This is a genomic window from Sphingomonas sp. GW821-FHT03E12 (genome assembly GCF_059420685.1).
On record NZ_JBWKUF010000001.1, the window covers coordinates 1063762 to 1121432 of the forward strand.

Below are 57671 nucleotides of genomic sequence, written 5' to 3' on the forward strand. Positions count from 1 at the left end.
CACCACGGCAAGTCGGCGCGCTATGTCACCAGCGACTGCACCGGATCGCTGCTGCTGGGGGCTGCGGGGCTGTTGCGCGGCTATCGCGCGGCGAGTCACTGGACGGTCCGCGAACTGGTCGCGCTGATGGGCGGGATTCCGTCGAGCGAACGCGTCTGCATTGACCGCAACCGCATCACCGGCGGCGGGGTCACCGCGGGAATCGATTTCGCGCTGACACTGGCAGCGCTGCTGCGCAGCCCGGAGGAGGCGCAGGCATATCAGCTGACGATCGAATATGCGCCGGAGCCGCCGTTCAATGCCGGACGGCCCGACACTGCGCCGGCGGCGATCACCGAGCGGCTCACCGCCGCCCGTGCGCCCGCGGTCGCCCGCGCCCGCGAGAAATCGCGGATCGCGGGCGAGCGGTTGCGCGGCTAGGCGCCCCGGATATCGCGCAGCATCGAGACCGCGGCGCGGGTCACGGCGTCGGAGATCGCCTGACCCTTGCCGGGCGACGCCTTGGACGGGCAGCCCGACACCCCGGTCCCGGCGCTGAGCTGATGCATGTTGCGGTGATGCGCCGCGCGCCCCGCATTGAGCAGGTCGGCCGCTGCCCAGTGGAAATCGTGCACGGGCAGCTGGTCGACCGCGACGTCGATCTCGACCAGTTCCGGCGCGATCATCTGGACCAGCGAGGTTTCGAACTCGCAGGCATGGCCGACGCCGCCGAATTCGGTCTCCTGGATCTTCGCCAGCTCCTCGGCGGCGATGCGCCACCAGGTCAGCATGAACAGTTCGACTTCGGGGTGATCGTTGCCGAAGGATTCGAGCACGACCTGACCGATGGCGAGGTTCCCGCCATGGCTGTTGAAGATCACGATGTTGCGGAAACCATGTGCCGCGACCGAGCCGAGCAGGTCGGTGATATACGCGAGGAACGTCTCGTGCCGCACGGTCAGCGTGCCCGCGAACGCCATGTGATGGCGCGAGCAGCAGACCGGGAGCTGCGGCAGGATCAGCACCTGATCGCCGAGTTCGGCGTTGATCCGGTCGGTGAAATGCCGGCCGATCAGCGCATCGGTGTCGAGCGGGAGATGCGGGCCGTGCTGCTCGATTGCGGCGATGTTGAGGATCACCGGCGTGCTGCGATCGACCGCGTCGAGCCGCGGACTGCTGAGTTCCTGCCACTTCATGGAACCGCGGCCCACATTTCGATCTCGACCTGGAACGCGTCGAGCAGCGCGCAGCCGATCGCGGTGCGCGCAGGGAAGGGCTGGGGCATGATCTCGCGGTAGATGACGTTGAAGCGCGGCCAGTCGGCAAGGTCGGTCAGATAGACATTGACCTTGAACACGTTGGAGAAGTCGGCGCCCGCGGCGGCGAGCTGCTTGCGGCAATTCTCCAGCGTGACGCGCGCCTGTTCCTCGATCGTGTCGCCGATCACCTCGCCCGCGAGATTGAGCGGCGCCTGGCCGGAGATCAGGACGAGATCGGCGTTGCGGCTGATCTTGAGCACGGGAGTATAGGGGCCGGCGGTGACATGCTGTTCCGACGGGACCGGGATGATGCTGCTCATGCGAAAACCTCGTGACGGACGCCGTAGCGTTCCAGTGCTGCTGGATCGAGCGAGACGCCGAGCCCCGGCCCTTCCGGGACGAAGGCGTAAGGCGGCTCGAAGCGGAGCGGGGTTTCGAGCAGGTCATGCTCGCGGATCAGCCGCCCGAAGATGTCGCTCGACCAGACGCAGCTCTTCGCTGCGATCGACTGGTGGAGATACATCGCCTCGAGGATGCCGAGATCGACCTCCGACCCGTGGAAGCACCAGAGGTTGGCGGCTTCCGCGATGGCGTTGAGCTGCGCGAACTTGGCAAGGCCCGCGTTGAAGTTGAAGCCGTCCGCCGCGCGCTGCTGGATCAGCGCGATGATGTCGTGAACGCGCTGGCCCTGATAGATATACGGCAGGGCGATGTGCTGCGTGATCGGGATCGACGAGAAGCGGCAGAGATCGGCATAGTCGGGGATCATCCATTTCGGGATCGGATCCTCGAGCAGCTGGACGTTGCCGACCTGCTCCAGCCCGCGGATGCGGATCTTGGCCGACGCCATATTCTCCCAGCGCTGGTTGGGGTCGAAGACCACCTTCATGCCATGCGCATGCACCGCGATCTGTTCGCACAGGCCGACGACATCGTCCTCCAGATCGGCCTTGAGCTTGATGCTGCGATAGCCCTGATCCTGATAGGCGCGGACCCAGGGGCCGATCTCGTCGAGCGTGCGGTGGCTCGACCAGGCATGGCACAGCACCTTCTCGCGCACCGGCCCGCCGAGCAGGCGGTGGAGGGGAACGCCCAAGGTCTTGGCCCAGCCGTCCCAGATCGCCAGCTCGAACCCGTCGAACTCGCGCACCAACGGCAGCGGCAGATCCTGCAGTGTAAGGTCCGCGATGTTGACGCCGAGCAGGCCGTCGGCGATCGCCTCGATCCGCGACCATTCGTGATCGCGATAGAATTCGCCGAGCGCGACCACGCCGTTGGCCAGTGTCATCCGCACGACCAGCTTGGGCAGCGCGTCAAACTGGACGCTCCACGCCGCCTTGCCGGCGACCGGGAGCATATGCAGCGGCTTGGCCAGCGTTTCGGAATTGATGATCCCCGGCCTGGCGGGAACGACCACTTCGTTGAACTCGAACTTGACGATGACCGGATCGTCGCCGGTGCCTGCGCGCATGCCTCATACTCTCCCGAACTGCCGCGCGCGCTGGCCGGCGCACGGGCTTTGGTCACGCAAATAGCATAACCAATTTATACCAAGGCGCTAGCAAAATGCAGAGCGGTTGCTTAGAAAGCTACGCGGAACGTACGGTCCGATACCGTTTCATGCTGTGTGCTTGGCTCCATACGCATAAAAGGTATTAGATTGGATATGTAAAAGGGAGAGTGAGTCATGGCGGCACCGGTTGGCGCGCGAGGTTTTCTGGCGGGGGCCGTCGCGGTGATGGCGCTGATCGCGCCGGCGCAGGCGCAGCAAGCGCTGCCGCTGCTGCCCCAGCCGGTCGAGGTGTCGGCGACGGGCAAGGGGTTCCGCCTCGCCGATGGTCTCGCGATCCAGGCACCCTCGGGCGATGCCGGTGCGGAGAAGGCGGCGGTGTGGCTGCGGGACGGGCTGGGGCTTCCGGCCAAGGCGAAGGCCGGCGCACCGACGGTCCTGTTCGAACGCGTCGCGGGGCTGCCGGGGGAAGGCTATCGCCTGACCACCTCACCGACCGGCGCGCTCATCAGTGCCAGCGATGATGCCGGTTTCTTCCACGGCGCGGTGACTTTGTGGCAGCTAGCGACGGCGCCCGGCGGCGAAGTGCCCGCGGTGACGGTTTCAGACGCGCCGCGGTTCAAATGGCGGGGCTTCATGCTCGACAGCGCGCGGCATTTCCAGTCGCCCGAATTCGTCAAGAAGCTGATCGACGCGATGGCGGTGCACAAGCTCAACACGCTGCACTGGCATCTGGTCGACGATCAGGGCTGGCGGATCGAGATCGACAAATATCCCAAGCTCACCGAAATCGGCGCATGGCGTATTCCGGCGAGCGCGCCCGGCGCGCCGTCGCTGCCGCGCACCGGCGGCTTCTACACCAAGGCGCAGATCCGCGAGATCGTGGCCTATGCCGCGGCGCGCAACATCACGGTGGTGCCCGAGATCGAGATGCCCGGCCATGTGCTGTCGGTGATCCGCGCCTATCCGGAACTGGGCAATAGCGGGCCCGTGCCCGACGGCATCCATTCCGATTGGGGCGTCTACACTTGGCTGTTCAATATCGAGGAACCGACCTTCACCTTCCTCGACGATATCTTTGCCGAGGTGACCGAGCTGTTCCCGTCCGCCTACATCCATGTCGGCGGGGACGAGGTGGTCGCGACCGAGTGGGAGCGGTCTCCGGCGGTGCAGAAGCGGATGCGCGAACTGGGTCTCGCAGATGCGCATGCGGTGCAATCCTGGTTCATGAAGCGCGTCGAGAAGCTGCTCACCGCGCGCGGCCGCAAGCTGATCGGCTGGGATGAGATCATCGACGGCGGGCTCGCGCCCAACGCGACGGTGATGTCATGGCGCGGGATCAAGGGCGCGGTGCTCGCGGCGCAGGCCGGGCATGACACGGTGCTGGCGCCGTCGCCCGATCTCTATTTCGATCATGTCCAGGGCAGCACCGCAGCGGAAGGGCCGGGGCGCGGCAAGCCGAACACGCTCGAGGACATCTACAAATTCGATCCGCTGCCCCCGTCGCTCACCGCCGAGCAGCAGCGGCACATCCTCGGCATCCAGTCGACGATGTTCAGCGAGCATATCCGCGGCGATGAGCGCGCGGCGTACATGATCTTCCCGCGGCTGTCGGCGCTCGCCGAGGTCGCCTGGCTTGGCAAGGGGCGCGACTTCGACGGCTTCGTCGATCGGCTGATCCCGCAGATCGATCGCGTCAAGGCGATGGGGCTGAAGCCCGCCGAAAGCGCGTTCATCCCCTCCGCGCGCGTCCGGTCGGTCGCGGCGAAGAGTGCGACGGTCGAGCTGGCGACGCAGGTCAAGTCGGAGATCCGCTACACGACCGACGGCAGCGCGCCGGGCGCGAAATCGCGCCTCTATGCCGGCCCGGTGGAGGTGGTGTTCCCCACCCGGCTGCGCGCGGTGGCGTTCCGTGGCGGCAAGCAACTGCCCGGTGCGGTGGACAAACGCTACGACCGCGCCGCCGTGCTGCGCCGGGACGATCGCGAACTCAAGGCATGCAGCGCCTCGCACTCGCTCGCGCTGATCGATGATGCACCCGCCCAGGGGCCGCGCGCCGACTTCCTCGTCAACATCCTCGAGCCGTGCTGGACCTATGAGGCCGCACCGATGGATGCGGTGACCGCGGTTGAGGTCGAGGTCGGGCAGGTGCCCTATAATTTCCAGCTCAACAACGGCCGCGCGATCGCTGCGCGCGGCAGGCCCGCGACGCCTGCGGGTGAGCTCGAGATTCGGGCGGGCTGCAAAGGTGAGCGGATCGGCTGGGCCTCGCTCGCGCAGGCGGCGAGCCCGGCGCTCACGCGCTTGACCGTGCCGGTGGCGTCGCAAAAGGGTGCGCAGGATCTGTGCATGACCTTCACCGGCAACGGCAATAACCCGCTCTGGACGATCAAGTCGGTTCAGCTGCGCGAGAAGGCTGCGCGATGAGCCGGGAGGTCTTCCTCGTCCTGCTCGGCCTGGCTTCGGTCGGCGGGCTGATCTTCCTGATCGCGCGGCTGAAGCTCAACCCGTTCATCGCGCTGCTGGTCACCTCGCTGGCGCTGGGTGCGGCGGCCGGGCTGCCGCTCGACAAGCTGCTGGCAATCTATGAGGCGGGGGTCGGCAACGCACTCGGCCATATCGCGCTGGTCGTCGGGCTCGGCACGATGATGGGCAAGCTGATGGCCGAATCGGGCGGCGCCGAGCGCATCGCCCAGACGATGATCGGCTGGTTCGGCCCGGCGAAGGTGCATTGGGCGATGATGGCCGCAGCGTTCCTCGTCGGCCTGCCGGTGTTCTTCGAGGTCGGCTTCGTGCTGCTGATGCCGATCGTGTTCACGGTGGCGATGCGGACGGGGACGTCGATCCTGAAAGTGGGTATCCCGATGGTCGCCGGGCTTTCGGTTGTCCACGGCCTGATCCCGCCGCATCCGGCGGCGCTGCTCGCGGTTGGCGCGTACAAGGCGGACATCGGCCTCACCGTGCTCTATGCCCTGATCGTCGGAATCCCGACTGCGGCGCTCGCCGGGCCGGTCTTCGCCACGCTGATCGACCGCTATGTCAAAGTCGAGGGCGTCAACCCGATGGCCGAAGCGCTGACCGAACGGAAGATCGACGACACGCGTGACCTGCCCGGCTTCGGCGTCACCGTTGCGACGATCCTGCTGCCTGTGGCGCTGATGCTGGTGGGCAGCTGGGCCGATCTGTTCGCGGCGAAGGGTACGCTCGTCAACGACGCGATCCGCTTTTCCGGGCATCCGGTTACCGCGTTGCTGGCGGGGCTGTTGCTGAGCTTCTTCACCTTCGGCAGCGCACGCGGGTTCAACCGCGAGAAGATCGGTCGCTTCCTTGAGGACTGTCTGGCGCCGACCGCGCTGATCACGCTGATCGTCGGCGCGGGCGCAGGCTTCGGCAAGATTCTGATGGAGGCGGGCATCTCCACATCCGTCGTCGGGATGGCGCAGTCGGTGGAGGTGCCCCTGCTGGTGCTTGCCTGGCTGGTCGCGGCGATGATGCGGATCGCGACCGGATCCGCGACGGTGGCGATGGCGACTGCGGCGGGGATCGTCGCGCCGGTCGCTGCCGGGAGCGGGGTCTCGCCCGAATTGCTTGTGCTGGCGACGGGCGCGGGGTCACTGATTCTCTCGCACGTGAATGACGGGGGATTCTGGCTGGTGAAAACCTATTTCAACCTGACCCTGTCCCAGACCTTCAAGACCTGGACAGTGTGCGAGACGCTGATCTCGATCGTCGCGCTGCTCCTTACGCTCGCGCTGAGTGCGGTGTTGTGAGGCGCGCCGGCCTTGTGCTCGCGGGAGCAGTGCTGCTGGGCGGCTGCGCTGCGACCCAGCGCGCCGGCGGGGGCGACTATATCGTGCGCGACCTTGTCGGTGACGGGGTATTCACCTCCGGCATCGAGGGGCCGGCGACCGGTCCGGACGGCGCGCTCTACGTCGTCAACTTTGCGCGCGAAGGGACGATCGGGCGAGTCACCGAGGCTGGCCAGGCAGAGCTGTTCGCGACCTTGCCTACGGGCAGCATCGGCAACGGCATTCGCTTCGCGCCCGACGGCCGGATGCTGATCGCGGATTACAAGGGGCACCGTATCCTTGCGGCGGATGCTGCGGGCGCGCTCTCGACCTATGCCGAGCTGCCCGGCGCGCACCAGCCCAACGACATCGCGATGGCGCCCGACGGGACGCTCTATGCGAGCGATCCCGACTGGAAGAACGGGAGCGGGCGGATCTGGCGAATCGGCCGCGACGGCAAGGCGCAGATCCTGGAAGAGGGGATGGGCACGACCAACGGGATCGAGGTCAGCCCGGACGGTCGCCGCCTTTATGTCGGCGAGAGCGTCCAGCGTCGCATCTGGGTCTATGATCTCGACGCGCAGGGCGGGATATCGGGCAAGCGGCTCTTCGCCGCATTTGCGGATCACGGCCTGGATGGTATGCGCTGCGACCGCGACGGCAACCTCTACGTCACACGGCATGGCGGCGGAACGGTCGCCATCCTTGCTCCCGACGGCACGGTGACGCGAGAGGTGCGCCTGAAAGGGCGGCTGCCGAGCAACATCGCATTCGGCGGCCGGGACGGGCGGACCGTCTATGTGACGGTGCAGGATCGCGGCGCGATCGAGACGTTCCGGAGCGCACGGCCGGGCCGCGAATATCGCGGAATGCTCCGGCGCGGCACCGCGCGCTGAGCGGCTTAGGTTACTGATTCAGTAAGATGTAATACCTTTGCCAAACTGGTCTCATACATATTGACTATTGGTCTCATAAATGTATTGCATACACCCCTGATCCCGCGGGAAGCAGCGGGGCAGGGGTGGCGGCGTCTGTCTGCCGGGACACAGGGAGAAGGGTATGTTGATTCGGAAGGTTGGTGCGCGGACGGTGTTGCTCGCGGCGGTGTCTGCTGCAGCGCTTAGCATCCCGGGCATCGCGCAGGCGCAGCAGGCTGCAGCCGCTCAGGGCGCAGCGGATGCTGCTGCCGGACAAGAAACCGCCGAGGAAATCCTCGTCACCGGCATCCGCGCATCGCAGGCGCGTGCGATCGACGTAAAGCGTGAGGCGGACAGCGTCGTCGATGCGATCAGCGCCGAGGATATCGGCAAGCTGCCCGACCGCACCATTTCCGATTCGCTCCAGCGCATTCCCGGCATCCAGATCCGCCGCGAGGCTGGCGAAGGCGGCCGGATCAACATTCGCGGCCTTCCGCAGGTCACGACCCTGCTCAACGGCGAAGAATTCCTCGGCGCCAATTCGGTCACCACCGTCCAGCCGAACTTCACCGACATCCCTTCGCAGCTGTTCGCTGGCGCAACCGTCTTCAAGTCGCCGACCGCCTCGCTGCAGCAGAGCGGCCTTTCGGGCACCGTCGACCTGCTCACGCGCCGTCCGTTCAGCCTGCCGCAGGGCCTGACCGTCTCGGCCGCGGCGGAAGCGCAATATGGCGACAAGACCAAGAAGTGGAATCCGTCGTTCAACGGCTTGGTCGCCTATAATTCGGGCCGCTTCGGCATCCTCGTCTCGGCCGCGTACAGCAAGGTCGATCTGTCCAACAGCTATAACGGCATCCAGAGCTATGGCGTCGGCCTCAGCGAAGAAGGCCTGAGCGCCGCGCAGCAGGCGCAAGTCCCGCAGGCCCAGGGTGACTTTGCGGTCGGCAACAACGGCGTCAGCCGCGGCACGCCGATCCGCAACGCCGCCGGTGTCATCACCGGTTTCGACATGAACGGCGATGGCGACGCGAACGATGCGTTCATCACTGCACAGTCGCACACCGTGTGGAACCGCATCACCTCGCGCGAGCGTTTCGGCGGCAATGTGTCGCTCCAGTTCGAGCTGAGCGACACGCTCAAGCTGACCGCGGATGCCTTCTACACCAAGCAGACCCAGTATGACCGTACCGCGGGCTTCCAGTTCCAGAATGTCGACTGGATGTCGTCGCCCTACAGGCCGACCAAGTCGCGCAATACGGGGGCCAAGACCCCCACGGCGATCGGCGGACGCGTGTATGACATCAATACGGTCCAGACCTATGAATACGACATGCCGAATTTCGACAGCTATTCGGAAACCTTCCGGATCAAGTCGGAATCGCAGAACTACAACCTCCAGCTCGATTTCGACAATGGCGAGGGGCTGAAGGCGTCGCTGCGCGGCATCTATGGCAAGGCGGAGCGCGAGCTCGACCAGAGCTATCTGCAGTTCAACCTGACCGACGGCGTCCAGTGGGCCTATTCGGGTGTTGGCAACTATCCGGCGAGCCTGGGCGGTGACCGCGCCTTCAACCCGGGCGGCTATCGCGTCTACAGCCAGAAGGCGACGCTCGACTATTCAAGCGGTGCGCTGGCCTTCACCTTCCCGACCAACTTCCTCAACCAAGCCAAGGATCTCGGCCGCTACGCGCTGAAGACGATCTCGTCGGAAGGCAATGAATACCGCAAAGGCGACATCTGGACGATCCGCGGCGACGTCGAGTGGAAGTCGGACAGCGGCATCGGCATCAGCGCCGGCGCCCGCTACAGCGAGCGTTCGGCCGAGCAGTTCGTGTTCGAGCGCGTCTCGCCCTATTATGTCGGCAACACCGATCATCCGGGCAACCCGGCGGCCGGCTGTTTCGTCAAGTGGAAGGCGTTCGACGTCAATCTGAACAATTCGAGCTGCGCCGTCCGCGACTCGCTGGGCAATGCCTATACAGCGGGCTTCGTCCGTCCGGGCACCGATCCGATCTTCAGCGGGCTGGTCAAGCAGTATGCGATGCCGGCGCCCGGTGCGCCCAACATCTGGGTTCTCGACCCGCGTGCGATGGACAATTCTGAAGCGTTCCAGAACAAGTTCTACCCGGGCAACAAGAACAATGTGAACCCGGCGGATTCGTTCGACATGAACCTGCGCCAGATCGCCGGTTATGTGCAGGTGAACGGCGAAGGCGAAGTCTTCGGCCTGCCGTTCCGCGCCAATGGCGGCGTCCGCGTCGTCAACACCAAGTTCCGCGTGCGCCAGAACATCGTCGGCGTGCCGCAGGCCTATGGCGTGTCGGGTGTCGATGCCGGTGACTTCTACACCGACCGTGAGTTCACCGACTTCCTGCCGGCGTTCAACGCGTCGTTCGACCTCAGCGACAAGCTGAAGTTCCGCGTATCCTATGCCAAGACGATGACGCTGCTCGACTTCCTGCAATGGGGCGGTGGTCTGAACGTCGGCTATGCGATCGACACCACGGTCAATCCGCCGATCTTCCGCGCCCAGTCGGCGCAGCAGCGCGGCAACCCCAATCTGGATCCGTGGCGGTCGAGCAACGTCGAGGCGAGCCTCGAACTCTACACCGGACCTTCCAGCCTGCTGGCGGCGGGTGCTTTCTATCTCGCGGTGGATAGCTTCATCGTCAACACGACGATCCTGCGCAACGACATCCCCGATAATGACGGCGTGATCCGCAACACCGCGCTGCCGGTGAACACGATCACCCAGGGTGCGGGCGGTACGCTGAAGGGCCTCGAATTCTCGGCCCGCCAGGCACTGACCGATTATGGGGTCAATGGCTGGCTCGGCGGCTTCGGCATCGACGCCAACTACACCCTGTCGCTGGGCGATGCGGGCGGTGTCGATCTGGCCGGCAACAAGCAGCCGTTCCAGGACAATTCGAAGCATCAGGTCAACGCGGCGCTGTGGTACGAATCCGGGCCGTTCTCGGCACGTATCGCCTACAACTACCGTTCGAAGCGTCTGGAGACCCAGAACTGGAGCGGCATCGCCGGCCTGTCGGTCTATCAGCGCCCGACCAACTATTTCGATGCATCGATCTCGTTCGACGTGACCGACAACTTCACCATCTACGGCCAGGCGTCGAACTTCACGGGCGAGCATGAGCGTTACTACCTGACCTGGGAAGACCAGGTCGGCTGGGACCAGATCTATGAGCGTCGTTTCGTCGCGGGTGTCCGCGCCAAGTTCTGATCGCTTGAAGTGACTCCTCACTGCCCGCCGTTCGCAACGCGTTCGGCGGGCATTTTTTATTGGCACGATGGGCGTTGCCGCGGATGAATGACGCAATGACAGAAGAACATGGAGAGGACGCGATCCGCAGCATCGCGATCGTCGGTGGCGGAACCGCGGGATGGATGGCGGCAAGCTATCTGGCCCGCACCCTGGCCCATACGAAGATCGCCATCACCCTGATCGACAGTTCGGAGATCGGCACGGTCGGCGTTGGCGAGGCGACGGTCCCCGCGATCCGCGATTTCCTGGCCGTAGTCGGCCTGAGCGACGCGCAGGTGCTCGAGGCGACCGAGGGGACGATCAAGCTCGGCATCCATTTCGCCGACTGGGCCGAGCCCGGGCATCGTTTCTATCATCCGTTCGGTCTTTATGGCGTGCCGGCGCGCGGGGTGCCTTTCCACCAATATTGGCTGAAGCTGCGGGCGGCAGGGCATGACCTGTCGCTGGAGGACTATTGCCTGTGCACCCAGCTGGCGGAGCAGGGGCGGTTCCTGTCGCCGCCAGAACAGCCCGGCAGCGAGCTGGGCGTGTTCGATTTCGCGCTGCATTTCGATGCGTCGAAATTCGCGTCGGTGCTGCGCGATCTTTCGCTGTCGCTGGGTGTCACGCATATCGACGCGCGGATCGAGGGGGTCGAGCAGGACCCGGAAAACGGCCAGGTGCGGGCGGTGCGGCTTGCCGATGGCGGCAGCGTCGCGGCGGATCTGTGGATCGACTGTTCAGGCTTTCGCGGGCTGCTGATCGGCGAAGCGATGGGCGTGCCGTTCATCGACTGGCGCAACTGGCTGCCGTGCGACCGCGCGATCGCACTCGGCTGCGAGCCGGTCGAGGCCTATCGCCCGGTGACCACCTCGACCGCACGCGCAGCCGGATGGCAATGGCATATCCCGCTGCGGCACCGGATCGGCAACGGCTATGTCTACTGCTCCGACCATATCAGCGATGACGAAGCCGAAGCGGTGCTGCGCAGCAATATCGAAGGGGCGGCGATCGGCGAGGCGCGGCGCATCCGCTTCACGCCGGGGCACCGTGCCAACTTCTGGAAAGGCAATGTGGTCGCGATCGGGCTGGCGAGCGGGTTCCTGGAGCCGCTCGAATCGACCAGCATCACGCTGATCCAGTCAGGCCTCGAACGGTTGGTGCGGCTGTTCCCCGACCGGGGCTTCGACCCGGCACTGGCGTCGCTGTTCGATCGCCAGTCGCAGCTGGAGTTCGAGAGAATCCGCGATTTCCTGCTGCTCCACTATTGCCTGAACCGCCGCACGGGCGAGCCGCTATGGGACCGGATGCGGACGATGGAGCTGCCCGAGCATCTGCAGCGCAAGATCGATGCCTGGCGCGCGCAGGGCGAACTGGTGCGCTACGAATGGGAGACGTTCCAGGATCCGAGCTGGCTCAGCATGTATGCGGGGTTCGACATCGAGCCGCGGCGCTACAATGTCCGCGCGGACCAGTTCGACTCCGGCGAACTGCTCGCCACCTTCGAGCGGATGCGCGTGGCGATCCGCGACACCGTGCGGCTCGGCGTGCCGGCGACGGACTATGCGGCGGAGCTGCGGCGGCGGTGAACCCGCCGCCGTCTTGGCGGATTACCTGGCGGGTTTGCAGGCGCCGCCGCCCGGCCAGCCGGTCCAGCCGGGGCCGCGGACGACCTGACCCGGACGCGCCGTGGTCGCCTCGCCCCCGCGCAGCGCCGCGGTGCCGTTGACGAACACGTCGCGGACTCCGGTGGCGAGCGCCCATGGGTTCTCGACCGTAGCGCGGTCCGCGATCGTCCTGGGATCGAACACCACCACATCGGCATAATAGCCGGGCTTGAGCGAGCCACGCTCGCGCAGTGCGAGGTTGGCGGCGGGCAGTGCGCTCATTCGGCGGACGGCCTCGGCGAGCGAGAGCCTCTTCTCGTCGCGGCTATACTTGCCGAGCACGCGGGCGAAGGTGCCATAGGCGCGCGGGTGCGGGCGGGATTTGAGGAACGCGCCTTCGGGCGCCTGCGCACCGGCGTCGGAGCCGAAGCTCATCCACGGCAGCGACGTCGCGCGTGCGACATTCTTTTCGTCCATCAGCCGATAGAGGGTACCGACCCTGCTGCCGTCCTCGATCACCAGATCGATGATCGTATCCTCGGGCGTGGTGCCGCGCATTGCCGCGATCTCGGCGATCGTCTTGCCCGACAGCGGCTTCAGTTTCTCGTTCTTGAAGCCGACCGCAATCATCCCGCCGGCGCCGCCCGCGGCACGGTACATATTCTCCCAGCCGACGCCGGGCATTTTCATCTCGGCGATGACCCGCGCGCGGATCTCGGGCTTGCGCAGCTGCTCGATCCACGCCTCGAGCCCGCCCGACTGGACCCAGGTCGGCATCGCCGCATCCAGCCCGGTACCGGCGATGTCATAGGGATACATGTCGGCGGTGATCTTCAGTCCCTCGCGCCGGGCGGCTTCGACGCGTGCGATCGCGGCGTCGATTTTGCGCCAATTGTCGCGGCCCGCCTGTTTGAAGTGATAGATTTCGGCACGCGCGCCGGTCGCGCGGGCGATCGAAACCAGTTCGTCGATCGCTTCGAGCAGCCGGTCACCCTCGGAGCGCATATGGCTGATATAGCCACCGTCGCAGCGCGCGGCCTCATCGACCAGCGCGATCAGCTCCGGGGTCTCGGCATAGCTGGCGGGGGCGTAGATGAGCGACGATCCGACGCCGAGCGCGCCCTGCCGCATCTCGGCCGCGACCAGCGCCCGCATCCGGGCGAGCTGGTTCGCATCGGGATCGACATCGCCTTCACCGAGCACATTGGTGCGCACTGTCGCGGCGCCCACATACGAGGCGACGTTCTGCGAGACGCCGTGCTTCGTGAGCCAGTCGAGATATTCGCCCAGGGTCGTCCATTCGACGTTGTAGCGCAGGTCGCTCTGGCGGCGGACCATGTCGGCCTTCATCGCCGGGTTGAGCGGGCCCATGCTCTCGCCCTCGCCGAACACCTGAAGCGTCACGCCCTGCTTGAGTTCGCTGAGGCCCCGGCCGTCGGCGATCAGCGATTCGATGCCCCAGCTCAGCATGTTGATGAAGCCGGGCGCGATCGCCATGCCGGTGGCGTCGATCACGGTCCTGGACTTGCCCGGCGCTTTCGGCCCGACATAGACGATGCGCTCGCCGCGGATCGCGACGTCGCCCTTCACGCCGGGCTTGCCGCTGCCGTCATAGATGGTGCCGCCGCGCAGCACGATGTCGTAAGCCGGCGCCGACTGGCGGGGTGCATTTGCCGCCGGCGCCGGCACGGGAGTGGCGGTGACCGGAGCCCCGGGCAGCACGGCCAGTGCGATACATGCCAGTCCGAACGCTTTCCGCATCACCATCACTCCCTGTTCCGTCAGTTGGTCCCGTCAGCGCAGACAGGCCTCCACCAAAGTGTCGAACGCAGCCCCGCCCCGGATTGGATCGGCGGCGGGCAGGCCATAGCGGTTCGCCACGCGCGCAATCTCGTCGGCCGCCGCCTGATCGTCCAGTGCCGCAGTATTGAGGCTGATCCCCGCGCAACGCACCGCCGGATTGGTCAGCCGCGCGGCGCCCAGATACGCCTCGATCGCGACGTCGAGCGCGGGCAGCGGATAGTTGGGCCGCCCCAGGATCGCGGTACGTCCGGGCATGTGGCAGAGCACGATCACGTCGGGCTGGCTGCCATGGATGAGACCCAGGGTCACTGCGGCATAGCTCGGATGGAACAGCGAACCCTGTCCCTCGACCACATCCCAGTGATCCGCTGCTGCCGGTGGGCTGAGCAGTTCGGCGGCGCCCGAGACGAAGTCGGAGACGACGGCGTCGATCGGGATGCCGCCGCCCGCGATCAGGATACCGGTCTGCCCGGTCGCGCGGAAATCGCTCGGCACGCCGCGTCCGGCAAAGGCGCGGGCGAGGGCGAGGGCGGTGTATTTCTTGCCCAGCGCGCAGTCGGTGCCGACGGTCAGCAGCCGCTTGCCGCTGCGCTTGTCGCCGGTGCCGACGGGGATGCCGGCGGGCGGGACGCGCACGTCATGAAGCTTCACGCCATGCTGTGCTGCCGCGGCGGCGATCGCAGGATGATCGGCGAGGCGGCCGTGCATGCCGCTCACCAGATCGAGCCCCGCGGCCATCGCCTCGACCAGCGGTGCGACCCAGGTGTCGGCGATGACGCCGCCCGGATTGGCGACCCCGATCACCACCGACCGCGCGCCCGCGGCGACGGCTTGCGCCGCGGTCATGCGGGGCAGGCCGGTGCTTACCTGCGTTCCGGCAAAGGCCAGTTCGCCGACGCAGCGTTCGCGTGCCCATTCGGCGAGGCCGAGGCCGGTCTTGGCATAGCCTGGCTCGACGAGGTCGCCGAGGAACAGCAGATAGGGCGCGGGCAGTTCAAGCGAAGGCAGCGGCATTAGTGCCTCCCCAGACCAGAGGTGAAATCGCGATACGGCCGTCGCGATAGGTCGCGGCGACGTCGCGGTCGCGGCCGAGCAGCAGCGGGCCGTCAAGATCGACGACGTCGCAATGCTGGCCGACGACATAGGCCGGGGCCATCGACCAGGAGGTGCCGAGCATGTTGCCGACCATGACCTTGAGGCCGAGCACCGACGCCTGCCTTGCGATCTCCAGCGCCTCCGTCAGGCCTCCGCATTTGTCGAGCTTGATGTTCACCACCTGATAGCGCCCGATCAGCGAGGCCAGGTCGGCAAGGCTCTGCGCGCTTTCGTCCGCGGCGAGCGGAATGCGCGACTTGAGACCGTCGAGCGAGGCGTCCTGCCCCGCCACCACGGGCTGTTCGAGCAAAGCCACATTCGCCTCGAGCAGCACCGGCAGCAGCTTTTCGGTCGTCGCGCGGGTGAGGCCCTGATTGGCATCGACCCCGATCCATGCCTTGGGGCAGGCAGCGCGCACCGCACGCACTCGGTCGGCGTTGGACGGGGATTCGGTGAGCTTGAGCTTGAGTGCGGGTACCCCACCATAGGCCAGCGCCTGTTGTGCCATCGCCTCGGGCGTGTCGGCGCCGACGGTGCAGACCGTCACCAGCGGGCGCGGATCGGCGATCCCCGCCAGCGCCATCACCGTCGTGTCCTTCTGTCGCGCCTCAAGTTCCCACAAAGCGCAATCGACCGCATTGCGCGCACCGCCCGGGGGCAGCAGCTGCTGGAGCTCGGCGCGGGTGATTCCCGCATCGATCGCGTCGCGCACCGCCTCGACCTCGCGGATCATCTTCGCGGGGGTATCGTCGCGATAATAGACGCCCGCACCTTCACCGCGGCCGACATGCTCGCCGTCGGACAGCTCGACGATCAGCAGCGGCACGCTCGTCCACACCTTGCCGGTGATGCGGAACGGGCTGTGCGTCGGCCATTCCTCCAGCCTTGTCGTCAGTTTCAATCGTGTCACTTGAGTTGTGCTCCCGGCGCCGCGCAGGCGCCCTTCAGAACCGAACCCGGCCGGGCGCCGGTCACCTTGCCGCCCGCCAGCACCAGCTGGCCGTTGACGATCACATCATCGATCCCGACCGGCGAGACGGTGGGCTGGTTGAACGCCGCACGGTCATCGAGCCTGTCATAGTCGAAGATCGTCACGTCCGCCCGCAGCCCTTCGCGCAGCACGCCGCGGTCGGTGAGGCCCATGCGGTGCGCGGGCCAGGAGGTCATCTTGCGCACCGCGTCCTCGAGCGTCAGGACCGGGCGGCGCTTGACGTACTCGGCGATGGTGCGCGCGGCGTTGCCGTATGCGCGCGGGTGGGGAAGGCCGAGGCCGTCGATCTGCCCGAACACCTCCGCCGCGCCGGCATCGCTGCCGATGCTGACCCAGGGCTGTTTCAGCGCAGTCTCGATATCGCGCTCGTCCATCATGAAGTAGAGCGCGACCGCGCGCTTGGGGAGCGCGGCGAGCGTGATGTCCCATGCGATGTCGGCGGGGTCGGCGTTCTCGGCCTTGGCGATCTCAGCCAGCGACTTGAACCGGTATTTGTCCCAGCGCGGATTGTGCGCGTTGCCCAGCACGATCTTGTCCCAGCCGCCGGCCGAGACGACCATGTTGGTCCAGCCCGGCTGCGGCCCGGCGGCGATGTCGCGCTTCATCTTCGCACGCTGCGCCGGATCGTTGAGCAGCTTCACCGCCTCGGCAAAGCCTTTCTCGTACACCCAGTTGGGCGCGATGATCTCAAGGCCCGTGCCCGCGAAGGGATAGAGGTACATGTCCGCCGCGACATCCACGCCGCGGGCGCGGGCGTCGGCGATCAGCTTCACCGCCTGCGGCATCAGCTGTCCGAATTTGGGCGCCCAGGCGGCCTTCAAGTGGAAGATCTCGACCTTCACCCCGGCGCGCTCGCCGATCGCGATCGCTTCCTTGACGCCGTCGAGCAGCCCTTCGCTCTCGTCGCGCATATGCGTCGCATAGATCGCGTTGCACGGCGCCGCGGTCCTGACGATCTCGACCAGCTCGTCGGTGGTCTGGAAGCTGCCCGGCGGGTAAATGAGCGCGGTGGCGAGGCCGAGCGTGCCCGCGTTCATCGCGATGCGCACCTTGGCCTTGATCTGCGTCATCTGTTCGGCCGTCGGTGTGCCCGCGGCATCGCCCATCACCTCGCGCCGCGCCTGGGTGGGCGAATAATAGGTGCCGAAATTGACCGCGATCCCCTTGGTCTCCAGCTCCTTGAAATAGGCGGTGACCTGATCGGCGGGGACGGGGGTGCCGCCTTCGCCCCCGATCAGCGTGGTGACGCCGCTGCGCAGCTTGTTCTCGGCGATACCGTTGGTGCGCAGCACGCGGCCGGACTGGTCCATCATGTCGATCCAGCCCGGCGAGACATAGCGGCCGCGTGCATCGACCTCCTGCCTGCCCTTGCCGGTGACCTTGCCGATCTTGGCGATGCGCCCGTCCTTGATCGCGACGTCCGCCGAGACCCAGGGATTGCCCGCGCCGTCGAGCACGCGCCCACCGCGAATGACGATGTCATATTCAGGGGCGGGTTCCTGGCCCTGCACCGGTGCGATTGCGAGCCCGGCCGCGGCGACCGCGGCGAAAATGTGCAGCTTCATGCGCCACTCCCCTGTTCGCGATTCACATCATGGCGAATCGCAGCTGGAGAATTCCTAGCGCGACATTTTCATTATGGAAAGTATTCTACTTTGTGAAAATTCGGATGGCCTATTCCGGCCGGGACCAGCGCGGCGCGCCGGTATCCGACACGTCATCGCCCTGCCGCGCCTCGGCTTCGGCGATCAACTCGTCCTGGAGATGTTCGTCGCCCGATGCGCACACGACCAGCATCACCGCCTCTTCATGGCCGGGCGCGACCAGATAGGCATGGCCCATGGTGCTGTCGATATAGACGCCTTCGCCCTCATGCAGGGTTACTGGCTCGTAAAACTCGGTGTGGAGGATGGCGGCGCCCTGGACCACATAGGCGAATTCCTCGCCGCTGTGCCGCACCAGCTCGCCGAATTCCTCCAGCGTCCTTGAGGTTACACGCGCATGGATCGGGATCATCCGGCGATTACGGAGTTCACCGGAGAAATAGCTGTATTCATAGTTGTTGGTGGTGATGTGGATCGCACGGTCGAGCGTCGCGATGCTTCGCCGCCCGGTCACCACCGGCGCGCCCTTCTTGGGCGCCGGTTCGGCAAACAATGCCGTCAGCGGAATGTTGAGCGAGCGCGCGAATTGCTGAAGCTTGTCATAGCTCAGCGTCAGCTTGTCGTTCTCGATCTTCGACAAGGTCGAGAGCGGAATACCGACGGCGCGGCTCATATCCGACAATTTCCATCCGCGCTCCTGGCGCAGGCGTTTCACGATTGTTCCGAGGCTTGGCGTCATTTGTCCGCTATTTAGCACTAGATTTGCGGATTTGAAATCGGTTCTGGTGTCCCGGCTGTATCGGGAACGGAAGTTTCACAGCCCCGTCTCAGGAATGTCATTTTCTGTCTTGACGACATTCTCCAATACGAGAACAAATGCCCTCAGAGAAATTCGAGAGTCGCCGGAAGAGCGGCTCCGCTGCCGCACAGGGGGCACGGTTTTCACGAATCGAAATAGGGGACACGCGATGGCCGTTTCGGAAATGATGGGCATGCGGCGCAATTGGAAGCGCCGGATTCTGACGGGTGCGGCATTTGGCTTGCCGATGGTTCTGCCCAGCTTCGCCTGGGCGCAGGATGCCGCCGAGGAGCCCGAAGAGGTCATCGTCACCGGATCGCAGATCGCACGCAGCGGCTTCGATACCCCGACCCCCGTCACCGTCGTCGGCACTGCGGATTTCGAGCGCGTCGCCGCGCCCAACGTCGCCGACGCGCTCAATCAATATCCCGCGCTCAAGCCCAGCGTCACGCCCGAAGCGTCGACCAACCTGTCCAAGCTGTCGTCGGGCAACTATCTCGATCTGCGCGGCCTCACCTATCTGCGCACGCTCACCCTGGTCGACGGCAAGCGGCCGACGCCGTCGTCGCCCGAGGGCGTGGTCAACGTCAACAACATCCCGCAGGCGGTGATTTCGGGCGCCGAAGTCGTCACCGGCGGCGCATCGGCCGCCTATGGTTCGGACGCCGTCGCCGGCGTGGTCAACTTCAAGATCGACCACAAGCTCGAAGGCGTGCGCGGCAACGCGCAATACGGCATCAGCGACTATGGCGATAACAAGAGCTACCTCGCCTCGGCAGCGGCGGGTACCAAGTTCGCCGGCGGCCGCGGCCACATCATCGTCGGCGCCGAAATGGCGCAGAGCAAGGGCATCCTTGACTATGGCTCGCGCGAATGGGGCGACTATGCCGTCATCTCCAACCCGGCCAGCACGCCGACCAACACCGCGCCGACCTATATCCTGGTCAATCAGCCGCGCGCATCGAATGCTTCCTATGGCGGCCTGATCAACAGCGCGACCGGCGCCAACGGCACCGCATTGCTGCGCGGCATCCAGTTCCTGGGCAACGGCCAGACCGGCCCGTTCAACTACGGCACCAATCAGACCGCCAACTCGCATCAGGGCGGCGACGGCGTCTGCGGCATCTGCGACGCGGTGCTGAAGCAGCCCTATAAGCGCTGGGCAGCCTATGGCGCGAGCGAGTTCGAGTTCAGCACCGCGGCGACGCTCTACGCCAGCTTCGGCTATGCGCGCTCGGACATCGAGAATGCGCCGTCGATCACCGCGAACGATCAGATCACGATCCAGCGCGACAACGTCTTCCTGCCCAGCTCGATCCGCACGATCCTGAACGCCAATCCCGACATCACCAGCTTCGTGATGGGCCGCGCGATCAACGACTATGCGCGCGGCTATATCAACAAGGTGACGTGGAACTGGCAGGCGGTGGCGGGACTGCGCGGCAAGCTCGGCGGATCGTGGAGCTACGACGTCTCCTACACCTATGGCAAGGCGCGCGACTACACCAACTTCGCCGGCGCGCGGAACACCGCCAACTGGCGCAACGCGCTCGATGCGGTCGATAATCCCGCGACCCCGGGCGTGGTCGATCCGATCTGCCGTTCGACCATCACCAATCCGACCAATGGCTGCGTGCCGCTCAACCTGTTCGGCGTGGTCGCCCCGGGAGATCAGGCAGCGGCACTCGACTATATCACCGGGGATTCGATCCGCGACTGGCAGATGAAGCAGCAGACCGCGGACCTGATCGTGCGCGGCAGTCTGTTCTCGCTGCCCGCCGGAACGGTGAGCTTCGCGGGCGGCGTCCATTGGCGCAAGTTCGAGGTCGATGTGCTCTCCGATCCGATCTCGGCAAGCCGGCCGGGCGGGGCGACCGTCTATCGCGTCGGCAACACGCTTCCCTTCTCGGGCACCGAAGAGGTCAAGGAAGCGTTCGGCGAGTTGCTGATCCCGATCCTCGCGGATCAGGACTATGCCAAGAATCTCGATCTGAACGTTGCCGGGCGCATCACCGACTACAAGACGTCGGGCCAGGTCGAGACGTGGAAGGCCGGCATCAACTATGCGATGACCGACTTCCTGCGGTTCCGCGCCACGCGCTCGCGCGACATCCGCGCGCCCAACATCCAGGAGCTGTTCGCCGCGGGGCAGACGCTGATCTTCAACATCACCGACAGCGCGCGCGCAAACGAGATCTATGCAGTCTCGACCACGCAGGGCGGCAACCCGTTCCTCAAGCCCGAAAAGGCCGATACGCTGACCCTGGGCATGGTCGTGTCGCCGACCCGCGACCTGCGCTTCTCGCTCGACTATTACGACATCAAGATCGAGGGCGCGATCGCCGCGCTGACTGCGCAGCAGATCGTCAACCGCTGTAACAATGGCGACGCCGGATCGTGCGCTCTGGTCACCCGCGGGCCTGCGAGCGGTGCCACGCCGGGTCAGATCAGCGGCATCCTGCTCGCACCCGCCAACTTCCAGTCGATCATGACTGCGGGCATCGATTTCGAGGCGTCGTACCGCACCGATTTCTGGAAGGGCAGCCTCGACCTGCGGGTGCTCGCCAACTACGTCAACAAGCTCGAGCTGGTCGGTGACGGCGGCGCGCGGACGATCCTCGCGGGGACGCTGTCGCAGACCTTTGTCGATGGCGTGAACGGATCGCCCAATCTGCGCGTCACCAGTTCGGCGAGCTACAGCACCGACGGCTGGCGCGCCAACCTGACCGGGCGCTGGATCGGCGGGGGCCTCATCACCCGCGACACCACCGTGACCAAGCCGTTCGGCACGCCGATCAGCGACAAGATGCACGGCAACGGCCGCTTCTACCTCGACCTGTCGGGTGAGGTGACGCTGTTCCGTCCGACCGGCGGCAAGAGCAAGGTCGCGGCCTATGGCTCGATCCTCAACCTGCTCAACACCGATCCGCCGATCCTGGGCTATGACTGGGCGACCGCGCGGCATCTGTACGATGTGATCGGGCGGCAATTTACGGCGGGCATCCGGTTCAGTTTCTGATCCGGGCGCTCAAGAACAAGACTAAGAAACAAGATCAAACGGGGAGACAGGGTGTGCGTATGAGCTTGCTGAAGGGCCGTGTATTGTTTTCCCTTTCGGCGCTGTGCCTTGTCGCACCGCCTTTGATCCCCGCCGCCGGCGCCCAAGCCTCACCGGCGCCGGCGGCAACTGCAAAGCTTGAATCCGCCTTTGCGGTGCTCGCCAAGCAGACCGATGGCACCGTCGGGGTGGCGGTGCAGCGGATCGGCGGCGGGCCGGTCTACACGCTCAACGCCGGTCAGACCTTCCCGATGGCCAGCACCTTCAAGATCGCGGTCGCGGGCGCCGTTCTCGCGCGGATCGACAAGGGCGATTTCAAGCTCGACGCGATGGTCACCGTAGATCCGGCGGTGTGGGTCCAGTCGGCCGGAATCACCGAGCAGATGAAGCATCCCGGCGTCGCGCTGTCGGTGCACAATCTGCTCGAGCTGATGCTGACGCGCAGCGACAATACCGCCACCGATGTGATGGTGACGCAGGCGGGCGGCCCGGCAGCGGTCACCGCCTGGCTGCGCAAGGTCGGCGTCACCAGCGGTCAGCGCGTCGATGCCGATACCGCGCGGCTCATCTACCGCGCGCTCAACATCACGCCGGGGCCGGGGACGTTCCGCGAGAATATCGACCGCGCCTTCGCCGCTGATCCGTCGAAGCGCGACATGGACCAGAAGCGCCTCCCCAATACACCGTTCAACAATGATCCGCGCGACGCGTCGACGCCTGAGGCGATGGTCCAGCTGCTCGCCGTGATCCAGTCGGGCAAGGCGCTGAGCGCATCGAGCACCAAGGTGCTGATCGAGATCATGGAACGCTGCATCACGGGTGAGAAGCGTCTGAAGGGCCTGCTGCCTCAGGGCACGGTGGTCGCGCACAAGACCGGCACGCTGATGAGCATCGCCAACGATGTCGGCATCGTCACGATGCCCGACGGCAGCAAGTTCGCGATCGCCGCGTTCGTGAAAGGCGATACCAAGGGCGTGGATACGCAGGAGCGGGTGATCGCCGAGGTCGCCCGAACCGCCTACGATCATTATCTGCTGGGCGGGCAATAATGCGCACACTGATGGTGGCGGCGCTGGTTTGCGCCGCGCCCGCCGCCGCTCAGCCTGCTGAGCTGGCGGCGGTTACGCGTTCGGTCGAGTCTGCTGCGCAGGCCGAGCTGGCGGACAAGGAAATCCCGTCGATCGCGGTTGCGCTGATCGATCGCAGCGGCGTCGTCTGGTCGCGTGCCTGGGGCAAGGCCGACGCCGATGGCAAGGTGCCCGCGACGCCGGCGACGATCTATCGCGCCGGATCGGTCAGCAAGCTGTTCACTGACATCGCGGTGATGCGGCTGGTCGAACAGGGCAAGCTCGATCTCGATGCGCCGGTGACGCGCTACCTTCCGGACTTCCGCCCGCAGAACCCGTTCGGCGGCGCGATCACGCTGCGCCAGTTGATGACGCATCGCAGCGGGCTGGTGCGTGAAGCGCCGCGCGGCCATTATTTCGACAGCGAAGCCAAGGGGCAGGCCGATGCGGTCGCCAGCCTCAACTCGACCCGGCTGGTCGCCGCACCCGGCGCGATCACCAAATATTCCAATGCCGGTATCGCCGTGGTGGGCGAAGTCGTCGCCCGCGTCACCGGCAAGCCCTATGCGCAGGCGGTCACCGATCTGGTGCTGCGCCCGCTCGGCATGAGCGCGAGCGGGTTCGAACTTCGCGCGGTGAAGGGGCCGGTCGCCTATTCGCAGATGAACAGCTTCGACGGCGGGCGCTGGGCCGCACCGCCGCTTGAACTCGGCACGCCCGCAGCGGGCAGCCTCTACACCGATACCGCCGATCTCGGCGCCTTCGCCCGCGCGATGCTCAATGGCGGCGGCGCGGTGCTCAAGCCCGCGACCCTCGCCGAGATGTGGCGCGAGCAGTACGGCAAAACCGGGACGCGCAGCTTCGGGCTCGGCTTCGGCCTCGGCACGCTCGATGGCCAGCGCACCGTCGGCCATGGCGGCGCGGTCTATGGCCATGTCACCAGCCTGCAGATGATGCCCGATGCCGGGATCGGCGTCGTCGTCTTCGCGACGGTCGATGCCGGCAATGCCGCGCAGCGGATCGGCGCGCATGCGCTGCGCAGCTGGCTCGCCGCGCGCGAAGGACGGGCGCTGCCCGGCTGGCAGCGCAGCGCCGCGATCAGCGGAGAAGAAGCGATCCGCCTCAGCGGCCGGTTCGAAAATGGTGGCGACAGCGTCAACCTGCGCGTGTTCGACGGCCGGCTGGTGCTCGATGCGCCGGAACTGGCGGGCGAGCTGCGCCGCATCGGCGACCGCTATGTGCTCGACGACGCGCAGTTGTGGCGCGAAGGCGTCGCGGTCGCACCCGACGCGAGCTGGGTCGAACTCGACGGCCGCCGCTTCACCCGCACGCAATGGCGCCGCCCGCCGCCGCCCAATGCCGAGCTCGCCGGGCTGATCGGCGAATATGGCTGGGACTATAATGTGCTGCGCCTCTACGAGCGCGATGGCAAACCCTATGCCCGCGTCGAATGGGTCGACTGGCTCCCGCTCACCCGCGTCGCCGCCGATCACTATGCCTTCCCGAAGGATCATGGCCTCTACCCGCTCGAAGCGCTGACCTTCGAACGCGACGCTACCGGTACGGTGACGGCCGCCAAGCTCGGCGACATCCGCTTCCCGCGCCGCGACTTTGGTGCCGAGGGTGAGGCAGCGATCCGCAAGGTGATGGCGACCGGCGGGATCGACACGGTGCGCGAAGGCGCGCGCCGCGCGACCCCGCCGGTCGAGACCGGGAAGGTCAAGTCCGACCTGGTCGCGGTCCAGTCGTTCGATCCGGCGATCCGGCTCGACGTCCGCTACGCCGGGACCAACAATTTCCTCGGCCAGCAGATCTACGAACGGCCGGGCGCGTTCCTTCAGCGGCCGGCGGCGCAGGCGATGGCGCGGATCAACAAGGCGCTGGCGCCGCAGGGCTTCGGGCTGCTCGTCCACGACGCCTATCGCCCCTGGTACGTCACCAAGATGTTCTGGGACGCGACCCCGCCGGCCAGCCGCATCTTCGTCGCCGATCCCAGCCAGGGATCGCGCCACAATCGCGGCGCCGCGGTCGACCTCACCATGGTCGACCTGGCGAGCGGCAAGCCGATGATCACCACCGGCCGCTACGACGAAATGTCGAGCCGGTCCTATACCAACTATGTCGGCGGCAGCGACGAGCAGCGCTGGCTGCGCGAAGTGCTGCGCCGGGCGATGGAAGCCGACGGCTTCACCGTATATCCGCAGGAATGGTGGCATTTCGACCGGGATGGGTGGCAGCAATATCCGATCGGCAATCGCAGTTTCGAGGAGCTTGAAAAGTGAGTGCCGTATCGACGATCAACCGTTACCTGCTCCCCGGATTCGCCTTCAAGGCGGTCGTGATCGGCGGTGGCTATGCCACCGGTCGCGAGCTGGTCGAATTCTTCATGCCCACCGGGCCCGTCGGCGGGCTGTGGGGAATGCTGCTGGCGATGGTGATGTGGAGTGTGATCTGCGCGATCACCTTCCGCTTCGCCTATTCGGTCGGCGCGACCGACTATCAAAGCTTCTTCCGGCCCCTGCTCGGGCGGTTCGATGTCGCGTTCGAAATCATCTATTTCGGCTTTCTGATCCTCGTCCTGTCGGTGTTCGGATCGGCGGCGGGGGCGATCGGCGCGGCGATGTTCGGGCTGCCGCACATCGTCGGCACGCTCGCCTTGGTCGGCGCGGTGCTGGTGGTGTGCGCGGCGGGGCAGAGTGCGGCTGAGGCAGTGTTCAAATACGTCTCGATCCTGCTCTACGGCGTCTATGCGATCTTCCTGGTGATGGTGTTGTGGCAGTTCACGCCCCAGATCCGCGCGGGCTTCGCGATGCCGGTGCCGACCGACGGCTGGTTCATGGGCGGGGTCACCTATGCCTCGTACAATGTCATCGGCGCGGTGCTGATCCTGCCCGTGCTGCGCCATCTGCGCAGCGGCCGCGACGCCGTGGTGTCGGGGCTGCTCGCGGGACCGCTGGCGATGGCGCCGGCGATCGCCTTCTTCGTCTGTCTGGTCGGTTTCTACCCCGGCATCGTCAACGAGGAACTGCCGTCCAACTATGTCCTCGACGCACTCGGCAGCCCGCTGTTCCACTTCGCGTTCCAGACCATGGTGTTCTTCGCGCTGCTCGAGTGCAGCGTCGGCTTTGTCCAGGCGTTCAATGCACGGATCGATGCCGCCTATCAGCGGCGCGGCAAGGCGATGCCGCAATCGGTGCGCATCGCCGTTCCCGCCGCGGTGACGATCGGATCGGTGTTCATCGCCAGCGCCATCGGCCTCGTCGCGCTGATCGCCAACGGCTATCGCGCGATGGCGATCGCGACGCTGATCGTTTTCGTACTTCCGCTGCTGACGATCGGTGTCGCGCGGCTGCTGCGGACGCGGGGCGAGCCGGTCCCGGCCTGATCCCCTGGACCTTCGTCCCATCGGGCACGGCTGCGTATCGCGCGGCCGTGCCCGAAGCTATTCCATAGCTTCGCGCTATACATTCGCCAAAGCTTGATACTGGCCACCCCGCGCCGCGGACCGCCAACTTGCCCCCGACGAGACCCCGCGAACCGGGGCGGCTGAAAGCCTGGGAGAGGTGTTCGGCAACGCACGCGAAAAGGGGCGGGGATGATTCAGACGGTTGGACGGGTTACGCTGGCGGCAACGGTGGCGGGGGCGGCATTGCTCGCAAGTACGGCGGCAGCTCAGACGAACGATGATGCCGCGCCGCCTGCCGAGGCTCCGGCGAAAGGCGAAGCGCCCGATGTGATCGTCACCGGATCGCAGGTGGCGCGCAGCGGTTTCGTTTCGGCAACGCCGCTCACCACGCTTTCGAGCGAACAGATCGAGCGTAGCGGCGTCGACAATATCGGCGACGCGCTCAACCAGCTTCCGGCGCTGCGCGCGACGCTGACACCGAGCAGCGCGACGAACCTGTTCAGCATGACCGGCGGCAATTTCCTCGACCTGCGCGGGCTGGGCGCGGTGCGTACGCTGACGTTGGTCGATGGCAAGCGCTATGTGCCGACCAATCCTTCGGGGATCGTCAATACCAATGTCATCCCGCAGGCGATGATCGCATCGACCGACATCGTCACCGGCGGTGCGTCGGCAGCCTATGGCTCGGACGCGGTGGCGGGGGTGGTGAATCTGCGCCTGCGCCCCAACCTTCAGGGCGTCACCGGCAGCCTTCAGGGGTCGATCACCGATCACAACGACAATCGCCGCTACCGGCTATCGGTCGCCTGGGGCGAAACCTTCGCATCGGGCCGCGGCAAGATCCTGATCGGCGCGGAGATCGCCGAGGCGAGCGGGATCGACCGGCTCGACAGCCGCGACTGGGGGAACAGCCCCAACACCATCCTCAATCCCGACTGGACCGCCACCAACGGCCTGCCGCGCTTCCTGATCGTCAGCGATGCGCGCAACGCCAACGCCTCCTATGGCGGCGTGATCAACTCGCCCACCCGGCTGCGTGGCATCCAGTTCGGCCCCGGCGGCACGCCGGTGCCCTTCACCTACGGGACACTGGTCACGGCCGCCGCGATGAAGGGTGGCGACGGGGTCAAGATGGGCGGCGATCTCGTCCTCGCCTCCCCGGTCAAGCGTCACAGCGAATATGGCAGGATCAGCTACGAGCTGACGAACGACATCACCGCCTGGGCCGAGTTCGGCTATGCGCGTACCGATGTCGTGAACGACAGCCTGCTCGGCAACGACCAGATCACGATCCGCCGCGACAATGCCTATCTGCCCGCGTCGATCCGGCAAGAGATGGTCGCGAACAACATCCAGAGCTTCGTCATGGGCCGCAGCCTGATCGATTATGCGCGCGGGCAGGTCGATATCACCACGCGCACCTGGCAGGGACTGGTCGGCCTCAAGGGCAAGCTCGGCGGCGGCTGGTCGTTCGAGACGTCGTTTGCCTCGGGGCGCACCCAGAACAATCTGCTCTCGCCCGGCAACCGGATCACGTCGCGCTGGATGCTTGCGCTCGACGCAGTGGTGAACCCTGCAACCAACACGATCGTGTGCCGATCGACGCTGACCGACCCGACCAATGGCTGCGTGCCGCTCAACCTGTTCGGCGTCGGATCGGCGTCGGAAGAGGCGAAGGCGTGGATCACCGGCACCGGGCGGCGCGACTGGGATATCCGCCAGCAGGTCGCGGACCTGACCTTGCGCGGCAATCCCTTCTCGACCTGGGCCGGGCCGGTTTCGGTCGCGTTCGGCGGTCTCTACCGGCGCCAGAGCGTCGTCGTCACCTCGGACGAACTGTCGCAGGCACAGGCGTTCCGCGTTGGCAATTCGCTGCCCTGGGACGGCGAGCTGACCGTCAAGGAAGGCTTTGGCGAGGTGCTGGTGCCGCTGGCGAGCAACGCCGGATGGGTCAAGGATTTCGACCTCAGCCTCGGCGTCCGTTACGCCGACTACAGCACGGGCTTTGGCGCGACGACGTGGAAGCTCGGAATCAACTACGCGATCGATGACTCGATCCGCCTGCGCATGACGCGCTCACGCGATATCCGCGCGCCCAATCTCGACGAGCTGTTCGCCGGCGGCAGCGGGTTGATCCAGAGCGTCACCGATCCGGTGCTCAATCAGACCTATTCGGTGACCAACCGGACGGGCGGCAATCGCGATCTCAAGCCCGAGACCGCCGATACTTTCACCGCGGGACTGGTGTTCACGCCGGAGTTCGTGCCCGGCTTCCAGCTTTCGGTCGATTACTACAATATCCGCCTCAACGACGCGATCGGATCGCTCAACGCGGCGGCGACGGTGACGCGCTGCTACACCGATACGCCGCAGGTCTGTTCGCTCATCACCCGCGATGCGAGCAACCGGATCACGGTCGTCCGCACTGCGCCCGCCAACTTCCAGCGGGTCGAGACCGCGGGGGTCGATGTCGAGCTTGCCTATCGTTTCCCGTTTGCCGGCGGGCGGATGAACCTGCGCGGCCTGATCAGCTACACCGGCAAGCTCGACCTGGTCGACGGCGCCAATATCAGCCGCTTCGCGGGCAGCACCGAACAGAGCACGGTGAATGCGGTCGGCGGCGAGCCGCACTGGCGGTTCAACGGATCGGCCGCCTATGTCGGCGAACGCCATAAGCTCAGCCTCACCGGCCGCTATGTCGGCGGCGGCATCATCAGCGCCGAGAACGAGATCAGCAACTACACCGACAGGAAGACCGTCAATGGGCGGCTCTATCTCGATGTGTCAGGAGAGATCACATTGCTCCAGCACCGGCGCAACCGGGTCGCGCTGTTCGGGACGATCCAGAATCTGATGGACACCGATCCGCCGATCACTGCGGTCAACGGCTATGGCACCACGCGCAGCCTCTACGACATGATGGGCCGGGTCTACACCGCCGGCGCCCGCTTCCGCTTCTGAAGGGAATCGCGATGAAGAGACGTGCAGCATGGATCGGGCTGATGGCGGTGGCCGCCGCCCCGGCTCAAGCCGATCAGGCGAGCGACATTGCGGCGATCCAGCCGATCATCGCCGATGCCAAGGGGCTGGCGGCCCCGGGGTGCGCGGTCGGCGTGTTCCGCGACGGCGCGGAAACCTATGTCGTCGCGGGTTCGGCGGATCTGCGCACCAAGCGCCCGATCGACCCCGACACCTTGTTCTACGCCGCTTCGATCTCGAAGCAGTTCACGATGCTCGCGATCGCGCAGCTTGTGCAGGCGGGCAAGGTCTCGATGGACGACGACGTCCGCAAATGGATCCCCGAGCTCAACTATGTCGACAAGCCGATCACCGTTGCGATGCTGGCCTATCACACCGCGGGCATCCCCAATATCAATGTACTCACCGCCGCCGCGGGTTACGCCAATGTCGCCGATGCCAAGCGGGCCGACGCGCGCAAGGTGATCGCGCGTGAGCGCCGGACGCGTTTCACGCCGGGTTCGCGCTTCGACTATTCGAACGGCGGCTACTTCCTGCTGTCGGAGATCGTGTCGCGCGCCAGCGGGGAGCGCTTCGCCGCCTATGTCACCCGCTCGATCCTGAAGCCGATGGGGATGACCCGGACGGTGGTGATGGACGATGCGCGTATCCCCGATACGGTGCGCGCGCACGGCTATACGCAGACCGGGGGCGGCTTTGCCGAGCGCGACAATTATCCGCTCTATGGCGGCGCGGGCGGGATGATGATCTCGGTCCGTGAGTTCGCGAAATACCACTATGACATCACCATCGGCCACAAGGTGTGGACGCCCGAAATCGCGCGCTTCATGACCACGCCTGGCCGCTATGCCGATGGGCTGGAGATCGTCCGGCCGGGGATTGGCGCGCGCTATGCCGCCGGGCTGCAGGTGGGCGCCGACTGGGTCTATCACAGCGGCACCCAGCTCGGCTTCGGCAACATGTTTGCGGTGCTGCCGGGCAGGAACATCGCCGTCGCAATGCTGTGCAACCGGGGCGAGGTGAAGCCGCTGGCGCGGATGGACGCGATCGTTCGCGCGATCGGCGGAGGCAAGCTCCCGCCGGTCTCCAGCCGCCTGCCGCTGCCGTCGAACGATCCCCGCTACACTACGCCGCCCGAGCCGTCGGTACCCTGACGCCGGCTAGCGCGGGCAGGCGCTCGGCGGCGGGGTGCGCGGGAGGGCACGCCCCGCCGCCGCACCGGTCGGCGCGCCATCCTCGATCGCGACCACGCCGTTGACGATCACCGTCTCGACACCCTTCGCGAACAGCGCAGGCTGCACATAGTCGGCGCGCGCCGCGTAGCGCGCCGGATCGAACATCACGATGTCGGCGAATGCGCCTGCGCGGAGGTGTCCGCGGCCCTCCAGCCCGAACCGGTCCGCCGCGAGCGTCGAACTGCGTTCGATGAAATCGCGCAGCGAGATCACGCCGCGCCCCTTCACATAATGCGCGTATTTGCGGGCATAGGAGCCGTACATGCGCGGATGCCCGTCCGAGGCGTCCGACCCGGTCATTACCCAGGGGCGGCGCATGATCGCCTCGACCATCGTCTCGTCCTGGCTGAACGAGACGACACGGACCTCCTCGGCGCGTAACAGGTCGATCGCGGCATCGACCGGATCGATGCTGCGCGTCTTCGCGATATCGGCGAGCGTCTTGCCGCGCGCGGCACCGGAGGTGATCAGTACCGCGTCGGGGCCACGGCGGCGGCGCAGATTCTCACCCATCTCTGTGCGGATCCGCGCCAGCGTCTCCGGCTCGCCGAAGCGTGCCAGCATCGCCTGGCGTCCGCCGTCCTGTGCCCAGCGCGGCATGATCAGGGCGGACAATGCGGTCGATGACGCTGCCCAGGGATATTGGTCGGCATGGACGATCTGCCCCGCCGCCTGTGCCTGTTCGATCCGCGCGATCACTGCTGCGCCGAGCTCGGGCAGCTTCTCGCCAGTCAGCTTGAGGTGCGCGATATGGACCGGCACGGCGCCCTCGCGGCCGATGCGCAGCGCTTCGTCGATCGCCTTGATCAGCCCGTCGTCGAAGCTGGCTTCGTTGCGCAGATGGGTGTCGTAGAAACCGCCGCGCTTGCCGGCTTCGCGGGCGAGCGCGATCACCTCGTCGGTCGCGGCGAAGCTCTGCGGCGCGTAGAAGAGACCGGCCGACAGTCCCATCGCGCCGTTGCACATCGCGCTCGCGACGATGCGCTGCATCGCTTCGATTTCGGCGGGGGTGGCGGCGCGTGCAGCCTCGCCGACCACCTGCTGGCGGACGGGTCCGAAGCCGACATAGGTGGCGAAGTTGATCCCGACGGTGCCCGGCCGCGTGCTCAGCGTCTTCGCGACATCGGTTCCGCCGCCGCCGTCATTGCCGACAAAGGTGGTCGTCACCCCCTGCATCAGGAAGGGGAGCACCAGCCGTCGCGCCGGATCATCGGCCTGAATCATCCCCTCGACATGCGCGTGCGGGTCGATGAAGCCCGGCGCGACGACCAGTCCCTTGGCCTCGATCGTCCGCGCCGCGTGCACCGGCGCCTTGGGGCCGACATAGACGATCCGGTCGCCGCGGATCGCGATCTCGCCCGTGAACGGCTCGGCCGAGCCGGTGTAGATGGTGCCGCCCCGGATCAGCAGGTCGGCGCGTTCCTGTCCGGCGGCGGGAGCCATAGCCAGCGCCGCTAGCCCGAGAGCGGTTCCTGTATGGAACAGGGCAGCAAGGCGGCGTGGCATGGGCATTCTCCGTCAGGTTGTGCTGGGTTGAGCGACAGGTTCTGGTCCGTTCCCGATCGCTCCCTCGGTCCGCGCGACGATCGTGCAGACGGTCAGGTTGGCGCAGGCGCTGGGGACGGTGCGGGTCATGTCGAGCAGCCGGTCGAACGGCAGGATGAAGCCGACCAGCAAGGCGGTCTGCTCGGGCGTCACCCCGACGGTCGGCAGCACCGCGGTCAGCATGAACAAGGATGCCGAGGGGATCGGTGCCGTGCCGAACGCGGTGAGCGCACCGACGAAGAGCAGGGTCAGAAAGACGCCCGCATCGATCTGCACGCCGAACGCCTGCAGGGCGAAGACGCTGAGCAGCCCGACATACATGGCCGTTCCATCCTTGCCGATGCTGGCGCCGAGGGGCAGCGTGGTGGAGGCGATGGCGCGGTCGATCTTCAGCCGGTCGCACGCGACACGCAGCGCCACCGGAAGCGTCGCAGAGGAGGAGGCGGTCGAGAAGGCAACCGCGAGCGCGTCGGCGATGCTGCGGAAGAAGCGCGGTACGGACATGCCCGCGCCCCAGCGGATCAGCGGGGCGTGGACGAGCAGGATCTGGAGCAGCGAGGCGATCGCCACCGCCGCGGCGAGCAGGCCGATATGGGTGAACACGGTCAGGCCATTGGCCGCTACCGCGCCAGCGATCAGCGCGAATACGCCGAACGGCGTCACCTCCATCACGATGCGGATGACCTGGAACAGCACCGCCGATAGCGACTGGAGGAAGCCTGCGACCGGCTTGCCCGCGTCGCCCGCGGCGATCACGCCTGCGCCGAGCAGGGTGGCGGCGAACAGGATCGCGAGCATATCGCCCTCGACCATCGCCTGAAGGATGTTGAGCGGGATGATCCCGACCAGCTGTTCGTAGACCGTCTTGGCGGCGCCCAGCTCGCGCGGAGCCGCCCCGCCGACATTGGCGCCGGTGCCCGGCTCCAGCAGCATGCCCACCGTCATGCCGATCGCGATTGCCGTCAGGGTCGTCAGCGCGAACAGGCCGACGGTGCGCAGTCCCACCGACCCCAGCTTCCGGGTATCGCCCAAGGCGGTGATGCCCGACGCGATGCTGATGAAGACGATCGGCACGACCAGCATCCGGATCAGCCGGACGAACAGTTCGCCGAGGATCGCGACCTTGGGCGCTGCAGCGGGCCAGATCAGCGCGAGCAACAGGCCCAGCACCATCCCCGCGACGACGCGCTTCCACAACGCGGTCGCGAACCATGCGTGCACCAGCTTCATGCGCCGCGCCCGTTCGTGGCTGTGCGTGTCGTCATCTCGTTGGGCACTTTCATGTCAGGGTTGAGGGTAGCCAGCGGAACGCCGGGCACATCATATGATGCACGACGCCATCCATAGGCCGGGGCTATAATCGTTCGATCTTGCTGCCCAGCAGATCGATAAAGGCGCTGGCCAGCATCGAGGGCGGTTTGCTTTCGAGATGCATGACATGCAGTCCGAAGGTGATCGGCGGCTGGATCGGGCGGAAGGCGATGCCGTTGCCTGCCAGCGCGTTGGCGGTGAAATTGTCGGTGATCGTGACCCCCGCGCCCGCCCGCACCATCGCGGCGGACAGGTAGAAGGTCCGCGCCGAGCTGATCTCGTGCGGTTCGACCCCGGCGCGCTCCAGCTCGGTATAGAGCAATTGTCCGAAGGGGCTGGAGGGGCGCGAGCCGATGAACGGGCGGCCCTCGAGCCAGCTCAGCGGAAGCCGGGCAGGCATGTCGGGGAAATCGGCTTCGCGATAGAGGATGACCAGTTCGCCCTCGCCGATCGGGCGGCTTGAGACGGGGGAATGCGGCGGTACCTGATTGCCGATCGCGATGTCGGTCTCGCGCTCGTACAGCGCGCGGACGATCTCCTGATGGTGGACGACTTCCAGCTCGAAGGTGACGTCGCTGTGCTTCTGGAGGAATTCGGCGGCCGCCTCGGGCAGGACTTCGAGGCCGAGTGCAGGCAGCGCTGCGACGCGCAGCGTGCCGACCCGGCCGTGACGCAGATTGTTGCCCGCCTTCTTGAGCGCATGGACGCGGTCCTGGATCTCTGCGACCTCACCGAACAGCGCATGGGCGTCGGCGGTCGGCACCAGCCGTCCCTTCACCCGGTTGAACAGCGGAAAGCCGATCACGGATTCGGTGTGCTTCAGGATATTGCTGACTGAAGGCTGCGAAATGTTGAGCGCGTTCGCAGCCGCGCTGACCGAACCGTTGGTGTAGACGGCGTGGAAGATCTCGATCTGGCGGAAGTTCATCGCGCGTTGCCGATCCTGCGCGCTGCTGAAGAAGTGTCGATCAATTCTGTCTTCCGCCCCGCCCGTTTCAGTCCTGCACAGTAGAACGAAAGGCTTCGCGTCAGGCAAGGCCGCCGGCTTCTGTCGCGTGATCGAATCTGACCGAACGGCATAGCCCGGGGCTATGGCCCGGCCCCGAATTTTCTATTGGCGAAACCGGCGCTTTCCCGTTCAACCCGATCATCTTTCGGGGAACCCAATCACTTATGAGCAAGCCGCCCTATCTGCTGTACATCGCCCAGGCGACCGATCCGATTTCCGCCAAGACGGCGCGCGGCATCGCGGTGTGGCGGCCCGAATGGGCGGTGGGTCAGGTGCGCTCGCCCGGCTCGCCGATCGACCTGGGCGTGCCCGATATGGGCTTTGCCGAAGCGGTCGCTTCAGGTGCGCAGACAATGGTGATCGGCGTCGCCAATGCCGGTGGCGTGATGGCGCCCGCCACGGTCGCCGATGTGATCGCGGCGATGGAAGCCGGGCTCGATATCGCCAGCGGGCTGCACGAGCGTCTGTCCGACCAGCCCGAGATTGCCGCGCGCGCCGCCGAGCTTGGCCGGACCTTGTGGGACGTGCGCGAGCCGCCGAAGGAGCTGAAGGTCGGCAACGGCGCGCCGCGTGCGGGCAAGCGCCTGCTCACGGTCGGCACCGACTGTTCGGTGGGCAAGATGTACACGACGCTGGCGCTGGAGCGTGAGATGCGGGCCCGCGGCATCGCCGCCGACTTCCGCGGAACCGGCCAGACCGGCATTCTGATCGCGGGTTCGGGCATGCCGGTGGACGCGGTGGTCGCAGACTTCATCTCGGGGTCGGTCGAACAGCTTTCGCCCGCGCGCGAGGATGGCGGTTGGGATGTGATCGAGGGACAGGGGTCGCTGTTCCATCCCTCCTATGCGGGCGTGTCGCTGGGTCTGCTGCACGGCGCGCAGGCCGACGCGCTGGTGATGTGTCACGAAGCGGGCCGCACGATCATGCGTCACATGAAGACGCATCCGGTGCCCGACCTGAAGCTCTGCCTCGACCGCAATCTTGAGGCAGCGCGCCTGACCAGCCCCGATGTGATCGCGGTGGGCATCGCGCTCAACACCCAGGGGCTGGACGATGCGGCGGCGGTTGCGGCGTGCAAGGCGGCCGAGGACGCGCTGGGTCTCCCTTGCTCCGATCCCGTCCGGCACGGCGTCGGGCGGATCATCGACCGGCTCGGCCAATGCTTCGAACTGTAACCGCGGGGATCGAGCAGCGCGCGCTGCACACGCCGTTCCGCATCTCGCGCGGGGCGCGGACCGCCATCGATCTTGCGGTCGTGTCGATCGCTCAGGACGGTGTGATCGGCTGCGGCGAGGGGTCGGTGACGGCGCGTTACGGCGAGAGCGTCGAAAGCGTGACCGAGCAGCTTCGCGCAGCGCAGGCCGCGATTGCGGACGGAGCGAGCCGTGACGAGCTGCGCGCGCTGATGGCGCCCGGATCGGCGCGCAACGCGGTCGATTGCGCGCTGTGGGATCTGGATCTGAAGCGCGGCACGGCAGTCCCGCCGGTGGCGATCCGTCCCGTTCATACTGCGCTGACGCTGGGCATCGACACACCCGAGGCGATGGCGGCGGCGGCGCGGAAGATCCGCGGCGCGGCGATCGTCAAGGTGAAGGTCGACGGCAACGAGCCCGAGGCGTGCCTGCGTGCGATCCGGCCCGAAGTGCCGGGGTCGCGGCTGGTGGTCGATGCCAATGAGGCATGGACGATGGCTCAGGTCGAGGCGCTCCAGCCGATGCTTGCCGAGCTCGAGGTCGAGTTCCTCGAGCAGCCTTTGCCCGCCGCGGAGGATGCCGCGCTCGAAGGGTTTCGGGGCCTCGTCCCGACCTGTGCCGACGAATCCTGTCACGTCACCGCCGATCTCGACCGGCTCGTGTCGCGCTATCAGATGGTCAACATCAAGCTCGACAAGACCGGTGGCCTGACCGAGGCGCTCGACCTGCTGGCCGGCGCGCGAGCGCGCGGTTTTGGCGTGATGGTCGGCTGCATGATCTCGACCTCGCTCGCGATCGCCGCGGCGTTCCGCGTCGCGGTGCAGGCCGATTGTGCCGATCTCGACGGGCCGCTCTGGCTTGCCGAGGACCGTCCGGGCGGCATCCGGATGGGTGAGCAGGGATTGATGTACCCGCCGGAACCGGAATTCTGGGGCCGGTAAGGCCGCGCGATTGCTGGGTTTTTTGTTGCGCCGCGACATGGGTCGCGCGCGCCCGTTTACGCATGGACAGAGACCCGCGCGGTCCGCGGAAATCCGCCATAACCTGGGGCTATAGCGGCGCGAAAGATTTGTTCTAGATTTGTGGCACATATCACAGGGATGTTGCGTCGCGACATAATCGGGGGACAGAACATGACGCTTGCCACGCACCGCATCCAGAGGAGCGTCGCGCGGCGCGCGCGCCTTCTGCTTCTTGCCAGCGTCTTCACGGCTGCCGCTTCGCCCGTCTTCGCGCAGACCGATCCCGCCGAACCGGCCGATGAGCCGCAGGATATCGTTATCACCGGATCGCTGGTCGAGCGCAGCGGCTTCGACACGCCGACGCCGGTCACCGTCATCGGCATGGATGCGATCGAGCGCGTCGCGGCGCCGACCATCGCCGACGTCATCAACCAGATGCCGGCCGTCCGCCCCTCGCTCACCCCGACCAGCGCGGTGAATGCGGGCGGCAACACTCAGACCGGCGGCAACTTCCTCGACCTGCGCGGGCTTGGCTATGCGCGCACGATGGTGCTGCTCGACGGCCGCCGCTACGTGCCGACCAACCCGACCGGCGCGGTCAGCATCAACAATATCCCCCAGGCGCTGATCGACCGCGTCGACATCGTCACCGGCGGTGCATCGGCCGCCTATGGCGCGGACGCAGTGGCGGGCGTCGTCAACCTGCGCATCAATTCGAAGATGCAGGGGGTGCGCGCGACGCTTCAGGGCGGCGCGGCGGAAGAAGGGGATTATCGCCAGATCCTCGCCTCGGTCGCGGCGGGCACCAAGGTGACTGAGCGGCTTCACCTCGTCGTCGGCGGCGAGTTCTCCGACAATAATGGCATCAATCGCCTGTTCGACCGCGACTGGAGCGCATGCGGCCCGGGCCTGCTCACCAACCCGAACGCGGGCAATGGCGGCCTCGGTACGCCCGAGCAGCCGCGCTTCTTCGTCACCGAATGCGGCGTTCGCAGCAGCAACGTGACCTATGCCGGGGTGATCTCGGGCGCGACCTTCACGCCGGGCAATGGCGCGGCGATCACCAACATCGTCAACCTGCCGAGCTATCTGAAGGGCATCCAGTTCTCGAACGGCGGGCAGGCGATCCCCTATAATTTCGGCACCCAGGTCAGCTCGGGATCGATGCTCGGCGGCGACGGCCTCAACGGCGTGGGCGAACAGGTCGGGGCGACCCCGATCACCCGCTATAGCGGCTTCGGGCGCCTGACCTGGGAGGTGGGCAGCAATTTCGAGCTGTTTGCGGAAGTTTCCTACCACAAGTTCAATTCGGAGCAGGACAATATCCCGTCCAGCTTCCAGTATTCGCTGCGTTCCGACTATGTGTTCCTGCCGGCGGCGCTGCGCCAGACGATGGTCAACAACAACGTCGCGACGATCACGGTCGGCAAGAACAATCTCGACCATTCGCGCGTCCGCACGACCTTTGACACGGACACGTTCCAGACCGCGGTGGGCCTCAGCGGCGAGTTTGCGCCGGGGTGGAAGGTCGACGCCTATTATGGCTATGGCCGCAACTATACCGAGAATTTCGGCCGCAACGTCCGCGTCACCGGCAACTATACGCTCGCGCTCGACGCGATCGATGATCCCCGCACGCCGGGTATCGTCGACCCGATCTGCCGTTCGACGATCGCCAATCCGGGCAATGGCTGCGTGCCGCTCAATATCCTTGGCATCGTCAATCCGAACGATCCGGCGCTGCTCTATGTGAACGGCTTCACCACCTTCATCAGCGACATCCGCCAGAACACGATTGCCGCGACGGTGCGCGGCAAACCCTTCTCGACCTGGGCGGGACCGGTCGCGTTCGCGATCGGCGCCGAATATCGCGATCAGGATCTGGCGGTCGACTATGACGTCCGCTCGCAGGCCGGTGCCTTCGGTGCCCCCAGCCTGCCCTATTCGGGGCAGGTGCATGTCAAGGAGCTGTTCGGCGAACTGATGGTGCCGCTGCTCAAGGATTCGTCGCTCGGCAAGCGGCTGAGCCTCGACCTTGCCGGTCGCATCACCGACTACAGCACCTCGGGCACGGTCGAGACGTGGAAGGCCGGGCTCGACTATTCACTCAGCGATTCGATCCGCTTCCGTGCCACGCGGTCGCGCGACATCCGTGCACCATCGCTGGCCGAACTGTTCCAGCGCAGCGGCAGCTCCAACCTCAACGTCACCGATTTCGATCCGCGTTTCCTCGGGCAGAGCTATCTCATCACGGCGCTGACGGCCGGCAATCCAAACCTGAAGCCCGAGATTGCCGATACCTTCACGGGTGGCATGGTGCTGACGCCGACCGCGATTCCGGGGCTGCGTCTGTCGGTCGATTACTATGACATCCAGATCAAGGACGCGATCATCCAGATCACGCCGGCGGCGACGGTGCAGCAGTGCTTCACCGTCAATACGGCGGCCTGCGCGTTCATCACCCGTGGCAGCGACGGGCGTATCGCCAGCGTGTTCAGCGGGCCGGTGAATCTCGCCAGCGCGATGACGCGCGGCGTGGACGTGGAGCTGCAATATTCGCTGCCGGTCGGGGCTGACCGCATTACCCTCCAGACATTGGTCAACTATCTGATCAAGACCGAACTGGACGACGGCATCAGCAAGACCCGGCTCGACAACAGCATGGCGCAGTCGACGGTGGCCGCGCTGGGCGGCAACCCGCGCTGGAAGGCGAATTTCAACGCCAGCTATATTGCGGAGGATTTTCGCTTCAGTGGAACTGCGCGCTATGTCGGCGGCGGCTATATCGACCGGACGCTGACCGCGAAGGATCTCGACAAGCTGACGGTGAAGGGCCGCGTCTATTTCGACCTGTCGGGCGAAGTGACGCTGTTCAAACCCAAGGGTGAGGGGAGCAAGGTCGCGCTGTTCGCGGCGGTGCAGAATGTGCTCGACACCGATCCGCCGATCACCGGTGCGGGCGGCTATGGCACCACACGTGGCCTGTTCGATACGATCGGCCGTCAGTTCATTGGCGGCGTCCGCCTGAACTTCTGAGCGGCATGAAATTGGGGAGAGGGACAATGAAAATCGGAGTGATGATGCTTCCCCTGGCGGCGCTTGCGGCATGGCCGGCAAGCGCCGCCGACCCGGCTGCGCCCGCCCGCATCCGTGCTGCGCTTGGCGTGGCGGACGGCGCGCAGCCGGGGTGCGCCGTCGGTATCTTCCGCAACGGCAAGCCCGCTGAGCTGGTCAATGCGGGCCTCGCCGATGTGGCCGCAGGCCGCGCGATCGGGAGCGACACGCAATTCTATGCGGCGTCGGTGTCGAAGCAATTCACCGCCGTCGCGCTGCTCCAGCAGGTTGCGGCGGGCAAGGTGAAGCTGACCGACAGCGTGCGCAAATACATTCCCGAGCTTGCACCCTATGCCGACAAGGTCACGGTGCAGATGCTGCTCAACATGACCGGCGGGGTGCGCGATTCGCTCTCGCTGCTCGCGCTCGAGGGCTATGATCGCATCTCGGCGCCGACGCGCAAACAGGCGCTGGCGGCGGTGTACCGGCAGCAGGACGCCAAGTTCGAACCCGGCACGCAGTATGACTATACCAATGGCGGCTATCTGCTGTTGTCTGAGATCGTCGAGCGCGTCTCGGGCCAGCCCTTCGAGACTTATGTCAACGCCAAGGTGCTGAAGCCGCTTGGCATGACGCGCAGCCTGATGCTGCTGGGCGGCCGCACCACCGATGCGGATGTCGCCAGGGGCTATGTCGCCAAGGACGGCAAGATCACCGACGCCGACGAATATCCGCTGTTCGGCGGATCGGGCGGGCTCATCACCACGGTGAACGACCTCGCCAAATGGGACCAGGACATCGACAGCGGCCACAAGGTGTGGACCCCGCAGATCAGCAAATGGATGGCCGAGCCCGGCAAGTTCCTCAACGGCGCGCCCGCCATGCGTACCGGGCGCGGCATCGCCTATGGCAATGCGCTGCTGATCGGCAATCATTGGTTCCACCACACCGGCGGCGCGGTGGGGTTCAAGACGCTCTATGGCCATCTGCGCGAGAAGCGCATGGGCGTCGCCCTGCTCTGCAACAATGGCGTGGTCGATCCGGCGCCACAGGCGGACAAGGTGATCGCTGCGCTCAACGAGGGCCTGCCCGCGATCGGCGAGCCGAGCGCGGACGGCAGCGCGATCAACGGTTCCTATCGCAACGCCAATCTCGCCGGCACCTACTGGCTGGCACTGAAGGGCGACGCGCTCGAGGTCGTCGTCGCACAGGCCGATGGCGGGCGTGCACCGGCGAAGACGCTCAAGCGCACGCCGGACGGCAGCTTCAAGAACGAGATGCTGACGCTGACCCCCGACGACGATGCGCGCGGCTTCACGCTCGAAATCCCGCGCGTCACGCTCCACTTCAGCCGGACGAACTGATCATGCGCAAAGCCCTTCTCCTCTCCGCCATGGCCATGCTTCCCGGTGCCATGGCGGCCCCCGCGCCCGCGCCCCAGGCGACCGTGATCGCCGGCGGCACCCTCTATGACGGCAGCTCCACCAAGCCCGTCACCGGTGATGTCGTCGTCATCGGCGATGCGATCGTCGCCGTGGGGCCGGGCGCGGGGAAGCGCTATCCCGGCGCGAAGGTGATCGATGCCAAGGGAATGGTGGTCGCCCCCGGCTTCATCGACCCGCATACCCATGCGGACGCATTCATCTGGGGCAAGACCCCGCAGGAGCGGCTGGTCGAGCCTTGGCTGATGCAGGGCGTGACCACGATCTTCTCGGGCGTCGACGGCTATGGCCAGGGGCCTGGCACGGCGAAGGGGCTGCTCGATCACGTCGACAACAGCGGCGTCGGTCTCAATGTCGCAACGTTCGTCGGCTTCGGCGCGGTGCGGGTGAAGGTGCTCAAGAACGACGATCGCGAGCCGACACCCGCCGAGCTCGATCAGATGAAGGCACTGACCGCGCAGGGCATGTGCGAGGGTGCGTTCGGCCTTTCGTCGGGCCTGTTCTACGCGCCGCAGAGCTTCTCGAAGACGCCCGAAGTGATCGCGCTTGCGGGTGAGGCGGCGAAGCGCGGCGGCATCTACGACACCCACCAGCGCGACGAATCCTCCTATTCGATCGGCCTGATGAACTCGGTCGCCGAGGCGATCGAGATCGGTCGCGCCGCCGGACTCCCCGTGCATTTCGCACACATCAAGGCGCTGGGCGCGGACGTGCACGGCAAGGCGGGCGAGATCGTCGCCGCGGTCGAGGCCGCACGCGCCAGGGGGCAGAACGTCACCGCCGACCAATATCCCTATGAGGCATCGGGCTCGAGCCTGGTCGCCTCGCTGGTCCCGCGCTGGGCGCAGGACGGCGGCGCGGCGGCGCTGGTCAAGCGGCTCGAAACCCCCGCTGATCGCGCGCGGATCGTCGCCGAGATGGCGCCCAATCTGGTCCGCCGCGGTGGTCCCAATGCGGTGTTGTTGCACGGCACGACCCAGCCTTGGGCGGGCAAGCGGTTGGACGTGGTCGCCGCGGAGTGGAAGATCGACCCGGTCGAGGCCGCGGTGCGCATCATCCTTGCCGATCAGGGCCGCGGATCGCCGATCGTCTCGTTCAACATGATCGAACCGGACATCAAGTTGCTGATGCAGCAGCCGTGGGTGATGACCGGATCGGACGGATCGTCGGGGCATCCGCGCATGTACGGCACCTTCCCGACGAAATACGCAAAGTACGTCGTCGCCGAGAAGACGATCGATCTCGCGACCTTCATCAATTCGAGCACAGGCCGCACCGCGGACTTCTACAAGCTCGACCGGCGCGGGTATCTCAAGAAGGGCTATTTCGCCGATATCGTGGTGTTCGATCCGAAGACCTATCGCCCGCGCGCCACCTATCTGGAGCCTGCGCTGACGGCCGAAGGGGTGCGGACACTGATCGTCAACGGCACCGCGGTGGTGGAGAGCGGCAAGCTCACCGGCAAGGCCGGGGGCAAGGCGATCCGCCATCGTGCCACCCCGGGGAGCTGCCCGCGCTGAGCCGCCTCAGTCGGTCGCCAGCGCCTCGCCGATCAGCTTCGCCGCCAGCCGGTGATCGGCGAGCGAGGGGTGCCACTGGCAACCGGTGAGCTCGAAGCCGGTGATGCGCAGCGTCCGCACGCGGGCGCGCAGGCCCGGGTCGAGCCGCGCGACGACGGCGGTGACCTCGGCGTGGAACAAGTCCGACGTCAGCAGCAGGAAGCGTGCTTGCGGCTGGCGTGCAGCCAGCTCGGCAATGAACGCAACATAGCGGTCGCGATAGGCGGTGCGCAGCGCATCCGCGTCGCGCCACGCTTCGCCCGGCTTGACCGGGGTGGAGAAGTCGTTGCCGCCCAGGCCGATTGCGATCACCCCCGGCTTCCAGGCCGGGTCCGCCGTTGCGAGCGGCCCCGCGTCGCCGGGAATGGCGCGGGGGTAGAGCAAGGGCAGGCTCTGGCCCTGCACATTGCCGTCGTAATTGCGGACCATCCCGTAGCCCGAATAGGCGTGGATCCGGTAATCCGCGCCGACTGCCGACGCGACCAGCGGCCCGAACGCCTGGCTGGTATCGGTCAGCGCGTGCACCTGTTGCGGGGTGCAAGTGACGCCGGGGGAGGTGTTTCCGTAGCCGACGGTGAAGCTGTCGCCGATGAATTCGATCTGGCGCCTACGCGGTTGTGGCGGGAGCGGCGTGCCGCCCGGGGCCTCGAAGGCCATGAAACGGCTCGACCCGGACTGGCTCTCGGTCAACTTCTCCAGCCGCGCGACATGCTCGCCCGGCGCAAGGCCGTCGATGGTGACGTCCACGGCCCCTGGCGCGCGGAACACGCGATGCTCCTTGCCGTCGATCGACAGGCGCAGATGGTCGGCGGGTGCGTCGAACCGTACGCGGACCGCGGGGCCCCGGAAGCGTGCCTCGAAATAGACACCGGGCCACCCGAAACTGCGGCTCCCGTCCGCCGCTGTGACGGTGCGGCCGCCGCTATGGACCGGGAGCGGCGTCGAGGGTTCGGCCTTGCCGAGCAACAGGCTGGCGGCGAGGAGCGCGAGCATCTTAGTCACGCAGGATGTGGTAGACGCCCGGCTGCGGCGAAACCGCGCCGTTCGCGGCAGCCAGCAGTCCGGCTTCGTCGGCGCGGCCGGCATCGATCAGCTCGACCCTGAACCGGCCATGGAGCGCGCGCAGGGCGCGGATATTGGCTTCCCCGCCCAGCGCCGCCAGAATAGCCGCCGGAAGCGTGACCGTCTCCTCCACCGCAGCGTCGGCCGGAGCGGCGGAGACCAGCGCTGTGCCGCCACCGATTGCGCCACGGATCTCCTCCGCGACCAGATCGGCAATCGGGCCGAGCACCACCTGCGTGGCGTTGGCCGACGGGCGGATGATCCCGCGCGCGCCCAGTGCGGTCAGCGCGGCATCGTCGACCGCGGTCTGATCGGCAACGATCAGACGCAGCCGGGTCGTGCAGGCATCGACGCTGGTGAGGTTCGCCGCGCCGCCCAGCGCCTTGACGAAGGCCGCACCGCGTTGGTTGCCCGCAGTTGCTTCGCCCGCCGCCGCGACGGCCTCGCCCTTCTCGCGCCCGGGCGTCGCCAGGTCGAGCTTGCGGATGAAGAAGCGGAACAGGCCATAATAGATCAGCGCATAGACCGCGCCGACCGGCAGCAGCATCCATGGGCGGGTCGAGAGCTTGAAGTTCAACACATAGTCGAACAGCCCGGCCGAGAAGCCGAAGCCCAGCTTGATCCCCAGCACGTCCATCAGCGCCATCGAGACACCGGTCAGCACCGCATGGATCGCGTAGAGGAACGGCGCGAGGAACATGAAGGTGAATTCGATCGGCTCGGTCACGCCGGTCAGGAAGCTGGTGAAGGCGAGGCTGAAGAGCATGCCACCCACCGCCTTGCGCCGCTCGGGCCGCGCCTCGTGATACATAGCGAGGCAGGCGGCGGGCAGGCCGAACATCATCACCGGGAAGAAGCCCGACATGAACGCGCCCGCATTGGGATCGCCTGCAAAGAAGCGTCCGAGGTCGCCGGTTGCCCCGCCATAGTCGCCGACCAGGAACCAGGCGACGTTGTTGAGCAAATGGTGAAGGCCGGTGACGAGGAGCAGCCGGTTCAGCACGCCATAGACGAACATGCCGGCACCGCCGGATTCGACCACGGCGTGGCTCGCCGCGTCGAGCGCCGAGCTGATATGCGCATAGCCATAGCCGAGCACGCCGGCGAACAGCAGTCCGGCGATCCCGGCGGCGATCGGCACGAAGCGGCGGCCGCCGAAAAAGGCGAGATATTCCGGGAGCGCGATGGTCGCGAAGCGGTTGTAGAATTTGCCGCCGATCAGGCCCGAAATGATGCCGATCGGTACTTCGAGCCGGTCGATCTGCCCCGTCGCCCATGCCTGTGCGACGACCTTGGCGGCTGCATCGGGCAGGCCTGCAATGACCTCCGGCGGCGCGATCAGGAACGTCTGCGCGCCGGTGGTCGAGACGAGATAGCAGGTGACGCCGGCAAGCGCAGCGGCGCCGTTGCCGTCGCGCGCAAAGCCCACCGCCACGCCGATCGCGAACAGGATGCCCAGATTGCCGAAGATCGCCGTCCCCGCGGCGGAGACAAAGGCGATGTCGAGCAGATCGGGCTGGCCGATGCGCAGCAACAGGCCCGCGATCGGCAGCACGGCGATCGGCAGCATGAGGGCGCGGCCGAGCGGCTGGAGCGTCTCGAGGATCTTTCTCATGCGGTCTTCTCCTCGAACGCGCGGGCCAGCGCGCGGACTTCGGCGGCGGAACTGCAGTGCAGCGCGCGCTCGGCATGATCGCGGGCATCGGCCAGCGTCACGCCGCGCACGATCGCCTTGGCTTCGGGCACGAAGCCGGGAACGGTCGAAAGCTCGGTTGCGCCGAGTCCGATCAGGATCGGCACTGCCGCCGGATCGGAAGCGAGGCCGCCGCACACGCCGACCCAGCGGCCCGCGGCGGTGGCACGGCGGCAGGTTTCGGCGATCATCCGCAGCACCGCGGGGTGCATCGCATCGACCCCCGACGCGACCGCCGGATTGCCACGGTCCATCGCCAGCACATATTGGGTGAGGTCGTTGGTGCCGATCGACAGGAAGTCGGCCTCGGCGGCCAGAAGGTCCGCGGTGATCGCGGCGGCGGGGGTCTCGACCATCACGCCCACTTCGACCGGCGTCTCGATCCCCATTTCGCTGCGCAGCCGCTCGACCACCTCGCGAACCGCGCGGACCTCGCTCACGCTCGCCACCATCGGCAGCATGATGCGGCACTGGCCGACGGGCTGGACGCGCAGGATCGCGCGGATCTGGGTTTCGAGCAGGTCGCGATGCGCCAGCCCGACGCGGATGCCGCGCAGGCCCAGCGCCGGATTCTCTTCGGCGTCGAACGGGATGTACGCCGCTGGCTTGTCGCCGCCCACGTCCAGCAGGCGGACGATGACTGGCTTGCCCGGCAGCGCGTCGGCGATGCCCTGATAGGCGGCGTGCTGCTCGTCTTCGGACGGCGCATCCTCGCGGTCGAGGAACAGGAACTCGCTGCGGACCAGCCCCGATCCTTCGGCGCCCTGCGCGACGGCGGCCTTGGCATCCTCGACGGTCCCGAGATTGGCGAACAGCTCAATGCGCACGCCATCCGCGGTGTGGCAGGCGTCACCCGCAGCAGCGCGCGCGGCTTCGCGGCGGGCATCGCGCTTGGCAAGACGTGCGGCGAACGCGTCGGCGTCGGCCTGCGACGGGTTCGGCGTGACATGACCTGCTTCGGCGTCGAGCAGCAGCGGCGTGCCGTCCTCGATCGCTTCGATCGCGTCGCCCATCGCGACGAGTGCGGGCAATCCCATGCCGGCGCACAGGATCGCGACGTGAGAGGTCGGTCCGCCGCGCACCAGGCAGATGCCCGCCGGCTTGCTCGCGGCAATGGTCACGAGCTGCGAGGGGAGAAGGTCGTCGGCGACCAGAATCGCACCCGCCGGAACCGCATCGGCTTCGGCCGGGGTGCCGGTCAGCACGCCCAGCACCTGCCGCTCGATATCGACGAGATCGTCGGTGCGCTCGATCAGATGCGCGTTTCCGGTCGCCTTCAGCGCCGCGATCTGGTCGTGCACCGCGCCGCGCCAGGCATAGCCCGCGCTGTTGCCCGCGGCGATGCGCGTTTCTGCGCCCGCCGCCAGTTCGGGATCGTCGAGCAGCGCGAGATGCGCGCGCATCACCGCGGCGACGCTGCCGCCTGCGGCATCGGCGCGCGCTTCGATCCGTGTACGCACCGTGTTTCGTGCGGCGTCGAGTGCGGCGCGTTCGGTGTCGGCGCTCAGGCCCTCACGCTCGACTGCGATCGCGGTCTGGCGCAGGCGTGCTGCGGCCCCCATTGCAAGGCCGGGGGAGGCGATCACACCGCCAATCTGTCCAGGTTGCAGCACGGGCGCAGCAGGCGCGGCAGTCACGGGTGCCGGCGCGGGCGCACCCTCCCCCATATCCGATCCCAGCAAGGCGACGATCGCGGCCAGCGCCGCTTCGGCATCGCTGCCGCGTGCCTGGACGACCAGTTCGTCGCCCAGCCTGGTACCGAGCGCGAGCAGCCCGACGGTGCTGCGCGCGTCGCCGCGCTTGTCGCCGTGGAGCAGATGGATTTCCGCCTCGAACTGGCGGGCGCACTCGCCCAGCCGCGCGGCGGGGCGGGCATGGATGCCATGCGGAAGGATCAGCTTGACCCGCTCCTCGATCACCGTGCCGTCGTCGGACCAGCGCCGGGGCTGTGCCCGGGCCGGCGTGAGCGCCATCAGTTCCTCATGCGCCCCAATCGCGCGGCCGGTGGTCCGGCGGGTGATCGTGAAGGCTTCGGCATTGGTCACGATCACCGGGGTGATCAGGCTGGTCGCGGCGAGGGCGACGGAGTCCATGTCGAACCGGATCAGCGGATCGCCGCGCGCGACAGTGGCGCCGGGCGCGACCAGCGGCGTGAAGCCCCGCCCTTTCAGCGCGACGGTGTCGAGGCCGATATGGATCAGCACTTCGGCGCCTTCGTCGCTGCGCAGCGAGACGGCATGCCCCGCCTCGTGCAGCGTCACCACCTCGCCGTCGAACGGCGCGCAGACCGTGTCGCCCAGCGGCTGGATCGCGACGCCGTCGCCCATCATCCGCTGCGCGAAGACGGGATCCGGAACGCTGTCGAGCGGCGCGGCCCAACCTCGCAGCGGCGACGTGATAATCAATGCCATCCTTCCCCCGGCTCTGTTTTATTGCGCCGCGCGGGCGAATTCTTCTGCGTCAGCCACTGGTTCGCTGCCGATCCAGGTTCCGCGCGGCTGGAGGTCCTTGTCCAGCCACACCCAGTCGGCGCGTTTGCCCGGCGCCAATGCGCCATATGGGTCGAGCGACAGGAAGCGCGCGGGCGTCGTGCTCGCCATCACCGCCGCGTCCGGAACGCTCAGCCCGGTCACCTCGACGGTGTTGCGCAACGCCGAGGCCATGTCGAGATGCGTGCCGGCCAGGGTGCCGTCCTCGAACAGACAGACTCCGTTGCGCACCATGATGCGCTTGCCCTGCAGCATGAATTCGGTGTCGCCGGTGCCGACGCTGGGCATCGCATCGGTGACCAGCATCAGCCGCTCGATCCCCTTGGCACGGACCGCCAGGCGGACCACCGCCGGATGGAGGTGCGCGTCGTCGACGATCATCCCGCACCAGGCATCCGAATCGAACGCCGCGCCCACGGCGCCGGGGTTGCGATGGTGCAGCGGCGACATCGCGTTGAACAGATGCGTGAAGCCGGTGAGTCCCGCGCTGATCGCGGCCATCATCTCGTCATAGGTCGCGTTGGTGTGCCCGGCGCTCACGATCACGCCGTGTTTCACCAGCGCGCGGATATCGTCCGTGTCGCACAGCTCGGGCGCGAGCGTCAGCATTACCCGGCCGCGGCGCGGCGCGGTGAGCAGCGCCAGCGTGTCCGCGTCGAGCCGGCGGATGCGCCGCGCCTCATGGATGCCGCGCTTCACCTCGTTGATGAACGGACCCTCGACATGGATGCCGACCACGCCCGGAACGCCCTGTTCGATCGCCGCGTCGACCGCGTCGAGCGCCGCGGCGATCTGGTCCGGCGTGTCGCTGATCAGCGTGGGGAGGAAGGCGGTCGTGCCGAAACGGGCATGCGCCGCACCGATCGCGGCGATGGCATCGACATCGGTCTGGTCGTTGAACAGGACGCCGCCGCCGCCATTCACCTGCGTGTCGATGAAGCCGGGCAGCAGCCAGCCGCCGCCAAGATCGATCACACGGTCCGCGGTACCGCCGCCCAGGGGCGCGAGCGCTGTGATCGTCCCGCCGGCGACGGTCAGGTCCGCGCCGTCGACCACGCCCTGCGGGGTGACGATCCGGCCGTTCTCCAGTCGAATCATCATAGTGTTTCAGTGACCTTGTTGAGATGGGGCGGCGAATCGGGGTCGCAGCCGCGGGCCAGCGCGAGCGCATTGGCCATCTTGTAGAAGCTCTGGACGATCAGGATCGGCTCGATCGCCGGGTGCGCCGCGATCGCGGGAAGGCCCGTTTCGGGCGCTGCCGGATCGGCGAGCAGCACTTCGGCGCCGCGGTTGCGGAATTCGGCGACGGTCTCGCGCACGCTTGTCCCCGCGCGGTCGCTGCTTGCGAAGGCAAGAACGTGGAACGCCTCACCCACGATCGCCATCGGCCCGTGACGCACTTCCGCCGCGCTGAAGCTCTCGGCGTGAAGCGCGCAGGTTTCCTTGAACTTGAGCGCGGCTTCCTGCGCAATGCCATAGCCATAGCCGCGGCCCAGCACGAACAGACCCGATGCGCCGGTAAGCGCTGTCACCGCCGGCGACCAGTCGAGCTCGAACGCGCGCTCAAGCTGCACGGGCAGCCCGGCAACCGCATCCGTGAGGGCTGCGTCCTCGGCCCAGGCGGCGACGAGCGCGGCGATCGCAGCGAGCGAGCAGATATAGGATTTGGTCGCCGCGACCGATCGCTCCGGACCGGCCTTGAGCGGGATCACGATATCGGCGAGCGCGGCGAGCGGCGCGTCCTCGGCGTTGACCATCGCGACGACGAACGCGCCGGCCTTGCGCTGATGCTCGACCGTCGCGAGCAGGTCGGGGCTCTTGCCCGACTGCGAGATGGCGAGGCAGAGCCGGTTCCCCGGTGCCACCGGCGCGTCATAGAGCGACGCGACCGACAGCGCCGCCGACGCGGTCGGCACGCCGGTCAGCGTCTCGATCAGATATTTGGCATAGGTTGCCGCATGGTCCGACGAACCGCGGGCGCAGGTCACGACCACTGCGGGCGGTGCCGCGCGCAACCGCGCGGCGACCTGTGCGATGGCGTCGCGATTCGCCGCCAGCATCCGCGACACCGCGGCGCCGGCTTCGGCTGCCTCACGCTCCATCAGCGTTCCCAAACTCGCTCTGGCCGCGTTCGGCACCATTCCCGCATCTCTCCATCATCCCCGGCCGATATGGCCAGTGTTCAAGTTGGTACTATATAGGTTATATTGGTCCCATCAAGATGTATGTGCGGGGCGGTCAGATTTTGATGATCCAGCCCTTGCGCCGGAGCCACTCCATCGCGGCCCAGATCAGCGCGAGATAGATCAATACCGGAAGCAGCGACGCAATGGGATCGCCGATCGCCGCGCGGGTCGTCTGGAAGGGGAGCAGCAGCAGGTCCCAGGTCACGACGCTCGAGGTCACCTGGTGCAACGTATAGGCGGCGATGGCATTGGCGCCGAAGGCCAGCATCGCGGTCGCGGCGATGCCCGGCGTACGCCCTTCGCGGTCGAGGACGTGGTGCAACACCGCCAGCGTCAGCACGGTGATGCCCGCGGTGACCAGCACGAACGGGCTGGACCAGATGTCCTTGACGATCGGGAAGGCAAAGCTCCACGCCACGCCCGCGGCCAGCATCGCCGCGCCAGCGGCGAGCAGCAGGCGGGTGCGCTGGCCCTCGCGCTTGAGCAGCAGTTCGCCGATCGCGATCCCGATCAGTCCCTGCGCGATCGCGGGCAAGGTGCCCAGGATCCCCTCGGGATCATAGCCTTCAGGGCCCTTCACATAGAGGTGCTTGCCCAGCAGCACGCGATCGACCGAGGCGACGAAATTGTGCCCGCGCTGCCAGATATCGTTGGGCAGGCCGTCGAGCGCCGGAAGCAGGGTCAGCGGCCAGTATCCGATCAGCAGCACCGCGATCAGCGCCAGACGCACGCGCGGTCCCGCGTACAGGAACAGCAGGGCGCAGGCGCCATAGACCAGACCGATTCGCTGAAGCACGCCGAACAGCCGCCAGTCGCGGTCGCCGAAATCGGCGAACCAGTAGAGGTTGGAGAGGATGAAGCCGAGCAGGATCAGCCGCCCGGTACGGCCGAGGATCTGCCCGGTGGGCGCGGCGGTTGCCGCGCGCTGCCGCAGCGAAAACGGGATTGCGATCCCGACCATCGTCAGGAATGCCGGGAAGACCAGATCCGCAAGCGTCAGCCCTTCCCACGCCTTGTGCAGCAGGATCGGCGCGACGTTCGCTTCCGCCCCATATTTCATCCCGGCCGCCGCGTTGACGAGGATCATCCCTGCCACGGTCAGGCCGCGCAATACATCAAGTGAAATCAGGCGCATCGCATCTCCCCCACATCGTCGTCCGCTGTCGCGAAGCAACTTCATTACGCTGCCATAATTTTGCAATGGACAGGTCAAGTAATTTGTAGTCTATTGGTAATAGTCCAATTACGCAATTGGTCTCATATAAAGGGTCGGCCAAACGATCCGGGGGTAATGGGAAGGGAATCGGGGAATGATCGGATCGACGGTCAGGGCGATTGGGACTCGCCGCAATCTTTTTCACGGGATCTGCATCACTGCGCTGGCCAGTGCGATCGCGGCGCCCGCATCGGCGCAGGACACCGCCGTTCAGACCGCCGCGAGCGAGGAAGTCTCCGCCGAGGATGTGGTCATCACCGGCGCCCGCAAGAATCTCGAATCGGCGCAGAACCGCAAGCGCAACGCCGACACCGTGGTGGATTCGATCACGGCCGAGGATATCGGCTCCTTCCCGGACAAGTCCGTCGCCGAAGCGCTGCAGCGCGTGCCGGGCATCACCGTCAACCGCTTCTCGGGTACCGACGACACCGCGCACTTCTCGGCCGAGCCGTCGGGCGTCATCATTCGCGGCCTCAACCAGGTTCGCTCGGAATTCAACGGCCGCGACACGTTCAGCGCCAATTCCTCGCGCGGGTTGAGCTGGCAGGACATCTCGCCCGAACTGCTTGGCGGGATCGACACCTACAAGAACCAGACCGCCGACCTGATCGAGGGCGGCATCGCCGGCACGGTCAATCTGCGCACCCGTCTGCCGTTCGACAGCCAGGGGCGGTTGATCTCGTTCTCGGTCAAGAACACCTATGGCGACATCGCCAGGAAATCGACGCCGGAGGTTTCGGGCATCATCTCCGATCGCTGGGATACCGGGATCGGCGAGATCGGCTTGATGATCAACGGCGCCTATTCGCATGCGATCACGTCCAGCCAGGGCATCCAGTACGAGCGCATGGGCATCTTCAACAACGTGTTCGGTCCGGGGAAGAAGTATATCCCCAGCGGCATCTCCATGCGCGAGAACGAATATGACCGCGAGCGCTACGGCGTGTCCGCGGCGTTCCAGTGGAAGTCCAAAGACGAGACGATGGAGCTGATCGGCCAGTATAACCGGTCGCAGTATAACAACAGCTGGCGCGAATATTCGGTCTTCTCGAGCGCATTCTATCCGGATCTCTACGGCCGCCCGGCGGATTTCATGTACACCAATGCGGATCAGCTCAAGTCGTTGCGGGGTGCGGAGCCGTTCAAGTTCGACGGCGACGGCAATTTCCTCAGCGGCTGGTGGATGGCGCCGAGCCCTTATGTGGGCGACAATCCGGGCGACGAGCGCGGGCTGGGTCTCAATGCGGCGGGCCAGCCGTTCTTCAATCGTTGCTATAGTTGGGAGAGCTGCCCCAATCCCGAGCGCGCGCCGCAGGTCGACACCCAGGCCAACGCGCTGCGCAACAAGCAGATCACGCAGGATTTCGGCCTCAAGTTCCGCTGGGACATCGCCGAGCGCCTTCGCCTGACGCTGGACGGCCAGTATGTCGATGCGAGCGTCAGCAACTACAATGCCTCGGTGACGGCGCGCAGCTTCGCCAACACCTTTGTCGATCTGACCGGCAAATATCCGCGGCTTCAGTTCACGCCGACGGTTGCGACGAACATCAACCTGTCGCCCGGCGGCCTGACCAACCCCAACAACTATTATTATTACTCGCTCACCGATCACACCGAAGATAGCGACGGCCAGGAATTCGCGTTCCGCGCGGACCTGGAATATGACGTGGATTCAGGCTGGCTGGACGCGATCAAGGTCGGCGCACGCTATGCCGATCGCGATCAGACGGTGCGCTGGGGGGCGTACAACTGGGCGAACATCAACAATACCTGGACCTATACCCAGGCGCCCTATTTCAACCTCGACAAGCCGGTCTATGGCGCGAACAGCAACCGGATCCACAATTTCGGCACCGACTTCTTCGCCGGCAACCAGACCAACCAACACTCGTTCGTGTTCTTCAACATGGACAAGCTGGTGAATCTCGGGGATCTGGCGAAGACGCTTGGCCGCCCGTCGATCGGGGTAGGCGAATATTATCCGGTCTGCTCGAAGCAGGGATATCGCGCCGGCGAGACGATCACGGACGATTATGGCTGCTATCTGCCGAGCGAGGTCCACAAGGTCAGCGAACGCACGGTTGCGGCCTATGCGATGGCGAAGTTCGGCGGCGACGGGCTGACGATCGGTGGCGTCCGGGTCTCGGGCAATCTCGGTGTGCGTCTGGTCTGGACCGAGAATGCGACTCAGGGCGCCGCGACGTTCGCCAATCCGTTCACGGCGAGCGAGCTGATCTGTACCCGCGGGACCGACACGAATACGGGGCGTCCCACTGCAACCCCCGGCTGTTTCGTTGGCGCGGCCGAGACCGCGTTCAACAACGGCGCGACGGTGCCCGGGACGACCAGGGCCAACCATTTCCATGCGTTGCCCAGCTTCAACATCAAGTTCGATCTGACCGACAAGCTGGTTTCGCGCTTCGCCTATTCGCGGGCGATGTCGCGGCCCGACTTCGGGCTGCTGCGCAATTTCGTGACGGTCAGCCGGATTTCGGCCAACGTCAACGATTTCAACAATCCAAGGGTAACGCGCGATTCCACCGGCAGACCGACCGCCTATGACTGGGAATATACCGGCCAGATGGGCAATCCGCGGCTCAAGCCGATCACCGCGGACCAGTTCGACCTGACGTTCGAATATTATATCTCCCGCAACGGCTCGCTGACGCTGACCGGCTTCTACAAGAAGTTCTACGACTATATTCAGAACGGGCTGTTCGACGTCACCCTCACCAACAACAACGTCACCGAGACGATCCGGGCCACCGGCCCGATGAACGGGGAAGGCGCGGGCATCTATGGCGGCGAAGCGTCGTTCCAGACCTTCTTCGACTTCCTGCCCGCACCGTTCGACGGCTTCGGGGTGCAGGCCAACTACACCTATGTGAAGAATGACGGGATCGAGACCGTCGCCCTGACCAACGAGACCGCGGGCGGCATCGCGGGCGGCGGCATCCAGTACAATACGTCGGCGGTGCAGGCCAAGGCGCTGGAGGGTGTTTCCGAACACAGCTTCAACCTCGTCGGCATGTACGAGAAGGGCAAGCTGTCGGCGCGCGTCGCCTATAACTGGCGCTCGAAGTTCCTCGTCACGGCGATCGACTGCTGCATCGGCTTCCCGGTATGGCAGGAAGCGACCGGCTATATGGATGCCTCGATCCGGTTCCGGGCGACGAAGAATATCGAGTTCGTTGTCGAGGGCACCAACCTGCTCGGTACCGACACCGTGCTCAAGCAGCAGGTGGATTCGACCGGGCTGCTCAAGGACTATGCGTGGTTCAAGAATGATCGCCGCTTCCAGATCGGGGCGCGGCTGACCTTCTGACCTAAGCGCCGGCGCCGGTTCGGGGGGACTGGCGCCGGCAACCTTGTGCGGTAAGGTTCATGACGATGGGGCGACCGTTCGAACTGGTGATTGTCGGCGGAGGGACCGCCGGCTGGATGTGTGCTGCGGCCTGCGCGGCGAAACTCGTCCCGGCGGGCGTGCGGGTGCGGCTGGTCGAATCCGAGGAGATCGGTACCGTCGGCGTGGGCGAGGCGACGCTGCCGCAGATGAAGGATTTCAACGACTTCATCGGGCTCGACGAGGTCGAGTTCATGAAGGCGACCCAGGCCAGCTTCAAGCTCGGCATCGAATTCGTGAACTGGGGCCATGAAGGGCAGCGCTACATTCATCCCTTCGGTACTTTTGGCCGGCCGATCGGAGAGGCTGACTTCTTCAGCTACTGGATCCGCGCGCGGCGGGCAGGTGTGGCATCGCGGCTCGACGACTATTGTTTTCCGATCGTCACCGCCTGGCAGAACCGCTTCATGCTGCCCAATGGTGATCCGAACGACGTCCGCAACGCCTTTGCCTATGCCTATCATCTCGATGCCTTTCTCTACGCGCGCTATCTGCGCGGCTGGGCCGAAGCGCGCGGGATCGAGCGCGTCGAGGGGCGGATCGTCGAGGTCGAGCGCGACGGCGAAAGCGGCGCGATCGCGGCGGTGCAGCTCGCCTCCGGCGAACGCGTCGCCGGCGATTTCTTCGTCGACTGTTCGGGCTTCCGTTCGCTGTTGCTCGGATCGATGCTGGGCGTCGAGCTGGAGGACTGGTCGCACTGGCTGCCCTGCGACAGTGCGCAGGCGGTGCCGTGTGCGCGATCGCAGGACTTCACGCCCTATACCCGCTCGACGCGGCGCAAGGCCGGGTGGCAGTGGCGCATCCCGCTGCAGCATCGCACCGGCAACGGCTATGTCTATTCGAGCGCGCATGTCTCGGACGACGAGGCTGCGGCGACCCTGCTCGCCAATCTCGACGGCGAAGCGCTGGCCGAACCGCGCGTGCTGCGCTTCAAGGCGGGCAAGCGGCGGCAGGCCTGGTCGCACAACTGCATCGGCATGGGGCTGGCGGGTGGGTTCCTCGAGCCGCTCGAATCGACCAGCATCTACCTCGTCCAGATGGCGATCATGCACATGCTGACGCTGCTGCCCTCGGGCGAGGGGATCGACCCGGCATTACCCGCCGAATTCAACCGTGTGATGGATGTCGAGTATGACCGCATCCGCGACTTCCTGATCCTTCACTATGTCGCAAACGAAGCGGATGCGCCGCTGTGGAAGCAGGTGACTGCGGTCGATCTGCCCGACACGCTTCAGGACAAGATCGAGCGTTTCCGCCATCGCGGCCACGTTCAGGCCTATCGTGACGGGCTGTTCGGTCCGCCGAGCTGGCAGGCAGTGTTCGTGGGGCAGGGGATCGAACCGCTGGCAGCGGACCGACTGGCCGATGTGCTGCCCGGCGACCTCCTCGCGCAACGGCTCGACGCGCTCGCGGCGACGATCGCGCGCGGTGCCGGCTCGGCGCCGTCGCATGCCGACTTCGTCGCGCGCTATTGCCCGGCGCCTGCCCTGTGAGCGGTTCGATCGAACGCGTCGCGGTCTATGGCGGCGGGATCGCGGCGCCGATGGCGGCGCTTGCTGTCGCGCGAGCCTATGGGCGGCTGGGCACGCAGGTGATCTGGGTCGATACCGGTGAGGCGCCGCCGCCGCATGCCGCGCTGATCGCCTTGCCCGATCTGGCCGCTTTCCATCGTCTGCTCGGGATCGGCGATGCGGCGCTGATCGAGGCGGCCTCCGCGATCCTCAACATGGGCGAGCAGTTCGCAGGCTGGTCGAGCGGGGACAGCGCGTTTCTGCACGCCTATGGTGATGCCGGAACACCCTTTGCTTCGCTACCGCTGGTCCAGCATTGGACGCGCGCGCGTCAGGCCGGGCTGCGTGTCGCGCTGGAGGATTTCTGTCTGGCCGCAGCCGCTGCGAAACAGGGGCGGACCGGTGCGGCGCGCGACCCGGCGGCACGGCAGGCCGTCAAGCATGGCTGGCATCTTGATGCGGCGGGCTATGCTGCGCTGTTGCGCGCAGCATGCGCGAGTGCCGGTGTGGCGATCGCGCAAGGCAGGGGCGCACAGCCATATGCCGCTGGCAGTAAGCTCGACCGGATCGCGCTCGCGGACGGCACGGCGGTGACGGCCGATCTGTTCGTCGATGCCGATGGCGCACTGGCCGGGTTGCTCGATCCGGCAGGCGCGGCGGCGGGCGGCGGCTTTTGCGACCGGATCATCCGCGGGAGTGCCGCGCGGCTCGACCCGCTGCCGCTCTACAGCCGTGTCACCGCGCATGAAGCGGGCTGGGTGACGCTGATCCCGCTGGGCGGCCGGCTGGCGGTCGAGATCGTCTATGACAGCGGCCGGATGCCGGACGATGCGGCGCGTGCGGTCATGGAGCAGGTCGCCGGCCGCCCCATCGAAGCAGGCGCGGCGGAAGCACTGTCCGCAGCGCTCCGGCCACGGCCCTGGATCGCGAATTGCGTGGCGATCGGGCGCGCGGCGAGCGATGCACCGTTGCTCGACGGCGCGGAGCTGCTGTTGCTGCAACTCGCTGTCGCACAGCTCGTGCTGCTCTGGCCGATCGATCGCGACGCAATGCCTGAGGCGGACATCTACAATGAGGAATTGAGCGGCGCGCATGCTCGAGTGCGCGACTTTGCTGCGCAGCATTTCCGGCTCAACGGCCGCGATGGCGAGCCTTTCTGGGACGCCGCGCGCGCCGCCCCGATCTCCGCAGAGCTGGCGGGCAAGATCGACCTGTTCGCCGCGCGCGGCATGTTCGCGCACTTCAATTACGAGGCGCATGTCGAGGATGGCTGGGCCTTGTGCATGACCGGGCACGGCGTGGTGCCGCGCAGCTTCGATCCGCAAGCGCTGCTGGTCGACGATCAGACGCTGATGGCGGAGTTCCAGCGTCAGCTGCGCGCAATCGCGGACGAGGTCCGCGGGATGGAGACGCATGTGGAGGCGCTCGCGCGTATCCGGAACGGCGCGAATTGAGCGCGCGGCCCGTCCGGCGGATCGTCATCGTTGGCGGCGGCAGCGCAGGCTGGATGACTGCTGCCGCACTCGGTCGCGCGCTGGCGGGGCAGAGCCATAGCATCACCCTGGTTGAATCCGAGGCGATCGCCACCGTCGGGGTCGGCGAGGCGACGGTACCGCCGATCCTCGACTTCAACCGCTATCTGCGCATCGATCCGGATGAGTTCCTTCGGGAGACCAA

At 66.4% G+C, this 57671-nt stretch carries 38 protein-coding genes (2 of these 38 only partly in view); 21 read left to right on the forward strand and 17 right to left on the reverse strand.

Annotated features, from left to right (window positions below; translation table 11 throughout):
• On the forward strand, positions 1-420 hold the 3' end of the coding sequence (locus AC07TU_RS05180; protein WP_495186825.1) for a DJ-1/PfpI family protein. It extends 444 nt beyond the left edge of the window; only the last 420 of its 864 coding nucleotides appear in the window; the start codon falls outside the window, past its left edge; it ends in the stop codon at positions 418-420.
• On the opposite strand, the gene AC07TU_RS05185 is transcribed toward AC07TU_RS05180, so the two are convergent.
• The 3 genes from AC07TU_RS05185 to AC07TU_RS05195 are packed head-to-tail and all read right to left on the reverse strand — an operon-like array spanning position 417 to position 2709.
• Positions 417-1175: a creatininase family protein gene (locus tag AC07TU_RS05185; protein ID WP_495186826.1), complete on the reverse strand. Its 759-nt coding sequence runs from the start codon at positions 1173-1175 to the stop codon at positions 417-419. The two genes, AC07TU_RS05180 and AC07TU_RS05185, sit on opposite strands and share 4 nt — an antisense overlap.
• Entirely contained in the window at positions 1172-1558 is a 387-nt protein-coding gene (locus AC07TU_RS05190; protein WP_495186827.1) for a RidA family protein, read from the reverse strand. The genes AC07TU_RS05185 and AC07TU_RS05190 overlap by 4 nt, the downstream gene beginning before the upstream one ends.
• Positions 1555-2709: a mandelate racemase/muconate lactonizing enzyme family protein gene (locus AC07TU_RS05195; RefSeq protein WP_495186828.1), complete on the reverse strand. Its 1155-nt coding sequence runs from the start codon at positions 2707-2709 to the stop codon at positions 1555-1557. Before AC07TU_RS05195 ends, AC07TU_RS05190 begins: the two co-directional genes overlap by 4 nt.
• Before the next feature lie 216 nt (positions 2710-2925).
• Here AC07TU_RS05195 and AC07TU_RS05200 point away from each other — a divergent pair, with 216 nt between their 5' ends.
• From AC07TU_RS05200 to AC07TU_RS05220, 5 genes are all read left to right on the forward strand, one after another.
• Positions 2926-5175 carry a beta-N-acetylhexosaminidase gene (locus AC07TU_RS05200; protein ID WP_495186829.1) on the forward strand — a complete coding sequence of 750 codons (2250 nt, stop codon included), beginning with the start codon at positions 2926-2928 and terminating at the stop codon, positions 5173-5175.
• Positions 5172-6518: a GntT/GntP/DsdX family permease gene (locus tag AC07TU_RS05205; RefSeq protein WP_495186830.1), complete on the forward strand. Its 1347-nt coding sequence runs from the start codon at positions 5172-5174 to the stop codon at positions 6516-6518. The genes AC07TU_RS05200 and AC07TU_RS05205 overlap by 4 nt, the downstream gene beginning before the upstream one ends.
• Positions 6515-7432: an SMP-30/gluconolactonase/LRE family protein gene (locus AC07TU_RS05210; RefSeq protein ID WP_495186831.1), complete on the forward strand. Its 918-nt coding sequence runs from the start codon at positions 6515-6517 to the stop codon at positions 7430-7432. The genes AC07TU_RS05205 and AC07TU_RS05210 overlap by 4 nt, the downstream gene beginning before the upstream one ends.
• Before the next feature lie 163 nt (positions 7433-7595).
• Positions 7596-10694, forward strand: coding sequence for a TonB-dependent receptor (locus tag AC07TU_RS05215; RefSeq protein WP_495186832.1), 3099 nt, complete (start codon positions 7596-7598; stop codon positions 10692-10694).
• Between the two features lie 95 nt (positions 10695-10789).
• The gene (locus AC07TU_RS05220; RefSeq protein WP_495186833.1) at positions 10790-12304 is read left to right on the forward strand and encodes a tryptophan halogenase family protein; all 1515 of its coding nucleotides are present in this window, start codon (positions 10790-10792) and stop codon (positions 12302-12304) included.
• Between the two features lie 21 nt (positions 12305-12325).
• On the opposite strand, the gene AC07TU_RS05225 is transcribed toward AC07TU_RS05220, so the two are convergent.
• From AC07TU_RS05225 to AC07TU_RS05245, 5 genes are all read right to left on the reverse strand, one after another.
• The gene (locus AC07TU_RS05225; protein WP_495186834.1) at positions 12326-14083 is read right to left on the reverse strand and encodes an N-acyl-D-amino-acid deacylase family protein; all 1758 of its coding nucleotides are present in this window, start codon (positions 14081-14083) and stop codon (positions 12326-12328) included.
• Between the two features lie 33 nt (positions 14084-14116).
• Entirely contained in the window at positions 14117-15139 is a 1023-nt protein-coding gene (locus tag AC07TU_RS05230; RefSeq protein ID WP_495186835.1) for an N-acetyltransferase DgcN family protein, read from the reverse strand.
• The gene (locus AC07TU_RS05235) at positions 15120-16130 is read right to left on the reverse strand and encodes a dipeptide epimerase (protein WP_495186836.1); all 1011 of its coding nucleotides are present in this window, start codon (positions 16128-16130) and stop codon (positions 15120-15122) included. Before AC07TU_RS05235 ends, AC07TU_RS05230 begins: the two co-directional genes overlap by 20 nt.
• Positions 16127-17776 (reverse strand): N-acyl-D-amino-acid deacylase family protein, encoded by a 1650-nt coding sequence (locus AC07TU_RS05240; RefSeq protein WP_495186837.1) that lies wholly within the window; start codon positions 17774-17776, stop codon positions 16127-16129. Before AC07TU_RS05240 ends, AC07TU_RS05235 begins: the two co-directional genes overlap by 4 nt.
• Positions 17777-17885: 109 nt before the next feature.
• Positions 17886-18554: a helix-turn-helix domain-containing protein gene (locus tag AC07TU_RS05245; protein WP_495186838.1), complete on the reverse strand. Its 669-nt coding sequence runs from the start codon at positions 18552-18554 to the stop codon at positions 17886-17888.
• Positions 18555-18783: 229 nt separating this feature from the next.
• Between AC07TU_RS05245 and AC07TU_RS05250 the strand changes: the two genes are divergently transcribed.
• The 6 genes from AC07TU_RS05250 to AC07TU_RS05275 all read left to right on the forward strand — a co-directional run bounded on the left by AC07TU_RS05250 (position 18784) and on the right by AC07TU_RS05275 (position 30278).
• Positions 18784-21633 (forward strand): TonB-dependent receptor plug domain-containing protein, encoded by a 2850-nt coding sequence (locus AC07TU_RS05250; RefSeq protein WP_495186839.1) that lies wholly within the window; start codon positions 18784-18786, stop codon positions 21631-21633.
• Between the two features lie 59 nt (positions 21634-21692).
• Positions 21693-22721, forward strand: coding sequence for a class A beta-lactamase (gene bla / locus AC07TU_RS05255; RefSeq protein ID WP_495186840.1), 1029 nt, complete (start codon positions 21693-21695; stop codon positions 22719-22721).
• Positions 22721-25021, forward strand: a complete 2301-nt coding sequence (locus AC07TU_RS05260) for a serine hydrolase (RefSeq protein ID WP_495186841.1) — start codon at positions 22721-22723, stop codon at positions 25019-25021. Before bla ends, AC07TU_RS05260 begins: the two co-directional genes overlap by 1 nt.
• Positions 25018-26124: a YkvI family membrane protein gene (locus AC07TU_RS05265; protein ID WP_495186842.1), complete on the forward strand. Its 1107-nt coding sequence runs from the start codon at positions 25018-25020 to the stop codon at positions 26122-26124. Before AC07TU_RS05260 ends, AC07TU_RS05265 begins: the two co-directional genes overlap by 4 nt.
• A 210-nt stretch (positions 26125-26334) precedes the next feature.
• The gene (locus AC07TU_RS05270) at positions 26335-29106 is read left to right on the forward strand and encodes a TonB-dependent receptor domain-containing protein (RefSeq protein WP_495186843.1); all 2772 of its coding nucleotides are present in this window, start codon (positions 26335-26337) and stop codon (positions 29104-29106) included.
• A gap of 11 nt (positions 29107-29117) precedes the next feature.
• Positions 29118-30278 (forward strand): serine hydrolase domain-containing protein, encoded by a 1161-nt coding sequence (locus AC07TU_RS05275; protein WP_495186844.1) that lies wholly within the window; start codon positions 29118-29120, stop codon positions 30276-30278.
• Between the two features lie 6 nt (positions 30279-30284).
• Here the strand turns inward: AC07TU_RS05275 and AC07TU_RS05280 are convergent, their stop codons facing one another.
• The 3 genes from AC07TU_RS05280 to AC07TU_RS05290 form a co-directional block, all read right to left on the reverse strand.
• Positions 30285-31802 carry an N-acyl-D-amino-acid deacylase family protein gene (locus AC07TU_RS05280; protein WP_495186845.1) on the reverse strand — a complete coding sequence of 506 codons (1518 nt, stop codon included), beginning with the start codon at positions 31800-31802 and terminating at the stop codon, positions 30285-30287.
• A gap of 75 nt (positions 31803-31877) precedes the next feature.
• A complete protein-coding gene (locus tag AC07TU_RS05285; protein WP_495186846.1) occupies positions 31878-33134 on the reverse strand; it encodes a dicarboxylate/amino acid:cation symporter in 1257 nt (418 codons plus the stop codon).
• 124 nt (positions 33135-33258) lie between these two features.
• Positions 33259-34143, reverse strand: coding sequence for a LysR family transcriptional regulator (locus AC07TU_RS05290; protein WP_495186847.1), 885 nt, complete (start codon positions 34141-34143; stop codon positions 33259-33261).
• A 245-nt stretch (positions 34144-34388) separates the two neighbouring features.
• Here AC07TU_RS05290 and dgcN point away from each other — a divergent pair, with 245 nt between their 5' ends.
• The 5 genes from dgcN to AC07TU_RS05315 all read left to right on the forward strand — a co-directional run bounded on the left by dgcN (position 34389) and on the right by AC07TU_RS05315 (position 42395).
• Positions 34389-35399: an N-acetyltransferase DgcN gene (dgcN, locus tag AC07TU_RS05295; RefSeq protein WP_495186848.1), complete on the forward strand. Its 1011-nt coding sequence runs from the start codon at positions 34389-34391 to the stop codon at positions 35397-35399.
• Complete coding sequence (gene dgcA / locus AC07TU_RS05300; RefSeq protein ID WP_495186849.1) at positions 35384-36358, forward strand: N-acetyl-D-Glu racemase DgcA; 975 nt, start codon at positions 35384-35386, stop codon at positions 36356-36358. Before dgcN ends, dgcA begins: the two co-directional genes overlap by 16 nt.
• 192 nt (positions 36359-36550) lie before the next feature.
• Positions 36551-39415 (forward strand): TonB-dependent receptor plug domain-containing protein, encoded by a 2865-nt coding sequence (locus tag AC07TU_RS05305; protein WP_495186850.1) that lies wholly within the window; start codon positions 36551-36553, stop codon positions 39413-39415.
• 41 nt (positions 39416-39456) lie between these two features.
• Complete coding sequence (locus AC07TU_RS05310) at positions 39457-40797, forward strand: serine hydrolase domain-containing protein (protein WP_495186851.1); 1341 nt, start codon at positions 39457-39459, stop codon at positions 40795-40797.
• Positions 40798-40799: 2 nt separating this feature from the next.
• Entirely contained in the window at positions 40800-42395 is a 1596-nt protein-coding gene (locus AC07TU_RS05315) for an N-acyl-D-amino-acid deacylase family protein (RefSeq protein ID WP_495186852.1), read from the forward strand.
• A 6-nt stretch (positions 42396-42401) separates the two neighbouring features.
• On the opposite strand, the gene AC07TU_RS05320 is transcribed toward AC07TU_RS05315, so the two are convergent.
• The 6 genes from AC07TU_RS05320 to AC07TU_RS05345 all read right to left on the reverse strand — a co-directional run bounded on the left by AC07TU_RS05320 (position 42402) and on the right by AC07TU_RS05345 (position 50999).
• Positions 42402-43427: an SGNH/GDSL hydrolase family protein gene (locus tag AC07TU_RS05320; RefSeq protein ID WP_495186895.1), complete on the reverse strand. Its 1026-nt coding sequence runs from the start codon at positions 43425-43427 to the stop codon at positions 42402-42404.
• A gap of 1 nt (position 43428) precedes the next feature.
• The gene (gene nagE, locus AC07TU_RS05325) at positions 43429-45111 is read right to left on the reverse strand and encodes an N-acetylglucosamine-specific PTS transporter subunit IIBC (RefSeq protein ID WP_495186853.1); all 1683 of its coding nucleotides are present in this window, start codon (positions 45109-45111) and stop codon (positions 43429-43431) included.
• Positions 45108-47600, reverse strand: coding sequence for a phosphoenolpyruvate--protein phosphotransferase (gene ptsP, locus AC07TU_RS05330; protein ID WP_495186854.1), 2493 nt, complete (start codon positions 47598-47600; stop codon positions 45108-45110). Before ptsP ends, nagE begins: the two co-directional genes overlap by 4 nt.
• 18 nt (positions 47601-47618) lie before the next feature.
• A complete protein-coding gene (gene nagA / locus AC07TU_RS05335) occupies positions 47619-48779 on the reverse strand; it encodes an N-acetylglucosamine-6-phosphate deacetylase (RefSeq protein WP_495186855.1) in 1161 nt (386 codons plus the stop codon).
• Positions 48776-49780: an SIS domain-containing protein gene (locus AC07TU_RS05340; RefSeq protein WP_495186856.1), complete on the reverse strand. Its 1005-nt coding sequence runs from the start codon at positions 49778-49780 to the stop codon at positions 48776-48778. The genes nagA and AC07TU_RS05340 overlap by 4 nt, the downstream gene beginning before the upstream one ends.
• Before the next feature lie 136 nt (positions 49781-49916).
• Entirely contained in the window at positions 49917-50999 is a 1083-nt protein-coding gene (locus AC07TU_RS05345; protein WP_495186857.1) for an acyltransferase family protein, read from the reverse strand.
• Positions 51000-51174: 175 nt separating this feature from the next.
• Between AC07TU_RS05345 and AC07TU_RS05350 the strand changes: the two genes are divergently transcribed.
• The 4 genes from AC07TU_RS05350 to AC07TU_RS05365 form a co-directional block, all read left to right on the forward strand.
• The gene (locus AC07TU_RS05350; protein WP_495186858.1) at positions 51175-54405 is read left to right on the forward strand and encodes a TonB-dependent receptor; all 3231 of its coding nucleotides are present in this window, start codon (positions 51175-51177) and stop codon (positions 54403-54405) included.
• A 65-nt stretch (positions 54406-54470) separates the two neighbouring features.
• A complete protein-coding gene (locus AC07TU_RS05355; protein WP_495186859.1) occupies positions 54471-55976 on the forward strand; it encodes a tryptophan halogenase family protein in 1506 nt (501 codons plus the stop codon).
• Positions 55973-57448 carry a tryptophan 7-halogenase gene (locus tag AC07TU_RS05360; protein ID WP_495186860.1) on the forward strand — a complete coding sequence of 492 codons (1476 nt, stop codon included), beginning with the start codon at positions 55973-55975 and terminating at the stop codon, positions 57446-57448. Before AC07TU_RS05355 ends, AC07TU_RS05360 begins: the two co-directional genes overlap by 4 nt.
• Positions 57445-57671: the 5' end (the start) of a tryptophan halogenase family protein gene (locus tag AC07TU_RS05365; protein ID WP_495186861.1), read on the forward strand. Its footprint extends 1258 nt past the window's final position; only the first 227 of its 1485 coding nucleotides appear in the window; it begins with the start codon at positions 57445-57447; its stop codon lies beyond the right edge, outside the window. Before AC07TU_RS05360 ends, AC07TU_RS05365 begins: the two co-directional genes overlap by 4 nt.

Coding starts and splice junctions, on each gene's coding strand:
- AC07TU_RS05220 (WP_495186833.1), top strand. CDS start 10,790: ATGACAGAAGAACATGGAGAGGACGCGATCCGCAGCATCGCGATCGTC.
- AC07TU_RS05310 (WP_495186851.1), top strand. CDS start 39,457: ATGATGCTTCCCCTGGCGGCGCTTGCGGCATGGCCGGCAAGCGCCGCC.
- AC07TU_RS05270 (WP_495186843.1), top strand. CDS start 26,335: ATGATTCAGACGGTTGGACGGGTTACGCTGGCGGCAACGGTGGCGGGG.
- AC07TU_RS05215 (WP_495186832.1), top strand. CDS start 7,596: ATGTTGATTCGGAAGGTTGGTGCGCGGACGGTGTTGCTCGCGGCGGTG.
- AC07TU_RS05185 (WP_495186826.1), bottom strand. CDS start 1,175: ATGAAGTGGCAGGAACTCAGCAGTCCGCGGCTCGACGCGGTCGATCGC.
- AC07TU_RS05240 (WP_495186837.1), bottom strand. CDS start 17,776: ATGAAGCTGCACATTTTCGCCGCGGTCGCCGCGGCCGGGCTCGCAATC.
- AC07TU_RS05340 (WP_495186856.1), bottom strand. CDS start 49,780: ATGGAGCGTGAGGCAGCCGAAGCCGGCGCCGCGGTGTCGCGGATGCTG.
- AC07TU_RS05245 (WP_495186838.1), bottom strand. CDS start 18,554: ATGACGCCAAGCCTCGGAACAATCGTGAAACGCCTGCGCCAGGAGCGC.
- AC07TU_RS05280 (WP_495186845.1), bottom strand. CDS start 31,802: ATGGCTCCCGCCGCCGGACAGGAACGCGCCGACCTGCTGATCCGGGGC.
- dgcN (WP_495186848.1), top strand. CDS start 34,389: ATGAGCAAGCCGCCCTATCTGCTGTACATCGCCCAGGCGACCGATCCG.
- bla (WP_495186840.1), top strand. CDS start 21,693: ATGAGCTTGCTGAAGGGCCGTGTATTGTTTTCCCTTTCGGCGCTGTGC.
- AC07TU_RS05285 (WP_495186846.1), bottom strand. CDS start 33,134: ATGAAGCTGGTGCACGCATGGTTCGCGACCGCGTTGTGGAAGCGCGTC.
- AC07TU_RS05305 (WP_495186850.1), top strand. CDS start 36,551: ATGACGCTTGCCACGCACCGCATCCAGAGGAGCGTCGCGCGGCGCGCG.
- AC07TU_RS05355 (WP_495186859.1), top strand. CDS start 54,471: ATGGGGCGACCGTTCGAACTGGTGATTGTCGGCGGAGGGACCGCCGGC.
- AC07TU_RS05230 (WP_495186835.1), bottom strand. CDS start 15,139: ATGCCGCTGCCTTCGCTTGAACTGCCCGCGCCCTATCTGCTGTTCCTC.
- nagA (WP_495186855.1), bottom strand. CDS start 48,779: ATGATGATTCGACTGGAGAACGGCCGGATCGTCACCCCGCAGGGCGTG.
- nagE (WP_495186853.1), bottom strand. CDS start 45,111: ATGAGAAAGATCCTCGAGACGCTCCAGCCGCTCGGCCGCGCCCTCATG.
- AC07TU_RS05205 (WP_495186830.1), top strand. CDS start 5,172: ATGAGCCGGGAGGTCTTCCTCGTCCTGCTCGGCCTGGCTTCGGTCGGC.
- AC07TU_RS05260 (WP_495186841.1), top strand. CDS start 22,721: ATGCGCACACTGATGGTGGCGGCGCTGGTTTGCGCCGCGCCCGCCGCC.
- AC07TU_RS05200 (WP_495186829.1), top strand. CDS start 2,926: ATGGCGGCACCGGTTGGCGCGCGAGGTTTTCTGGCGGGGGCCGTCGCG.
- AC07TU_RS05320 (WP_495186895.1), bottom strand. CDS start 43,427: ATGCTCGCGCTCCTCGCCGCCAGCCTGTTGCTCGGCAAGGCCGAACCC.
- dgcA (WP_495186849.1), top strand. CDS start 35,384: ATGCTTCGAACTGTAACCGCGGGGATCGAGCAGCGCGCGCTGCACACG.
- AC07TU_RS05345 (WP_495186857.1), bottom strand. CDS start 50,999: ATGCGCCTGATTTCACTTGATGTATTGCGCGGCCTGACCGTGGCAGGG.
- AC07TU_RS05350 (WP_495186858.1), top strand. CDS start 51,175: ATGATCGGATCGACGGTCAGGGCGATTGGGACTCGCCGCAATCTTTTT.
- AC07TU_RS05275 (WP_495186844.1), top strand. CDS start 29,118: ATGAAGAGACGTGCAGCATGGATCGGGCTGATGGCGGTGGCCGCCGCC.
- AC07TU_RS05225 (WP_495186834.1), bottom strand. CDS start 14,083: ATGCGGAAAGCGTTCGGACTGGCATGTATCGCACTGGCCGTGCTGCCC.
- AC07TU_RS05290 (WP_495186847.1), bottom strand. CDS start 34,143: ATGAACTTCCGCCAGATCGAGATCTTCCACGCCGTCTACACCAACGGT.
- ptsP (WP_495186854.1), bottom strand. CDS start 47,600: ATGGCATTGATTATCACGTCGCCGCTGCGAGGTTGGGCCGCGCCGCTC.
- AC07TU_RS05250 (WP_495186839.1), top strand. CDS start 18,784: ATGGCCGTTTCGGAAATGATGGGCATGCGGCGCAATTGGAAGCGCCGG.
- AC07TU_RS05195 (WP_495186828.1), bottom strand. CDS start 2,709: ATGCGCGCAGGCACCGGCGACGATCCGGTCATCGTCAAGTTCGAGTTC.
- AC07TU_RS05315 (WP_495186852.1), top strand. CDS start 40,800: ATGCGCAAAGCCCTTCTCCTCTCCGCCATGGCCATGCTTCCCGGTGCC.
- AC07TU_RS05190 (WP_495186827.1), bottom strand. CDS start 1,558: ATGAGCAGCATCATCCCGGTCCCGTCGGAACAGCATGTCACCGCCGGC.